At 62.6% G+C, this 56,995-nt stretch carries 49 protein-coding genes and 1 pseudogene (1 of these 50 cut by a window edge); 26 read left to right on the top strand and 24 right to left on the bottom strand.

What is annotated here, in order from left to right; genetic code table 11:
• Positions 1–1,025, bottom strand: the 5' portion of a protein-coding gene (gene ftsH, locus AC5ZG5_RS19855; RefSeq protein WP_456671149.1) for an ATP-dependent zinc metalloprotease FtsH. Its footprint begins 817 nt before the window's first position; only the first 1,025 of its 1,842 coding nucleotides appear in the window; its start codon is at positions 1,023–1,025; its stop codon lies beyond the left edge, outside the window.
• A 268-nt stretch (positions 1,026–1,293) separates the two neighbouring features.
• On the opposite strand from ftsH, the gene AC5ZG5_RS19850 reads away from it, so the two are divergent.
• The 8 genes from AC5ZG5_RS19850 (at position 1,294) to AC5ZG5_RS19815 (ending at position 10,368) form a co-directional block, all read left to right on the top strand.
• Positions 1,294–2,382, top strand: coding sequence for a S1C family serine protease (locus tag AC5ZG5_RS19850; protein WP_456643723.1), 1,089 nt, complete (start codon positions 1,294–1,296; stop codon positions 2,380–2,382).
• A gap of 146 nt (positions 2,383–2,528) precedes the next feature.
• The gene (locus AC5ZG5_RS19845) at positions 2,529–4,853 is read left to right on the top strand and encodes a xanthine dehydrogenase family protein molybdopterin-binding subunit (RefSeq protein ID WP_456643650.1); all 2,325 of its coding nucleotides are present in this window, start codon (positions 2,529–2,531) and stop codon (positions 4,851–4,853) included.
• Positions 4,854–5,070: 217 nt separating this feature from the next.
• Positions 5,071–5,679: a LemA family protein gene (locus AC5ZG5_RS19840; RefSeq protein WP_028161731.1), complete on the top strand. Its 609-nt coding sequence runs from the start codon at positions 5,071–5,073 to the stop codon at positions 5,677–5,679.
• A gap of 20 nt (positions 5,680–5,699) precedes the next feature.
• The gene (locus AC5ZG5_RS19835; RefSeq protein ID WP_456643649.1) at positions 5,700–6,596 is read left to right on the top strand and encodes a TPM domain-containing protein; all 897 of its coding nucleotides are present in this window, start codon (positions 5,700–5,702) and stop codon (positions 6,594–6,596) included.
• A gap of 1 nt (position 6,597) precedes the next feature.
• Positions 6,598–7,095, top strand: coding sequence for a TPM domain-containing protein (locus AC5ZG5_RS19830; protein WP_456643648.1), 498 nt, complete (start codon positions 6,598–6,600; stop codon positions 7,093–7,095).
• A 326-nt stretch (positions 7,096–7,421) separates the two neighbouring features.
• Positions 7,422–8,447 carry a hypothetical protein gene (locus AC5ZG5_RS19825; RefSeq protein WP_456643647.1) on the top strand — a complete coding sequence of 342 codons (1,026 nt, stop codon included), beginning with the start codon at positions 7,422–7,424 and terminating at the stop codon, positions 8,445–8,447.
• A 161-nt stretch (positions 8,448–8,608) separates the two neighbouring features.
• Complete coding sequence (locus AC5ZG5_RS19820) at positions 8,609–10,174, top strand: hypothetical protein (RefSeq protein WP_456643646.1); 1,566 nt, start codon at positions 8,609–8,611, stop codon at positions 10,172–10,174.
• Positions 10,175–10,206: 32 nt separating this feature from the next.
• Positions 10,207–10,368 carry a hypothetical protein gene (locus tag AC5ZG5_RS19815; protein ID WP_165435030.1) on the top strand — a complete coding sequence of 54 codons (162 nt, stop codon included), beginning with the start codon at positions 10,207–10,209 and terminating at the stop codon, positions 10,366–10,368.
• A 181-nt stretch (positions 10,369–10,549) separates the two neighbouring features.
• On the opposite strand, the gene AC5ZG5_RS19810 is transcribed toward AC5ZG5_RS19815, so the two are convergent.
• The gene (locus AC5ZG5_RS19810; RefSeq protein WP_456643645.1) at positions 10,550–11,194 is read right to left on the bottom strand and encodes a glutathione S-transferase family protein; all 645 of its coding nucleotides are present in this window, start codon (positions 11,192–11,194) and stop codon (positions 10,550–10,552) included.
• A gap of 115 nt (positions 11,195–11,309) precedes the next feature.
• On the opposite strand from AC5ZG5_RS19810, the gene AC5ZG5_RS19805 reads away from it, so the two are divergent.
• Positions 11,310–11,906 (top strand): TetR/AcrR family transcriptional regulator, encoded by a 597-nt coding sequence (locus AC5ZG5_RS19805; RefSeq protein WP_245474497.1) that lies wholly within the window; start codon positions 11,310–11,312, stop codon positions 11,904–11,906.
• A 237-nt stretch (positions 11,907–12,143) separates the two neighbouring features.
• Here AC5ZG5_RS19805 and AC5ZG5_RS19800 read toward each other — a convergent pair whose 3' ends face one another.
• Entirely contained in the window at positions 12,144–13,349 is a 1,206-nt protein-coding gene (locus tag AC5ZG5_RS19800; RefSeq protein WP_456643644.1) for a CaiB/BaiF CoA transferase family protein, read from the bottom strand.
• 362 nt (positions 13,350–13,711) lie between these two features.
• Complete coding sequence (gene putA, locus AC5ZG5_RS19795; protein ID WP_456643643.1) at positions 13,712–16,720, bottom strand: bifunctional proline dehydrogenase/L-glutamate gamma-semialdehyde dehydrogenase PutA; 3,009 nt, start codon at positions 16,718–16,720, stop codon at positions 13,712–13,714.
• Positions 16,721–16,832: 112 nt separating this feature from the next.
• On the opposite strand from putA, the gene AC5ZG5_RS19790 reads away from it, so the two are divergent.
• On the top strand, positions 16,833–17,297 hold the full coding sequence (locus AC5ZG5_RS19790; protein ID WP_456643642.1) for an Lrp/AsnC ligand binding domain-containing protein: 465 nt from the start codon (positions 16,833–16,835) through the stop codon (positions 17,295–17,297).
• Positions 17,298–17,396: 99 nt separating this feature from the next.
• Positions 17,397–18,047, top strand: coding sequence for a hypothetical protein (locus AC5ZG5_RS19785; RefSeq protein ID WP_456643641.1), 651 nt, complete (start codon positions 17,397–17,399; stop codon positions 18,045–18,047).
• A gap of 117 nt (positions 18,048–18,164) precedes the next feature.
• Here AC5ZG5_RS19785 and AC5ZG5_RS19780 read toward each other — a convergent pair whose 3' ends face one another.
• On the bottom strand, positions 18,165–18,365 hold the full coding sequence (locus AC5ZG5_RS19780) for a cold-shock protein (RefSeq protein ID WP_028161742.1): 201 nt from the start codon (positions 18,363–18,365) through the stop codon (positions 18,165–18,167).
• 124 nt (positions 18,366–18,489) lie between these two features.
• On the opposite strand from AC5ZG5_RS19780, the gene AC5ZG5_RS19775 reads away from it, so the two are divergent.
• Positions 18,490–18,687, top strand: a complete 198-nt coding sequence (locus AC5ZG5_RS19775; RefSeq protein ID WP_130222832.1) for a hypothetical protein — start codon at positions 18,490–18,492, stop codon at positions 18,685–18,687.
• 3 nt (positions 18,688–18,690) lie between these two features.
• On the opposite strand, the gene AC5ZG5_RS19770 is transcribed toward AC5ZG5_RS19775, so the two are convergent.
• Positions 18,691–20,427 carry an adenylate/guanylate cyclase domain-containing protein gene (locus AC5ZG5_RS19770; protein WP_456643640.1) on the bottom strand — a complete coding sequence of 579 codons (1,737 nt, stop codon included), beginning with the start codon at positions 20,425–20,427 and terminating at the stop codon, positions 18,691–18,693.
• Positions 20,428–20,929: 502 nt separating this feature from the next.
• Here AC5ZG5_RS19770 and AC5ZG5_RS19765 point away from each other — a divergent pair.
• Positions 20,930–22,480: a glycosyltransferase family 39 protein gene (locus AC5ZG5_RS19765; protein WP_456643722.1), complete on the top strand. Its 1,551-nt coding sequence runs from the start codon at positions 20,930–20,932 to the stop codon at positions 22,478–22,480.
• A gap of 105 nt (positions 22,481–22,585) precedes the next feature.
• Here the strand turns inward: AC5ZG5_RS19765 and AC5ZG5_RS19760 are convergent, their stop codons facing one another.
• Together AC5ZG5_RS19760 and AC5ZG5_RS19755 are read right to left on the bottom strand one after the other, a co-directional pair.
• Positions 22,586–23,629 carry a YcjF family protein gene (locus tag AC5ZG5_RS19760; protein ID WP_456643639.1) on the bottom strand — a complete coding sequence of 348 codons (1,044 nt, stop codon included), beginning with the start codon at positions 23,627–23,629 and terminating at the stop codon, positions 22,586–22,588.
• A complete protein-coding gene (locus AC5ZG5_RS19755) occupies positions 23,626–25,089 on the bottom strand; it encodes a YcjX family GTP-binding protein (protein WP_456643638.1) in 1,464 nt (487 codons plus the stop codon). Before AC5ZG5_RS19755 ends, AC5ZG5_RS19760 begins: the two co-directional genes overlap by 4 nt.
• A 214-nt stretch (positions 25,090–25,303) precedes the next feature.
• On the opposite strand from AC5ZG5_RS19755, the gene trhA reads away from it, so the two are divergent.
• From trhA to AC5ZG5_RS19740, 3 genes are all read left to right on the top strand, one after another.
• On the top strand, positions 25,304–25,999 hold the full coding sequence (gene trhA / locus AC5ZG5_RS19750; protein ID WP_028161747.1) for a PAQR family membrane homeostasis protein TrhA: 696 nt from the start codon (positions 25,304–25,306) through the stop codon (positions 25,997–25,999).
• Between the two features lie 31 nt (positions 26,000–26,030).
• Positions 26,031–26,825, top strand: coding sequence for an SDR family oxidoreductase (locus tag AC5ZG5_RS19745; protein WP_456643637.1), 795 nt, complete (start codon positions 26,031–26,033; stop codon positions 26,823–26,825).
• Positions 26,826–27,058: 233 nt separating this feature from the next.
• Positions 27,059–28,012 carry an alpha/beta fold hydrolase gene (locus AC5ZG5_RS19740; protein ID WP_456643636.1) on the top strand — a complete coding sequence of 318 codons (954 nt, stop codon included), beginning with the start codon at positions 27,059–27,061 and terminating at the stop codon, positions 28,010–28,012.
• Between the two features lie 26 nt (positions 28,013–28,038).
• Here AC5ZG5_RS19740 and AC5ZG5_RS19735 read toward each other — a convergent pair whose 3' ends face one another.
• The gene (locus AC5ZG5_RS19735; RefSeq protein ID WP_456643635.1) at positions 28,039–28,686 is read right to left on the bottom strand and encodes a winged helix-turn-helix transcriptional regulator; all 648 of its coding nucleotides are present in this window, start codon (positions 28,684–28,686) and stop codon (positions 28,039–28,041) included.
• A gap of 266 nt (positions 28,687–28,952) precedes the next feature.
• Between AC5ZG5_RS19735 and AC5ZG5_RS19730 the strand changes: the two genes are divergently transcribed.
• From AC5ZG5_RS19730 to AC5ZG5_RS19715, 4 genes are all read left to right on the top strand, one after another.
• On the top strand, positions 28,953–30,047 hold the full coding sequence (locus AC5ZG5_RS19730; RefSeq protein WP_456643634.1) for an NmrA family NAD(P)-binding protein: 1,095 nt from the start codon (positions 28,953–28,955) through the stop codon (positions 30,045–30,047).
• Between the two features lie 108 nt (positions 30,048–30,155).
• Positions 30,156–30,494: a MarR family winged helix-turn-helix transcriptional regulator gene (locus tag AC5ZG5_RS19725; RefSeq protein ID WP_456643633.1), complete on the top strand. Its 339-nt coding sequence runs from the start codon at positions 30,156–30,158 to the stop codon at positions 30,492–30,494.
• 69 nt (positions 30,495–30,563) lie between these two features.
• Positions 30,564–31,184, top strand: a complete 621-nt coding sequence (locus tag AC5ZG5_RS19720; RefSeq protein ID WP_456643632.1) for a DUF8737 domain-containing protein — start codon at positions 30,564–30,566, stop codon at positions 31,182–31,184.
• A 313-nt stretch (positions 31,185–31,497) separates the two neighbouring features.
• Positions 31,498–32,670, top strand: coding sequence for an alpha/beta fold hydrolase (locus AC5ZG5_RS19715; RefSeq protein WP_456643631.1), 1,173 nt, complete (start codon positions 31,498–31,500; stop codon positions 32,668–32,670).
• Here AC5ZG5_RS19715 and AC5ZG5_RS19710 read toward each other — a convergent pair.
• The 6 genes from AC5ZG5_RS19710 to AC5ZG5_RS19685 form a co-directional block, all read right to left on the bottom strand.
• On the bottom strand, positions 32,667–32,957 hold the full coding sequence (locus AC5ZG5_RS19710; RefSeq protein ID WP_456643630.1) for a DUF3325 domain-containing protein: 291 nt from the start codon (positions 32,955–32,957) through the stop codon (positions 32,667–32,669). The genes AC5ZG5_RS19715 and AC5ZG5_RS19710 overlap by 4 nt on opposite strands.
• The gene (locus AC5ZG5_RS19705; RefSeq protein ID WP_456643721.1) at positions 32,954–34,531 is read right to left on the bottom strand and encodes a PepSY-associated TM helix domain-containing protein; all 1,578 of its coding nucleotides are present in this window, start codon (positions 34,529–34,531) and stop codon (positions 32,954–32,956) included. Before AC5ZG5_RS19705 ends, AC5ZG5_RS19710 begins: the two co-directional genes overlap by 4 nt.
• Positions 34,532–34,596: 65 nt before the next feature.
• Positions 34,597–34,878 (bottom strand): DUF3649 domain-containing protein, encoded by a 282-nt coding sequence (locus AC5ZG5_RS19700; RefSeq protein ID WP_028161756.1) that lies wholly within the window; start codon positions 34,876–34,878, stop codon positions 34,597–34,599.
• A complete protein-coding gene (locus tag AC5ZG5_RS19695; protein ID WP_456643629.1) occupies positions 34,875–35,603 on the bottom strand; it encodes a cobalt ABC transporter substrate-binding protein in 729 nt (242 codons plus the stop codon). The genes AC5ZG5_RS19700 and AC5ZG5_RS19695 overlap by 4 nt, the downstream gene beginning before the upstream one ends.
• A gap of 10 nt (positions 35,604–35,613) precedes the next feature.
• Entirely contained in the window at positions 35,614–37,926 is a 2,313-nt protein-coding gene (locus AC5ZG5_RS19690; RefSeq protein ID WP_456643628.1) for a TonB-dependent receptor, read from the bottom strand.
• Positions 37,927–38,343: 417 nt separating this feature from the next.
• Entirely contained in the window at positions 38,344–40,695 is a 2,352-nt protein-coding gene (locus AC5ZG5_RS19685; RefSeq protein WP_456643720.1) for a phosphocholine-specific phospholipase C, read from the bottom strand.
• Between the two features lie 365 nt (positions 40,696–41,060).
• Here AC5ZG5_RS19685 and AC5ZG5_RS19680 point away from each other — a divergent pair, with 365 nt between their 5' ends.
• Complete coding sequence (locus AC5ZG5_RS19680; protein WP_456643627.1) at positions 41,061–41,903, top strand: MurR/RpiR family transcriptional regulator; 843 nt, start codon at positions 41,061–41,063, stop codon at positions 41,901–41,903.
• 141 nt (positions 41,904–42,044) lie between these two features.
• Positions 42,045–42,635 (top strand): hypothetical protein, encoded by a 591-nt coding sequence (locus AC5ZG5_RS19675; protein WP_051396437.1) that lies wholly within the window; start codon positions 42,045–42,047, stop codon positions 42,633–42,635.
• A 167-nt stretch (positions 42,636–42,802) separates the two neighbouring features.
• Here AC5ZG5_RS19675 and AC5ZG5_RS19670 read toward each other — a convergent pair whose 3' ends face one another.
• The 3 genes from AC5ZG5_RS19670 to AC5ZG5_RS19660 all read right to left on the bottom strand — a co-directional run bounded on the left by AC5ZG5_RS19670 (position 42,803) and on the right by AC5ZG5_RS19660 (position 45,634).
• The gene (locus AC5ZG5_RS19670; RefSeq protein ID WP_456643626.1) at positions 42,803–44,233 is read right to left on the bottom strand and encodes a DUF1254 domain-containing protein; all 1,431 of its coding nucleotides are present in this window, start codon (positions 44,231–44,233) and stop codon (positions 42,803–42,805) included.
• Between the two features lie 128 nt (positions 44,234–44,361).
• Positions 44,362–44,985 (bottom strand): hypothetical protein, encoded by a 624-nt coding sequence (locus AC5ZG5_RS19665; protein ID WP_456643719.1) that lies wholly within the window; start codon positions 44,983–44,985, stop codon positions 44,362–44,364.
• 262 nt (positions 44,986–45,247) lie between these two features.
• Complete coding sequence (locus AC5ZG5_RS19660) at positions 45,248–45,634, bottom strand: helix-turn-helix domain-containing protein (protein WP_456643625.1); 387 nt, start codon at positions 45,632–45,634, stop codon at positions 45,248–45,250.
• Positions 45,635–45,853: 219 nt separating this feature from the next.
• Here AC5ZG5_RS19660 and AC5ZG5_RS19655 point away from each other — a divergent pair, with 219 nt between their 5' ends.
• The 3 genes from AC5ZG5_RS19655 to AC5ZG5_RS19645 all read left to right on the top strand — a co-directional run bounded on the left by AC5ZG5_RS19655 (position 45,854) and on the right by AC5ZG5_RS19645 (position 49,219).
• Positions 45,854–46,903 (top strand): AraC family transcriptional regulator, encoded by a 1,050-nt coding sequence (locus AC5ZG5_RS19655; RefSeq protein WP_130227256.1) that lies wholly within the window; start codon positions 45,854–45,856, stop codon positions 46,901–46,903.
• 62 nt (positions 46,904–46,965) lie between these two features.
• Positions 46,966–47,835 (top strand): hypothetical protein, encoded by an 870-nt coding sequence (locus AC5ZG5_RS19650; RefSeq protein WP_456643624.1) that lies wholly within the window; start codon positions 46,966–46,968, stop codon positions 47,833–47,835.
• Positions 47,836–48,268: 433 nt separating this feature from the next.
• Complete coding sequence (locus AC5ZG5_RS19645; RefSeq protein ID WP_456643623.1) at positions 48,269–49,219, top strand: oxygenase MpaB family protein; 951 nt, start codon at positions 48,269–48,271, stop codon at positions 49,217–49,219.
• 125 nt (positions 49,220–49,344) lie between these two features.
• Here AC5ZG5_RS19645 and mdlC read toward each other — a convergent pair whose 3' ends face one another.
• The 4 genes from mdlC to AC5ZG5_RS19625 form a co-directional block, all read right to left on the bottom strand.
• A complete protein-coding gene (gene mdlC / locus AC5ZG5_RS19640; protein WP_456643622.1) occupies positions 49,345–50,973 on the bottom strand; it encodes a benzoylformate decarboxylase in 1,629 nt (542 codons plus the stop codon).
• 173 nt (positions 50,974–51,146) lie between these two features.
• Positions 51,147–52,001: an HTD2 family dehydratase gene (locus AC5ZG5_RS19635; RefSeq protein ID WP_456643621.1), complete on the bottom strand. Its 855-nt coding sequence runs from the start codon at positions 51,999–52,001 to the stop codon at positions 51,147–51,149.
• On the bottom strand, positions 51,998–53,128 hold the full coding sequence (locus tag AC5ZG5_RS19630) for a CaiB/BaiF CoA transferase family protein (RefSeq protein ID WP_165435312.1): 1,131 nt from the start codon (positions 53,126–53,128) through the stop codon (positions 51,998–52,000). Before AC5ZG5_RS19630 ends, AC5ZG5_RS19635 begins: the two co-directional genes overlap by 4 nt.
• 10 nt (positions 53,129–53,138) lie before the next feature.
• The gene (locus tag AC5ZG5_RS19625; RefSeq protein ID WP_028161769.1) at positions 53,139–54,305 is read right to left on the bottom strand and encodes an acyl-CoA dehydrogenase family protein; all 1,167 of its coding nucleotides are present in this window, start codon (positions 54,303–54,305) and stop codon (positions 53,139–53,141) included.
• Between the two features lie 130 nt (positions 54,306–54,435).
• Here AC5ZG5_RS19625 and AC5ZG5_RS19620 point away from each other — a divergent pair, with 130 nt between their 5' ends.
• Complete coding sequence (locus AC5ZG5_RS19620; RefSeq protein ID WP_130227251.1) at positions 54,436–55,356, top strand: LysR substrate-binding domain-containing protein; 921 nt, start codon at positions 54,436–54,438, stop codon at positions 55,354–55,356.
• Positions 55,357–55,535: 179 nt separating this feature from the next.
• Here the strand turns inward: AC5ZG5_RS19620 and AC5ZG5_RS19615 are convergent, their stop codons facing one another.
• Both AC5ZG5_RS19615 and AC5ZG5_RS19610 read right to left on the bottom strand, forming a co-directional pair.
• The gene (locus AC5ZG5_RS19615) at positions 55,536–56,810 is read right to left on the bottom strand and encodes a cytochrome P450 (protein ID WP_130227250.1); all 1,275 of its coding nucleotides are present in this window, start codon (positions 56,808–56,810) and stop codon (positions 55,536–55,538) included.
• Between the two features lie 38 nt (positions 56,811–56,848).
• Positions 56,849–56,995, bottom strand: a pseudogene (locus AC5ZG5_RS19610) (IS5/IS1182 family transposase); the annotation flags it as partial.

The raw sequence follows: 56,995 nt of genomic DNA, 5'->3' as shown, positions 1-56,995 counted from the left end.
TGGACCTTGAGGATGTCGATGCGTCCCTTCTTGTCGGGGCGGTCGACCAGCACCTGGCGGTCGAAGCGGCCGGCGCGGAGCAGCGCCGGGTCGAGGATTTCCGGCCGGTTGGTGGCGGCGAGGATCACGAGGCCGGAGCGCGAGTCAAAACCGTCGAGCTCGACCAGGAGCTGGTTCAGCGTCTGCTCCTTTTCGTCATGGCCGCCGGCGAACGGGCCGATGCCGCGGGCGCGGCCGAGCGCATCGAGCTCGTCGATGAAGATGATCGCGGGCGCCTTCTGGTGCGCCTGCTGGAACAGGTCGCGCACGCGCGCCGCACCGACGCCGACGAACATCTCAACGAATTCGGAGCCGGAGATCGAGAAGAACGGCACCTTGGCCTCGCCGGCGACCGCCTTGGCGAGCAGCGTCTTGCCGGTGCCGGGCGGGCCGACCAGCAGCACGCCCTTGGGCATGCGCCCGCCGAGCCGGCCGTACTCGGTCGGATTCTTCAGGAAGTCGACCACCTCGCGCAGTTCGTCCTTGGCTTCGTCGACGCCGGCGACATCGCCGAAATTCACGCCGGTATCGGCCTCGACATAGATTTTCGCCTTGCTCTTGCCGATCGCCATCAGGCCGCCGCCGAAGCCTCCGCCTTGCGCGGCACGCTTGGCGATGAACCACCACAGGCCGAAGAACAACAGCACCGGCATGATCCACGAGAGCAGATCGCGCAGGAACGTGCTCTCGATCTGTCCGGTGAAGCGGACGTTATGTTTCTCGAGCTCTTGCGCGACCTCCGGATCGACCCGCGTGGTGATGAACTGCTTCTGTCCGCCGGGTAGCGGCTCCTTCAAGGTGCCCTGAAGTGTGCGGTCGGAGATGCCGACGCTCTCGATTTTGCCCTCGCGCAGCAATTGCTGATATTCGCTGTAGGGGATGGCAGCGATCTTGCTGGCGCTGATATAGACGTACTGAACAAGCAGGATACCGAATATCGCCGCAATTGCGTATCCGATATTGAAACGCATCTTGTTGTTGTTCATGACCGCCCTCCGATCAACACCGATATGGGCCGCTCCAAGCGTCGGTCCCGATAGCCTTGGATGTGGGGCCTGGACGTGCCCGAGCGGGCGGCCGACACTCTAACATAATGGAACAACTAGCGCTCGGCGGCCGGGTTTCAACCCTCAGCGCGACAAATGGCGCTAGGTCGGGAAGGGTGAAGACGCGCTAATGCGACGTTGTGGTAACTTCAAGCACTAGAAACCTCCGGACAATTATCGCGTTTGTTGCCGGGGAGATCAGATGCCGATGAATCGTCGCTATGTTGTTGTTCTCGCTGTGGTCGCGGCCATCCTGGCGGCTTTGACCCTCAGCAATATTCGCAATGCGCCGTGGACGAGTTCGGCCGCCGGCTCGGTCGAGCAGCGTGGACCGCTCTCCGATGCCGAGCGCGCCAATATCGAGATCTTCGAGCGGGTCTCGCCTTCGGTCGTGCAGGTGGCGGCGCAGTCCGCCGCCAATCCGCTCAGTGAGGAGGCTGAAGGCGGCGGATCATCCGGAACCGGATTTGTCTGGGACAATGACGGTCATGTCGTCACCAATAACCACGTCGTGCAGGAGGCGAGCGCGCTCGCGATCCGCTTTGCCTCGGGCGAGGTGGCGCGCGCCGAGCTTGTCGGCACCGCGCCGAATTATGATCTAGCGGTGCTGCGGATCAGGGGCGCGCGCACGCTGCCGCCGCCGGTTGCGCTCGGCAGTTCGGCCGAGCTTAAGGTCGGGCAATTTGCGTTTGCGATCGGCAATCCGTTCGGCCTCGATCAATCCCTGACCAGCGGCATCATCAGCGCGCTCAAGCGCCGGCTTCCGACCTCCACCGGGCGCGAGATCGCCAACGTGATCCAGACCGATACCGCGATCAATCCTGGCAATTCGGGCGGGCCGCTGCTCGATTCCGCCGGGCGGCTGATCGGCGTGACGACGGCGATCCTGTCGCCGTCGGGATCGAACGCCGGCATCGGCTTTGCCGTCCCAGTTGATATCGTCAACCGCGTCGTGCCCGAACTGATCGGCAATGGCCGTGTGCCCACGCCGGGCATAGGCATTGTCGCCGCAAGCGAGGCCGTTGCCACCCGGCTGGGCACCGAAGGTGTGATCGTTGTGCGCACCGCGCCCGGTTCTCCGGCAGAGCGTGCCGGAATTCGCGGCGTCGATCTTTCTTCCGGCAATTTGGGCGACGTCATCACGGCGGCCGACGGCAAGCCGGTCCACCGCCTCTCCGACCTGACCGATCAATTCGAGCAGATCGGTGCCGGGAAGCCGGTCCGGCTCAGCCTGAAGCGCGGCTCGGAGACGCGCGATATCAATGTCGACATCGTCGACATCGGCCGCACGCAATAAAATTCCTGTCATTGGTCTGCGAGGGGGCATCCATGCTTCTCATGCGCCGGCGGGATGGCGCGTCTGCTCTCGTCCGCCGTCGGTTGTGTCGCGGCAAAAATCCGGTAAAACGCCCACCATCTTAAGAAGACTTGAAGGACGGACTGATGAACATTCTTCCCGGTAATTTGCGTTTCGGTGCGGGCCAGCCGGTCAAGCGTTTGGAGGACCAGCGGCTGCTCACCGGGAAGGGACAGTTCATCGACGACAGGCCGGAAGAGGGCGCGTTGTGGCTGCATGTGCTGCGCTCGCCGCATGCCCATGCCAGGATCGTTTCGATCGATGCCAAGGCGGCCGCCGAAATGCCGGATGTCGTGGCGGTCTATACCGGCGCCGATCTCGTGGCCGATGACATCGGCACCATTCCGACGCTTGCGATCTTCAAGCGGCCGGACGGCTCGCCGATGACGGTGCCGCCGCGTCGCCTGCTCGCGCATGAAGTGGTGCGCTTTGCCGGTGAGCCGGTTGCGGTCGTGGTCGCCAGTTCGCGCGTGCTGGCGCAGACCGCGTCCGAAGCGATCGTGGTCGATTACGATGTGCTGCCCTCGGTGGTCGATCCGGTCGAGGCGATCAAGCCTGGTGCGCCTCTGGTGTGGCCGGATGCGCCCGATAATATCGTCGCCGCCATGAGCTATGGCGATGCCGCCAAGGTCGAGGAAGCCTTCGCGAAGGCAGATCATGTCGTCTCGCTCGATCTCGTCAGCCAGCGCCTGGTGCCATCGGCGATGGAGCCGCGCTCGACCATTGCCGAGATCGAGAAGAAGACCGGCCGCCTGATCCTGCATGTCCAATCGCAAACTCCGGGCTCGACCCGCGACGTGCTGGCGGAAGCGATCCTGAAGCGGCCGAAGGAAAGCGTTCGCGTGCTCGTCGGCGATATCGGCGGCGGCTTTGGGCAGAAGACCAATCTCTATCCGGAAGACGGCATCGTCGCCTATGCCGCCACCAAGCTGAACAAGAAGATCCGCTGGCGCGGCGACCGCACCGACGATTTCGTCGGCGGCACCCATGGCCGCGACCTCACCTCGACCGGCGAGTTCGCGCTCGATGCCAAGGGCCGCGTGCTTGCCTATCGCGTGCGCTCGATCGGCGGCACCGGCGCCTATTCCACCGGCGCGGGCAACATCATTCCGCTGGTGCTCGGGCCGTTCGTGCAGACCGGCGTCTACGATCTGCCGCTGGTGCATTTCGAGGTGAAGTCGGTGATGACCCACACCGCGCCGGTCGGCGCCTATCGCGGCGCGGGCCGGCCGGAAGCGGTGTTCATCGTTGAGCGTCTGTTCGACGCCGCGGCGCGCCAGATCGGCATGGACCCGCGCACCATCCGCAAAGTCAACTACATCAAGCCGGCGCAACTGCCCTACACCAATGCGGTCGGCCAGGTCTATGACTCCGGCGCCTTCGCTCACATGCTGGAGCGCGCCTCCGATCTCGCCGATTGGAACGGCTTTACCGCGCGCAAGAAGGCCGCCAAGAAGAAGGGCCTGCTCTACGGCCGCGGCTTGACCAGCTACATCGAATGGACCGGCGGCCGCGCGCACACCGAAAAGGTCAGCCTGCATGCGACCGCGGAGGGGCGCATCATCCTGCATTCCGGCACCATGGCGATGGGGCAGGGCCTGCAGACCACCTATACCCAGATGATCTCGGATACGCTCGGCATTCCCCTGGACAAGATCGACGTCGTGCAGGGCGACACGGATCTGGCCACCGGTTTCGGCAGCGTCGGCTCGCGCTCGCTGTTCGTCGGCGGCACGGCCGTGGCTGTCTCGACCAACGACATGATCAACAAGGCGCGTGAGAAGGCGTCCAACGCGCTCGAAGCCTCGGTCGAGGATATCGAATACCGCGACGGTTTCCTCACCGTGGTCGGCACCGACAAGCGCGTCAGCCTGTTCGAAATCGCCAAGAAGGAAGACAGCGCGCGGCTCTCCGTCGACAGCCAGGGCGAGGTTGACGGCCCGAGCTGGCCGAACGGCACGCATATCTGTGAGGTCGAGATCGATCCGGAAACCGGCGTCACGCGTGTGGTGCGCTACACCACGGTCGACGACGTCGGCATCGCCGTCAATCCGATGCTGGTCACAGGCCAGATTCATGGCGGCGTCGCGCAAGGCATCGGGCAGGCGCTCTATGAGGGCGTCGCCTATAGCGAGGAAGGCCAGCTCCTGACCGCGACCTATCAGGATTATTGCGTGCCGCGCGCAGCCGATGTGCCGCCGATCGTGGTCACGCTCGATCCGTCCGCGCCGTGCAAGACCAATCCACTCGGCGCCAAGGGCTGCGGCGAATCCGGCGCGATCGGCGGCCCGCCCTGCATCACCAACGGCGTGATGGACGCGCTGAGCGAGCTTGGCATCACGAAGCTCAACACTCCGCTGACGCCGGCAAAGATCTGGCAAGCGATCCGGGACGCGAAGGCGACGTCTTAAGCTCCGCTCCGTCCGCTTGTCATTCCAGGGCGTGCGCAGCGCGAACCCGGAATCCATCATGCCGCACTAGCGGTGAAACGGATTCTCTGATGTGCAATTGCACATCATAGCTCGCGACTTCGTCGCGCCCCGTAATGACGAAACCCCGACGAAAAAACTGCAGTTTACGGCCCCCGATCTGCTACTCTGGCGCGAACGCAGACCGGGGAGAATTGCGATGCGGAAATTTTGGAGCGTGCTGGCGGCGCTGGCGACATTGAGCCTGACCAATTGCGGCTACAACGCGATCCAGTCCAATGACGAGCAGGTCAAGTCGAGCTGGTCGGAAGTGGTCAACCAGTATCAGCGCCGCGCCGATCTCGTGCCCAATCTCGTCAATACTGTGAAAGGTTTTGCGCAGCAGGAGAAGGACGTGCTGCTCGGCGTCACCAATGCGCGTGCCAAGGTCGGCAGCATCCAGGCCACGCCGGAAGTGCTGAACGATCCCGCCGCGTTCCAGAAGTTCACGCAGGCGCAGGGTGAACTCACGGGCGCGCTGTCACGGCTTCTGGTCGTGACCGAGAACTATCCCCAGCTCAAGTCGGACGCGCTGTTCCGCGATCTGGTGTCGCAGCTCGAAGGCACCGAGAACCGCATCACGGTGGCGCGCAACCGCTACATCAAGGCGGTGCAGGAATATAACGTCGGCATCCGCACCTTCCCGACCAACCTCACCGCGATGCTGTTCGGCTACAAGGAGAGGCCGAACTTTACGGTCGAAAACGAGAGAGAGATTTCGGTGGCGCCGAAGGTCGATTTCAACCCGTCGCCGGCGCCAGCGAAATAATTCAACGCGATCCGCTTCCGATGAACGCTGCACGCGCCATCCTGCTTGCGCTGCTGGTGGGCTGGATTTTTCCAGCCTTCGCCGAAATCGCGGTGCCGCCGCTTACCGGCCGCGTCGTCGACACGACTGGCACGCTGTCATCGGGCGACATCGCCTCGCTGACGCAGACGCTCGAGGATCTCGAGAAACGCAAGGGCAGCCAGATCGCGGTGCTGATCGTGCCGACCACGGGCGAAGAGACCATCGAGCAGTTCTCGATCCGCGTGGCGGAAGCCTGGAAGATCGGCCGCAGGAAAATCGACGACGGCGCATTGCTCGTCATCGCCAAGAACGATCGCCATCTGCGCATCGAGGTCGGCTATGGCCTTGAAGGCGTGCTCACGGATGCCACCACGCGGCGCATCATCGACGAGGTCATCACGCCGAAATTCAAGACCGGCGACTTTGCGGGCGGCATCGCAGCCGGCATCAACCGGATGATCCGCCTTATCGACGGCGAACAGTTGCCCGCGCCGGAGCCCGAACATTGGCAGGAGCACGACGTCTTCGACCAGATCGATCCGTTCAATCCCTTCGTCATCGTCGGAATCTTCGTGCTGGGCTCGTTTCTGCGCACGATGCTCGGGCGGCTGCTCGGCGCCGCCGCCACCGGCGGCATCGTCGGCTTTTTCGCCTGGATGCTTGCAGGCTCAGTTGCCGCCGCGGTGCTGCTTGCCATCATCGCTGTGGTCGTCACCTTGTTGGCCGGTAGCTGGGGTTGGGGCGGTCCGGGCGGTTATCAGCGCGGCGGCTGGCCGGGCGGCGGCTATGGCGGCTCCTGGCCCGGCGGCGGCCGCGGCTCCCGCGACAATGGGGACGGCGGCTTCAGCGGCAGGGGCGGCAGCTTTGGCGGCGGCGGTGCATCGGGGAGCTGGTAGCATGGACATCCGGCGCATCAGCAGGCACCTCGTCGAACACCGCTGGCGGACGCGGCGTCTGTTTCCGCCGCGCGCGCTCGACGCAATCGAACAGGCGATCAAGGCGGGCGAAGCCACCCATTCCGGCCAGATCCGTTTCGTCGTTGAAGGTGCGCTCGACGGCGTGCCGTTGTTGCGCAATCAGTTGGCGCGCGAGCGCGCACTCGATGTGTTCGCGCATTTGCGCATCTGGGACACCGCACACAATAACGGCGTGTTGATCTACCTCCTGCTCGCCGACCGCGACGTCGAGATCGTCGCGGACCGCGGCATCCACGCCAAGGTGGGTGCGGACGGCTGGGAGGCGATTTGTCGCATAATGGAAGAAGATTTCCGTGCCGGCCGTTTCGAGCACGGCGTGATCAAGGGCATCGAGGCTGTCTCGCGCGAACTCGCCAGGCATTTCCCGCCGCAGGGCCGCGGCCCCAACGAACTGCCGGATGCGCCGGTGGTGATGTAAGTGGCGGTCATTCCGGGGCGCGAAGCGAACCCGGAATCCATTTCGCCACAGGTGTATGCGGCCTGATGGATTCCGGGCCTGCGCCCAAAGGGGGCGCATCCCGGAATGACAGTGCAGCGACAATCGGCGTCTCGATACCGCCACAGTTCCAGTCATGTCCGGTTCATCCGGACTTCCTCAAAATTGACGTCATCTGCTTCACAGTCAGTGATGCACGTCGTGATGGCCCGGAAAGTTCCTTAAATTTCGGTAAGACCTCCAGCCAGTAACGATTTCGCAAGCAATAAAAGTTACCAAATTGTCAACCTAGTCTGGAGACTTTGAACGTGAGTGAGCAAGAGCGCGCCCCGATCCAAGCTGAAGCCGGCGCCAGCGGCGCCGCGCCGGCCGCTCCGTCCGCCGCAAGTGAGCCGGTGTCGGCGTCCGCGTCTTCGGAAATCGCAGCCAACCAGGAAGAGACGGCGCCGAAAGCGGACGCTCCCAAGTTCGAGGCGCCCAACTTTGAAGCGCCCAAGTCCGACGCTTCCAAGTTCGAAGCCGTCAAGGCAGAAGCGCCCAAGGTCGAGCCGACCCGGATCGAGCCGGCCGCAGCAGAAGCACCGCGCACCCCCGGCAAGCTCATGATCATGTCGCCGGGCGAACGCATCTGGGACGACGAAGGCGTGGCCGCCAAGCCCGTCAATGACGAGCAGCCGGCATCGTCGGGCAAGCGCCGTTTCGCCGCAATGGCGGCAGTCGTCGCACTCGCGACCGCGGCAGGCGCCATCGGCGGCGCGCTCGCCACCGCAGGCCTCGGCTATTACACCAAGCCCGCGACGGCAGCAGTGGTAGTGCCGCCGAAGGACACCGCGCTCGAAGCCTCGCTCGCGCGCATCGATGCCGATGTCACCGCACTGAAAGCCGGGCTCGAGCACGCCTCCAAGACCGGAACGAGCCAGTTCAGCAAGACCAATGATCGCCTCGACAAGCTCGAGAAGGCGCAAGGAGAGCCGGCCGCGAAGCTCGCCAAGCTCAGCGAGACCGTCGAGAAGCTGAAGGCAGCTTCAGCCGCGCCGGCCGCGGTTGCCGCGGCGCAGCCCGCTGCGGCCAAGGACGTGACCGGGAGTGTGACGCCGCCGGCGACGACGGCGGCTGCCGCGGCTCCGAAGCCCGAAGTCGGCCGGCTGCCGACCGTGGACGGTTGGGTGCTGCGCGATGTCAGCAATGGCGGTGCACTGATCGAAGGCCGCCGCGGCCTCTACGAGGTCTATGCCGGCGATCCCATCCCCGGCCTCGGCCGCGTCGACGCGATCCGCCGACAGGACGGCCGCTGGGTGGTCGTCACCAGCAAGGGCCTGATCGTCGCGCGCTAGTTTGCAGCTCTCGTAGCCCGGGTGGAACGCAGCGCAACCCGGGACGCCTGCATCAACGAGTGGTCCCGGGTTACGCTATCGCTCCACCCGGGCTACGTCCTCACCGCGATGTGAGCCGGGTTTTGACTTGAATACGCCCCTCAGCGCGGTGTTAGTGGGGCATGAGCCGTGCGCTGCGTTTCCTCACGATCCTGCTCGCCCTGTTGTGCGGCGCCTTGGCGGCGCGCGCCGCGCAGGACGAGGCGCTGGAACGCGGCACCGCAATCACCGACCCATCAGTGCTCCGTGATCTCGATCACGGCAGGTTCGGTCTCGCCCACATGCTGTCGCCGCAGCGACCTGTCGATCTTCCACTCGACAACGCCGAACTGTTCGCGCTGCCGTCGATGGCGCCGATCCGCGCCGCGCTCGACCGCGAGTTCGATCGCTACATCGCAAAGCACAAGCAAGATCTTCCGAACGAAACCATTGGGGTCGGCGACGGCTTCGCGTTCCAGCTGTTCGATCGCGCGCAGCTTTACTCAGCCACGACGCGCTTCGTGCTGGCCGGCATCGTCAACCGCATGGACCGCGCCTATGTCTCACCCGAAAGCTGCGGCGAAATCCGCCTGATCTATCGATTGACACGCGTGGATGCGCCTGTGATCGGCGACAACGCGGTCTCGCAGCGCCTGCCGATGACGCTCAATCTGGTCTTGAGAGCGAAGGGCGAAGGCGCGCGCGATCGAAACGGTGCTGCGATCACTTGCCGCGAGATTGCGCGCCGCTGGCTTGCCATTAGCGACGTTTCGTCGGCGGAGCAGGGCGGACTTGAAAAGCTCGCCGGCAAGGATGGTCCTCTCGACTTGATTGGGTATGAGAATATCAAGCAGATCGAGACCAATCTGCAGATCGCCCATGCGCCGAAATCGCCAACCCGCGATTTCCGCACCGACTATCTCTTGAAAGTGTTCAACTATGTCAGCGACACTGGCCGCTTCGAGGAAGCGCCGCTGGAGAACCAGATCGATCGCGACCGCATCCTCGCCGATGAAAACCTGACGCAGGAATTCAAGAGCTGGCTGCTCGATCCCAGGCATTTCGCCGAGCTCGACCGCGGCACGATCCTGATCCCGGAGAAATTCCTCGCCAGGGCTGCGATCGCGCCGACACCTGTTGGCTTCGACCTTTCGGAACTGCTGCCCGAATATGGGATGATGCGGGCTGAAAGCAGCTCGGCTGCATTTGATGACAATGATGTTGTCGGTGCGCTGAAGAAGGCGGCGCAAGACGGCACCAGGTTGCAGAACATCGGCTCGGTCGCGGGCTTCGAACGCCGGCTCAACGATATCACCTGCGCCGGATGCCACCAGACCCGCGGCATCGGCGGCTTCCATTTCCCCGGTGTCGACTGGATGGCGGCCAAGCCGTCGAACACGACGGTGGTGCCGGCCTCGCCGCATTTCTTCGGCGACCAAATCCGCCGCCGCGACATCCTTTCTGCATTTGCCCGCGGCGCGCAGCCGGACTTCTCCCGTGGCTTCTCCAACCGCCCGCAGCTACGCGGCAGCACCGAGCTTGCCGGCACCGAATATGAAGACGGCTGGGGCGCCCATTGCTATCAGCAAAGCGCGAAGCCCGCCGACAACGACCCGAGTTTTCAGAGCTGGACCTGCGCCGAGGGGCTCGCCTGCCAGGCCGCCGGCAAGACCTCGCGCATCGGCATGTGCTTCATCAAGAGCCCGTAAAGCCATGCTATGTTGACACTCGGAGGCCGCCCATGAGCGCATCCGACGACAAAGAGCGCAACCGCGAGATCGCCGAGAACGAGGCCGAGCGGCAGATGATCGGCGCCGTCCGCGTCAGCACCTGGGCTATCGCCGTCACCATCATCATCGCCGCGATTGCCGCCGGCATCGTCTGGGCGTGGCTCAGCCGCTGACGGCTATGCCGTCGCCGGTTGCTGTGCCCTCGCCCCTTGTGGGAGAGGGCAGCTCAGTCGCCAGCAACGAACTCGCTCGGGTGAGGGGTTCTCTCCACAAGTACCGTCGCCCGCGGAGAGAACCCCTCATCCGACGCGCATTGCATGCGCGCCACCTTCTCCCACAAGGGGAGAAGGGACCTCAGGCGTAATGCTTCAGCCGTTTTCCCGGCAACAGATCGTAAGCCGACTTCCAACCCGGAAGCGCCGCGATGCGGCCTAGCCACGCATGAATGGCCGGATGGCTCTTGGCGAACTCATAGCCGGTCTCGTCGCTCGGATAATGCAGATAGGCCATCATCGAGAAATCGGTCACCGTCGGCCGCTCGCCGAGCACGAAGGCTTTGTCCTGCAGATGCCGCTCGAGGATGCCGAGATAATCGTCGATCCGCCCGCGCAGAAACTTCAGCACATCCGGATTCGGCGACGGCATGAAGGTGCGCTGGAAGCGGTAGGTCGCCATGTAGCCGGTGAGCTTGTGATTGTCCCAGAACAGCCAACGCAGCAGCTCGAACTGTTCCTGCGCATTGCCGGCGCCAAACCGGCCATATTGCTCGGCGAGCTTCAACAGGATCGGCGCGGTCTGGGTCAGGCGCATGCCGTCCTCCTCCAGCACCGGGATCTCGCCCATCGGGTTGACGTTGGCGCGCCATTCCGCAGTCCGCGTCACGCCGCCGCCGAAATCGGTCCACACGCCCTCGAACGTCTCGCCGCACAATGTCAGCATCAGCGCGAGCTTGTAGCTGTTCCCGGACTCCGGGAAGTAGTGTAGCCGGTAGGCAGGCATAGGGCGCTCCTGTTCGTTGGTCCGACTTGCCAGCACAGGCTACGATACGTACAATTCGAAAAACAGAACATTTGTTCTGTAGGCGGTGCAGGGCAGCAATGCAACAGGAGTCACATTGGCGAGAGAGGCCGACCAGGAGATAAGCGCGCGCGAGCGTCCGCTGATGGAGGCGACCCTGCGTATCATCGGCCGTTCCGGCATCGATCGCGTGACCCATCGCGCGGTCGCGGCCGAAGCCGGCATGTCGCTCGGCGCCGTAACGCATCATTTTGCCACGCGCGATATTTTGGTCGACGCAGCGCTGCGCTTTGCATTGACGCGCGAGGTCGGCCGGCTGCAGGCCTTGGCGCTCAGCTTGCAAAGCAAGGCGTTCGATGCCGAAGCCTGGATCGAAGAACTCGTCGGCTGGTACGGGCAGGAACTGAAGACGCAAGCGGACATTCACATTGCCTGCTATGAGGTGTTCCTGGCCGCCGCACGCAGCGAGCGCTACCGGCCCATCGTGGCCGAATGGTTCGACACCTGGCGGCAAAGCTCCGAGCTCGCGCTGCGCGCAGCCGGCTCGATGAGCCCACGCGCGCATGCCGAGCTGTTCGTTGCCGCGCTGATCGGAATCCTGCTGCAGCAACTCGCCATCCCGCGCCGCAACTTCCGGCAGGAGACCAGGGCGGCGCTGCTCGAGTTGGTCGAGGGACTGATCGGGAAGGAGTAGGGCCGCGTCAATGTCGCGTCATTGCGAGGAGCGATAGCGAGGGAGCAATCCATGCTTGCCACTGCGGAGCTATGGATTGCTTCGCTTCGCTCGCAATGACGGAATGCTTCGCGTATCACTCTCTCCGTCATGGCCGGGCTTGACCCGGCCATCCACGTTCTTCTCTCCCTGAGGAGCAAGGGCGTGGATGCCCGGGACGAGCCCGGGCATGACGACGTGGTAGGTTCGGAGGCTAATTCACGCCACCGCGCCCGCGGCACGCAGCTTGCTGATATCAGCCTCGTCATAGCCCGCCTGGCGCAGGATCTCATCCGAGTGCTCGCCGACTTCCGGGGGCTTGCGCGGCTGCACCTTTTTCTCGCCGTCGATGAAGATCGGGCTGTTGACGGTCAGCATGGTGTCGTTCTCGAACCGCACCAATACTTCGTTCTCGATCATCTGCTTGTCGGTTGGGATATCGTCGAGGATGCCGACCACGCCGAACACGAGACCACTGCCGTCGAGGATCTTGCGCCACTCGGCGAGGTCCTTGGTTGCGAAGATTTCGTCGAGGATCTTGATCAGTTCCACCGAGCGGGCATGGCGGCCGGCCTTGGTGGCGAAGCGTTCGTCGGCGACGAGGTCCTCGCGGCCCAGGCAGCGCGCCAGCGTCGGCCATTGCCGTTCCTCGTTGAGCAGCGACAGGATGATCCAGCGGCCGTCCTTGCACTTGTAGTGGTTGGTCACCGCGTTCAGCGCCTCTTCGCGCGGCTTGCGCTTGGAGAATTTCGCGCCGCAAAGCTTTGCCTGCGCCAGCACGCTGTTGGCCCAGACGCCGTTCGCCATCAGATTGGTCGAGACGTGCGAGCCCTTGCCGGTGCGTTCGCGCTTGAACAGCGCGGTGACGATCGCGCCGTAGAACGCCATCGCGCAGGGGTGGTCGCCCATGCCGGCGACTGAGCGCGCTGGCGTGGTGTCCTCATCTGCGCGCACCAGGTCCATCAGGCCGGAGCGCGCCCAATAGGCGTTGCTGTCGAAGCCCGGCTTGTTGGCTTCCTCGCCCTTTTCGCCATAGCCGGTGAAGGAGGCGTAGATCAGGCGGTCGTTGAGATGGGCGAGATGATCGTGGGTGATGCCGAGCTTGGCCCGCACCTGCGGCGGCATGTTGGTGATGAAGACGTCGGCTTCAGTGACGAGCTTGTACAGCACCGCCTGCGCCTCCGGCTTGGTGAGGTCGAGCGCCAGGCTCTTCTTGTTGCGCGCTTCCAGCAGCCAGGCGAAATTGTGCTCGGTATGGGGATAGCCGGGCAGGTTCGGCAGGTTGCGGTAGGGATCGCCGGCCCCGGGCGGCTCGATCTTGATCACATCGGCGCCGAAGTCGGACAGCACGGTCGCGGCCGCCGGCGCCGCAATGAAGCTCGCGCAGTCCAGAACCTTCAAGCCTTCAAAGATGCCTTTTTCCATCGTGCCGTCGCTCCCGTGACGTTCGTTGCTGTTGTTCGTGAGGCGGAATTACCGCTGCCAATGATCCCGAGGAAGCGACATTTGACCTATCTGGGGTGGGGGATGCAACGGCTGTTTCGGCCGTCATTGCGAGGAACGGAGCGACGAAGCAATCCATGCCTCCGCGAGCATGGAGAGATGGATTGCTTCGCTTCGCTCGCAACGACGTGGAGAGAGCCGCGCATTCCAATCTATCCCCGAAAGCGCGGAGCGCTCGTCTCGAAGGGCGAGGGCCCCGGCGGGGCCTCATGGTTCGAGACGCGCTGCGCGCTCCTCACCATGAGGGGCGGACAGCGGTGCTAGCCCGTCATTGCGGCGTTGGCTTACTCCCCGCCCGCCAGCAGCGCCGCATTGCCGCCGGCTGCCGCCGTATTGATCGTCACGGTCTGCTCGGTCGCAAACCGCGCCAGATAATGCGGCCCGCCGGCCTTGGGCCCGGTGCCGGAGAGACCGCAGCCGCCGAACGGCTGCACGCCGACGACAGCGCCAATCATGTTGCGATTGACGTAGATGTTACCGACCGAAAGGCGCTCGACGATATCCTCGACGGCGTCGTCGATGCGCGAGTGGACGCCGAGCGTCAGCCCGTAGCCCGTCGCTTCGATCGCACGCAGCACGTCATCAAGATTTTCCGCGCGATAGCGCACCACGTGCAGGATCGGGCCGAACACCTCTTCGGTGAGCTGGCTAGCGCTCGCCAGTTCGAAGATATGCGGCGCGACGAAGTTGCCCTCCGGTGCAGTGCCGGCGAAATGCACGCGCGCCTCCCGCTTCATCCGCGCGATGTGCGCATCGAGCCGCTGTTTTGCCTCCGCATCGATCACCGGTCCGACATGGGTTGAGGGTTCGGTGGGATCGCCAAGTTTCAATTCGCGCGCCGCGCCCGCGATCATCTCGATCGTGCGGTCGGCGACGTCGTCCTGGACGAACAGCAGCCGCAGCGCCGAGCAACGCTGTCCGGCGGAGCGGAACGCCGAGGTCACGACATCGTCGGCGACCTGCTCGGGGAGCGCCGTGGCATCGACGATCATCGCATTGATGCCGCCGGTCTCGGCGATCAGCGGCACGATCGGGCCGTCCTTGGCGGCCAGCGTGCGGTTGATCGATCGCGCGACTTCGGTCGAGCCGGTGAAGACGACGCCTGCGATGTCAGGATGCGCCACCAGGGCCGCGCCGATCCGGCCGTCGCCTTGCACGAGCTGCAGGGCGGAAGCAGGCACGCCCGCCTCGTGCAATAGCGCGACTGCCTCAGTTGCGATCAACGGCGTCTGCTCGGCCGGCTTTGCCACCACCGAATTGCCTGCCATCAGCGCGGATGTCACCTGGCCGAGGAAGATCGCCAATGGAAAATTCCACGGCGAGATCGCGACGAAGACGCCGCGGCCGCGCAAGACGAGCATGTTGCTCTCGCCGGTCGGTCCCGGCATCGCCTCGCCGTCGCCGAACAGCTTGCGGCCCTGTGCGGCGTAGTAGCGGCAGAAATCGGTAGCCTCCCGCACCTCGGAGAGCGCGTCATCCAGCGTCTTGCCGCCTTCGCGCTGCAGCAGCGCGATGAAATGCGCGGCACGTTGCTGCAACAGCTCCGCGGCGCGTTCGAGGATTTGAGCGCGCGTCTCGGCCGGCGTCCGGCTCCAGCGGGCAAAACCGCCGCGCGCCGCGGCGACTGCGGCATTCGCTTGTTCGGGCGTGACCTCGCTGCTGGCAGCCGTCGGCGCTGTTTCGGCGTCGACCGCCGTCAGCAGGCCACGCAGCGCAGCGCGTTCGCCGAACTCGATCCCGCGCGAATTCTGCCGCTCCGGCCGATAGAGATCCTGCGGCAGCGGGATGTTCGGATGGCGCGCATGCTCTGCCGTGCCGATGATGTCGGCCGGCCGGCGCAGCAATGTCTTCACGGGCACCGCTTCATCGGCCGCGAGCGCGACGAACGACGAATTGGCGCCGTTCTCGAGCAGCCGTCGCACCAGATAGGCGAGCAGGTCGCGATGGCTGCCGACCGGCGCGTAGGTGCGATAGGCGATATCGGGGCGATCCTTGGCAAGCTGCGCATAGAGCGCCTCGCCCATGCCATGCAGGCGCTGGAATTCGAAGCTGCTGCCGTCGCCGGCCAGCTCCAGAATGGTCGCGACGGTGAGCGCATTGTGGGTCGCGAATTGCGGAAACAGCCGCGGCCGCAACGCCAACAGCTTCCTTGCGCAGGCGACGTAGTTCAGATCCGTCATCGCCTTGCGGCTGAACACCGGATAATCGGCGAGCCCGCGCTCCTGCGCGCGCTTGATCTCGGTGTCCCAATAGGCTCCCTTGACCAGCCGCACCATCATCCGGCGGTTCAGGCGTTGCGCAAGCTGACTGGCATAGTCGATCACCTCGCTGGCGCGCTTCTGATAGGCCTGGATGGCGAGGCCGAAGCCGTCCCAGCAGGCAAGCGCATCGTCAGCAAAGGCCGCGGCGATCACGTCGAGCGACAATTCCAGCCGGTCGGCTTCTTCGGCGTCGACGGTGAAGTTCAGGTTGAACGCCTTGGCCTGCCGCGCGAGTTCGACCAGCCGCGGCACCAGCTCACCCATCACGCGGCCGTGGCTCACCGCCTCGAAACGCGGATGCAGCGCGGAGAGCTTGACGGAAATGCCGGGCCGGTCAGGCAGGGGACGGCTATCCGCCGCGCGCCCGATCGCCTCGATTGCACGCGCATAGGAATTGAAATAGCGCTCGGCGTCCTCGGCGGTGCGCGCGCCTTCGCCGAGCATGTCGAAGGAATAGCGCGGTTTCTCAGCCGACTGCGAATGCGCCCTCGACAGCGCCGCCTCGATGGTCTCGCCGAGAACGAAGTGGCTGCCCATCAGCCGCATCGCCTGCCGCGTGGCGGCACGCACCGCCGGCGCGCCAAGCCGTTTGGTCAGTCGCCCGATCGTGCCCTGCGGCGTTTCCCCGGGCTGGATCACGCGCGCAGACATGCCGAGCGCCCAGGCCGAGGCGTTGACCAGGAACGCGCTCGATTTAGTCTCGTGATTGACGAAATCGCCTTGGCCCAGCTTGTCCTCGATGAACAGGTCGGCGGTCCGTGCATCCGGCACGCGCAGCAGGGCTTCCGCCAGCACCATCAGCGCCAGGCCCTCCTTCGTCGAGAGCGCAAATTCGCGCAGCATGTCCTCGATGCCGCCCAGCGGATCGTCATTGGTGCGGATCGCCTCGATCAGCCGCGTCGCGGTGGCGTCGATCCGCGCTTCCTGCTCCGCGCCGAGCCGCGCATAGGGCAGCAGCCGCGCCGCGATCGCGACATCGTCCGGCGCATAGGTCGCGCTGAAAGGTGGAAGAGAACCGTATTCGACTGGCATGGCGTTTTCCTCAGACCCACGAAGACCCTACTTCCATCCGAGCCGTATTTCGATAGACATATTCGTCCATATGCCTTAGAAAATCAGCCAATACGACTATTATGGTTGATATATGCCGGATTTAGATAAGACGGACCGCAGAATCCTCGAAATTCTGCAGGACGACGGCCGAATCGCCAATGTCGAGCTGGCGGAGCGCATCGGGCTGTCGCCGACGTCGGTCGGCGAACGGCTGAAGCGGCTGCAGCGCGAGGGATTTGTCGAGGGGTTCGGCGCCCGCCTCAATCCGCACCGGCTGGGCCTCGGGCTGCTCGTGTTCGTCGAGGTGATGCTCGACAAGACGACGCCCGATGTCTTCGAAAAGTTCGCGCGCGCCGTGCGGGCCGCGCCTGAGGTCCTGGAGTGCCACATGGTCGCTGGCGGCTTCGATTATCTGGTGAAGGCGCGCGTCGCCGACATGACCGCCTATCGCCGCTTCCTCGGCGAGAGCCTGCTCGCGCTCCCCGGCGTGAAGGAGACGCGCACCTACGCCGTGATGGAAGAGGTCAAGCGTGACGCGCCGCTGCCGGTTGCGTAACGCGTTCGCTCGCAAGATGTGATCCACAGGTTCCCTGCTGCCATATTGGCAGGACGAAGAGGCCGCGCTAATCCTCAGGGCCTCTTTGGGGCAGCGCGCATGAGCAACAACGATCAGCTAGGAAAAGGCGGCACACGCGCAACGCTCGCAGGCGTCTGCGCCGGCCTGCTGGCACTCTTTGCGTATCCTGCGGCTTCCGCCGAGATGAGCGCGGCGGTTGAGGCGCTCTACACGTCGGTGTCGATCTATCCGCCGTCGGCGAACGCGATGACGGTCTGCTACGGCTTCGTCTGCCGGCGTCGCGAGACCCTGGATTTCAGCGCCTCCGACCGCGCCGCGCTGACGCAGATCATGAATGCGGGCCGCGCCTCCGCGGCGGCCGAGCGTGCTGCGGTGCAAAAAGCAGTGATGTGGTTCGACCGTCGCATGGGCCCGATCATCGGCACCGACAAACGCGTGGCGAAGGCCGATTTCCGCTATTTCGACGACAAGCACAATTACGATTGCTGGGACACCACCCGCAACACCACGAGCCTGCTGCTAGTCCTGCAGCAATGGAATCTATTGAAGCACCACATCGTCGGCGATCCGCATTACCGCGGCAACACGCTGGTGCTGCAGACGCCGCACAACACCGCGGTGCTGGTCGAACGCGCCACCAAGGTGGAATGGGCCGTCGATCTCTGGCCGCGTGGCTATCTGCAGCCGCCGGACGTCATGCCCGTCGCCCAATGGGTCACGGAGGACTGAAAGTGGCCGACGCGCGGATGCGCGCGCTCAGCTCCTTGTGAACGCTTCCCTCTGGTGGAATTTGTTTGGACGTCACCCCCAGACGCATCCCCGAGAGTGCGACCTTTGCTGGGTATCCTAGACTTTCAAATTCTCCGCCGATGTCCGGCCACGATTGGCGATCTCGTCGTACTCGACCGACTGCCCCTCATTGAGCGTCGTAAGCCCGGCCTTCTGAACCGCTGAGATATGAACGAATATGTCCTTGCCACCCGATGAGGGTTGAATGAATCCGTAGCCCTTGGTCGGGTTGAACCATTTAACAGTACCTTTAGCCATTCACGTCGTCTCCGGCGGAAAATCAAATAATTAAACGAACGTGCCGGTCCCCGCACACCCCGGCATGTTCGCAAGGCGCAGGATAACGCAGATTGCGTCGCGCTTGGTAGGGCAAAGCTCACGCGTGATTTTGGCAGAAACACGCCGTTTCGCGGCGCTTTTGCGCCCTTTTGCCTATTTACCGTTCATTCCCGTGGAAAAGATCGGCCAATCGCGGCAAGTCTCGGGCATCTGGCGCGGCCGCAGCTTCGTGAGTCAGCGCTCACTATCTGTGCATGCCGACGTTGACGATGCGGCAGCGGCCGCCGCGATTAGCAGATGATAGTCAGGCCGCGACCACCTGATCGCCGCTCGCCACCGCGGATAGCGTGCGCGTGTCGTCGACCGTGCGCACGGTCATCGGCTCGTTGCGGCCGCGAATCGCGACTTCCTGTTGGGGTAGCGCATCGGCGGCCAGCCCTGCCGTGATGCGCACCTCCTCCGAGAAGATGGCTTCGCAGCCGAGCAGCTTGGTCATGTCCTGCAATCGCGCCGCGACATTGACGGCGTCGCCGAGCGCGGTGAACACCATGTGGTCGCGATAGCCGATGTCGCCGACGATCACCTCGCCGCCTTGGATGCCGATGCCGAAGCGGATCGGCTCGGGCAGGTCATGGCTCAGGAATTCGTTCAGCTCCTCAATGTTCTTGCCGATCTGCGCCGCCGCGCGCAGTGCCTGCCGGCAGGCCTGCTGCCGGCTGCTCGCGAGTCCGAACAGCGCCAGCATGCCGTCGCCGACGAACTGGTTAGGCTGGCCGCCGTTTTCGATCACCGCCTGCGACACCGCGCTGAGGAAGCGGTTGACGATGAAGACGGTGTCGAACGGCAGCCGCGTCTCCGCAAGTTGCGTCGAGCCGCGCATGTCGACGAACAGGCTGACGAGATAGCGCTCCTGCCCGATCCGCGTCGGGTTCGACGCATGCGCGTTGGCCGACATCGTGTGCGGGGTGAAGAGCTGGAAGAAGGAGAGGTCGGTGGTCGGCTTGAGCTGGCAGGCGAGCCGGACCGAGGGATCGGTCGATCCGACGCGGCCGAGCACGAAGGCCTCGCGCGGCGAAGGCTCGGGCAGCATGCTGCAGTCGCCGATGATGCGGATGCGGCAGGTCGAGCAGCGCGCGCGGCCACCACAGACCGAGGCATGCGGCACGTTGTGGCGCAGGCTCGCCTCCAGTACGCTCAATCCCTTGGGGACCCGGACGGTGCGGCCATTGCCGTAGGACAGGCTGATCATGCCGCCGCGCCGCTCAAGGATGGCGCGTCCGCCGCGCGCGAGCAGCACCAGGGCAAGCAGGCCGACATAACCGATCGTAATGCCGCTGGTGATGCGGTCGAGCATGTCAGCCTGCTCCAGCGTACCGACATGTTGCGCTGACAGGTTGTCGTGCCGCCACGCGGGATCGGTGCTGTCGGCGATCACGGTGCGTCCACCCTGGTAGACGCCGAGCAGCGCCAGCGTCGGGATCAGCACGGCGGCCGCCAGTAGAAACGGCGCCGCGCGTCTGAAGAAGCGGCGCATCCTCAGCCAGAAATATAGCCCGATGCAGCCGTGCACCCAGGCGATGACCAGCACCGCGAGCATCGGCCACAGCCTCTGCTTCGCGCCGACGAAGAATATATAGAGTTCCTGCGGATACAGCTTCTCGTGCCCGTACAGCGTATGGCTGAGCCGCACGCCCACGATATGGGCGATGATCAGGAAAGGGATGCTCAAGCCCAACAGCAGCTGCAGCGGCTCGATCGCCTTCCAGCCGAACTGGCGGCGCTGATACAGCGCCCAGATGCCGAGCCCGGAATGCACGAGGCAGGCGCTGTAGAAGATGAAGGCGATAGGTAGGAATTGCCAGAAGGTGGTGTGCCACTCGACGCCCCAGGCCAGTGCGTCCAGTGAGATATTGCCAAGCGCGTGATTAAGGAAATGGCTGACCAGATAAGCGAACAGAATGGTGCCGCAGGCGAGCCGAACCTGCCGCAAGCCGATGCCGCGGAAAAATTCTCGTAACTGCTGGCGCGCAGAGGTGGCCATATGATCTGTAGCTACTATCGTCAAATCTAATGCCTTATTCCCTGCCAAATACCATCGCCGTCCCGACCTCGTGCCGTTCCATTATAGTCGTATAACGTATAATGCCTCCGCGCTCTCAAGTCCGCCTCTCCCCTTGTGGGAGAGGCCGGATTGCATCGACAGATGCAATCCGGGTGAGGGGTCCCGGCCTCTCGAGGAACGTCCGCCCACAGATAGACCTGAACCCCTCACCCGGATTCCACGCGTGCCGCGTGAAATCCGACCTCTCCCAAGGGAGAGGTGGGAGCTCGCTGCTCCAGTCGCGCCCAAATTACACACCTGTCATGAGCCGGTCTTCCGGAACGCCCGCCTATCATTCTTTTCCCGCGACACGTTGACACCCCGCTGGGAGTCTAGGAAAAGCGCGGCCGTGACGAATATCCCGCTCAAAACCGGCCGCGCAACGCCGGACGACTATCCTTCCGCGCCGTCATGGCCCGTCGTGATCGCCCTGATCGCGGCGATGACGGTTCTGCGCCTGATCTATGCGGCCGCGCTCGACCTGCGCACGGACGAGGCCTATTACTGGACCTGGTCGAAGGAGAATGTGCTGTCGTTCCTCGATCATCCCCCCATGATCGCCTGGTTCATCCGCTTCGGCACCGCGATCTTCGGCGACACCAATCTCGGGGCGCGCTTTGCCGGCATTCTGGCGATGCTCGTGACCCAGCTCCTGCTCGCCGATATCGTCCGCCGCGTTACCCATGATTTCAGGGCGGTCGTGCTGGCGCTGCTGTTGCCGGAGGCCGCGCTCTATTACGGCCTCTTGATGGCGAAGGTCGCGCCCGACATCGCGATGATCCCGTTTGCGGTCGCGATGTTGTGGTCGCTGGTGCGGCTCACCCAAAGCGGCGAGCCGCGCTGGTGGCTCGCCGCCGGCCTGTTCGGTGGACTTGCGCTGCTCTCGAAATTCACCGCGATCATGCTGCTGCCGGCAGTCGTGGCGTTCATACTGGTGCCGTCCTGGCGGTGGCGCTGGCTCTCCAGCCCCTATCCTTATCTTGCCGTCGTGATCGCGATCCTCGTGTTCTCGCCGGTGCTGATCTGGAATTTCCAGCATGATTGGGCCTCGTTCCGCTTCCAGTCGGTGCGCGCCACCGCCGATCATCCGTTCTCGCTCCGCACCCTGGGTGAGTTTTTCGCGCTGCAGCTCGGCCTGGTCGGATTCGTGGTGCTGCCGGTGGTGCTGTCGGGCATCACGCTGACCGCATGGCGCGGCTATCGCACCGGCGAGCCGGTGGCGATCCTGCTCTCGACCGCGGTGATCGTGCCGTTCTTCTATTTCCTGTGGAAGTCGCTGACACTGCGGGTCGGCGACACCTGGCCGATGTTCCTGTGGCCCGCCGGCTTTGCCGCCACCGCCATCAACATCGCCATGCTCCCGCGCGAAGGTTGGCCGAAATGGATGATCCGCGCGACCATCTCCTGGGCGCGGATCGCGGTGATCTCAGGCATCGCCTTCGTCATCTGCGTGTTCGTCTACTATGTCGCGACGCCATTCAATTTCATCGGCCGCACCGATCCGATCGGCGGCGAAGCCGGCTACGAGCAGCTCGCCGCGCGCGTCGAGGACCAATTGCAGAAGCAGGGCGCGAGCTGGATCGCGACCACTGACTACCGCACCTATGCGATGCTGCGCTGGTTCTTCAATGGCCGCGTGCCCGTGGTCCAGCTCAACGAGCGCGGCCGCTTCCAGAGCTTCCGCGATCCCGGCATGGACCGCATCAGGGATCACGCCGGCATCTATGTCGTGCGCGAGCTCGACAGCCAGATGCCATTTTTGGATGCGGCAGGCGCCGTGCGCCAGCCGCTCGAACGCGTCGAGCGCGTCTGGCGGGGCATGGTGATGGACAGTTTTTTGCTTGAGAAGCTGACCGGCTACACCCCCGAACTCTCGCCGCCACCGGATTCGCCACTCTTCCGCTGGCGCGTGCTGGCGATATTGCTCGCGCCGGACGCGACCTGCACCTTCTCCCCTTGTGGGAGAAGGTGGCAGCCGAAGGCTGCCGGATGAGGGGTTCTCTCCGCGAGCGCCCATGCATGTGGAGAGAGACCCCTCACCCGACCGAGTTCGTTGCTGGCGCCGGAGCAGCCCTCTCCCACAAGGGGCGAGGGCACATCAACCCGCGCCACGCTCTTCGTCGTCGCGCTTGCGCAGCAAGTCCTTTGCGAGATCAGCCAGCGCGGGGCGCGGCAGAGCGGTGAAGGGGAGCGGGCGGGTCACCTCGATGGCGGCGAGGCCGAGGCGGGCGGTGAGGAGGCCGTTGAGGACGCCTTCGCCGAGGCGCTGCGAGAGCTTGGCGGCGATGCCGTGGCCGAGCATCTGTTGGATCACGCTGTCGCTGGCGGCCACGCCGCCGGTGATCGCCAGATGCGTGATCACGTGGCGCATCAGGCTGAACATGCCGAGCGCGCCGGGCCGGCCGCCATAGAGATAGGCCAATTGCCGGATCATGCGCAGCGCCGCCACGAACACGAACAGCACGTCGATCGCCGCACGCGGGCTCACGGCCGTGACGACCGAGACCCGCTGCGCCGCCGATGACACCAGCCGGCGCGCTTCCTCATCGAGCGGCGTCATCAATTCGCGCTCGGCGAGCTTGATCATGTCGGCGCCGTCGATGATGTCATCGGCATGGCCTTGCAGCGTGGCGCGGGCGCGGGCGAGTTGCGGGTTCTCGTGCGCGAGCTTGAGCAGATCATTCACGATCACGCGGCTTGCCGCGCGGTCGTCGCTGAGCAGCACGTCAGCGGCGCGCAGATGGAGTTTCTCGATCGTCGCCAGCCGCGCTAGTCCAAAGGTCTCGCGGCCGATGACGACGAGCAACGCGACCGTCGCGACCACGGCCAATGCGAGTCCGACGAAACCGAGCCCTTGGTTGCGCGCAAACAGATCCTCGATCAGGTGGATGACGCCGAGGCCGGCGCCGAGCAGCATCAATCCACCGGCCGCGGCCCAGAACAGCGTGCCCCAGCGGAAGCCGCGGCGCGCTGGCGCAAGCGGCGCATCGACCGGCACCGGCAACAGCGCCGGGTCGGGCTCCGGCGTGATCTGGATGGTGCCGCGGGCGGCCCGGCCCTTCTCGTCCGCGTCGATCACGATTACGGAGGGGTCGTCGAGCTTGAAGGTCGCCGGCCGCCGATGGGGCGTTTTCTCGCTCATTGCAGTCGGTCTCCGATCAGGAACTGGAGCGCGCGGTCAAGGCGGATATGGGGCAGGGCGGGTTCCTCGTCACCCTCCCGCACCAGCTTCGGAGGCCGAAATCGCAGGAAGCGGTAATCGGCCTTGTCGGCGGTCGCGCTGGACAGGCCGCGGAAGGTGCCCCTGAACAGTTCCTCGGGGTCAACAGGCAGATCGCCCGGAAAGGTCGCGACCTCAGTCTCGCCGTCGAAGGTCTCACCATTTGCGGTTTCGCCGGGCGCCGGCGTGCCCAGGATCGACGGCAGCTTTTCGCGGCCGCGCGCCACCTGCGCTTCGCGGGTCGCGCGCACCGCGGCGAGCGCCACCACGTCGATTGCGGCGCCGGCAAATTCGGCGCGGTCGGCGGCCTTCGCCACCGTGCGCCGCAGGATCGCTTCCAGCCGGTCATGGCTCTGGTGATGCAGATGATCGGCCTTGGTTGCCGCAAATAAAATGCGGTCGATCCGCGGCCGGAACAGCGCGCTCAGGATCGTGCTGCGCCCGATGCGGAAGCAATCCAGGATGCCGGCCAGCGCGGCTTCGAGATCGTGCAGCGCCTCCGGCCCGGCATTGAAAGCGGCTAGCGCATCGACCAGCACGATCTGGCGATCGAGCCGCGCAAAATGATCGCGGAAGAACGGGCGCACCACGACGTCCTTGTAGGCCTCATAGCGTCGCCGCATCATTGCCCATAGCGAGCCGTCGGGCGCGCTGCCATCGATGGGAACCTCGAGCGGCGCGAAGGTCAGCGCCGGCGAGCCGGCGAGGTTGCCCGGCATCAGGAAGCGGCCGGGCGGCAACAGGCTCATGGCAAAACGTTCGTCGCGGCAGGCACGCAAATAGTCGGTGAACAGTTTTGCGGATTTCAGGGCCGCCTGCTCGTCCTCGCGGCCTTGGCCATCGAGCGTTGTCAGATGCTCATGCCAGGGCGCGGCCAGTTCGGCGCGCAGCGGCTCACGCGACAATGCGAGGCTCTCCGCCGACCACTGCTCAAAGCTCTTGCTCAGCAGCGGCAGGTCGAGCAGCCACTCGCCGGGATAGTCGACGATGTCGAGGGTGAGCGTGCGGTCCGCGCCATTTTGCCGCTGGTAGTCAATGACGAGGCGAAGCTCGCTGATGTCGGTGGTCGAGTTCGGCCAGCGCCGTTCCTCGACGAGGGTGCGGACATGGTTCTCATAGTCGAAGCGCGGCACCGCATCGTCGGGCTGCGGCTCCAGACGCGCCCGGGCGATCCGGCCCGAGGCATAGGCCTCGAACACCGGAAAGCGGCCGCCGCGGGTCAATCCATGGATCAGCGCCGTGATGAACACCGTCTTGCCGGCACGCGATAGCCCGGTGACGCCGAGCCGCACGGTCGGGTTGAAGAAGCTGTCGCCATAGTCCCAGAGCGCCCGCGCCGACAGGCGCGCTTCCTCGACGATATCGGTGAGATTGAGGGCCATGCAGGCGAGGAGCAACTCGGGCGGGAGGAGGGCAATTGGCGAACGATTATCCGCAAAATGGCAATTGATGGGCCAAAATCAAGCACTTCGTCAGTCTGCCGCTGGCGGCCCCGTTCATCGCCGGTTCAAAAAACAGCCACGACGATAGGGTACTAGATCGGCTAACCTCCCAACGCCGATGTCCCCTCGCTTCTACTGTGCGCGCCGACTGGTCATGACGATATTCCGACTGAAGCAACTCGCCTCCAATTCGATCCACGCGGCTGGCGCCGTGATCTGGAACTATGACCGCGCCGAACTGATCGCCGACGGCATCGTCCATGTCGTCGGCATCTGTTTCGGCCTGATCGCCGCCACCGTGCTGATCGTGCTGACGGCTATCTACGCGACACCGGGCGATGTCGCGGTGGTCTCGGTCTACGTTGCGGGCCTCTTGGCGATGCTGGTGCTGTCGGCGACCTATAATCTCTGGCCGGTGTCGCGCGCCAAATGGGTGCTGCGCCGGTTCGACCATTCGGCGATCTATGTCCTGATCGCCGCGACCTATACGCCCTTCATCATGGAATTGAGGGAGAGCTATTTTGCCATCGCGCTCCTGATCGGGGTCTGGTGTGTGGCGATTGTCGGCATCGTGCTGAAATTGACGCTGCCGGGCCGCTTCGACCGGCTGTCGGTCGGGCTCTATCTCGCCATGGGCTGGAGCGGGGCGATGCTCTATGATGCGGTGGTGAAGGTGCTGCCGGCGATGGCACTGTGGTTCGTGGTCGCGGGCGGCGTCTTGTACAGTCTCGGCGTGGTATTCCACGCGTGGCAGCGGCTGCGCTTCCAGAACGCGATCTGGCACTGTTTTGTCTTGCTTGGCGCGGCCTGCCATTATACGGCGATCCTCGACCTCGTGCTCGCGAGTTGAGGCGCTGACAATTAAAAATCGGGAGGGGGCCATGCAGGTGGCAGAAAAAGTCGTGGTCGTCACCGGTGGCGGCAATGGCATCGGCAAGGCGCTGTGTGAAGTGTTCCACCGCGCGGGCGCCGCCAAGGTGGTGGTGGTCGATCTCGACCATGCGGCTGCTGAGAAGGTCGCAGCCTCCGTGGGCGGCGCGGCATTCAAATGCGACGTCGGGCAGGAGAAGAACGTCCTGCATGTGATCGAGGCGACCGAGCGGATGTTCGGCCCGATCGCGCTGTTCTGCTCCAATGCCGGCATTGGCGGCGGTTTTGATCCGCTCTCCGTCAATGCAGGCGGCACCTCCGATGAGCCCTGGGCGCGAAGCTGGGCGATCCATGTGATGGCCCATGTCTATGCCGCGCGGCATCTGGTTCCACGCATGAAGGCGCGCGGCGAAGGCTATTTCCTCAACACCATTTCGGCGGCCGGCCTGTTGTCGCAGGTCGGCAGCCCGGCTTATTCCACCACCAAGCACGCCGCGGTCGGCTTTGCCGAGAACCTCGCGATCTCGCATCGCGCCGACGGCATCAAGGTTTCGATCCTCTGCCCGCAGGGCGTCGACACCAACATGCTGCGCTCGATCCCGAAGGGCCCGCAATCCGGCGACGGCGACCTCACGGCAGAACAGGTTGCGCAGGACGCGTTGCGCGGCATCGAGCAGGAAACCTTCCTGATCCTGCCGCATCCGCAGGTGCTCGGCTACATGCGCAAGAAGACCGAGAACTACGACCGCTGGATCGGCGGCATGGCCAAGATCCAGGCCAAGATGCGTGAAGAGCACGGGAAGTGATCAGCCCTCATGGTGAGGAGCCCCGCAGCGGCGTCTCCGGACGATGCGGCGCATCGCCGGGAGAACCATGAGGCCCCAGTAGCGCCCCTGGGCCTTCGAGACGCGTGCAAGTGCGCTCCTAGGATGCGGCCTATCTACGTTGGTGCCGCGTTACAGATGTAGCCACGCCTGGCTTGACCCAGGCATCCACGCTGCAGTTGAGTAAAGCGAAAACGGAAATCTGCGGGGACGTCATGGATTTCGTCACGGTGCGGAACGGATCGATCAACCTCAATGTGGCCGTCGCCGGCCGCGGTCCCCTGATCGTCTGCGTTCACGGGTTTCCCGAGCTCTGGTACTCATGGCGTCACCAGATCGATCATTTCTCGGAGCGCGGCTATAAGGTGGCGGCGCTCGACGTGCGCGGCTACGGGCAGAGCTCCAAGCCGCAGGAGATTGCCGCCTACACCATTCGCAATCTGGCCTCCGATATCGTCGCCGTGGTCGATCAGTTGGGTGATGGCAAGGCGATCCTGTTCGGCCACGATTGGGGTGCGCCGATGGTCTGGAATACCGCGCTGCTCTACCCGAGCAAGGTGACGGCGGTCGCCGGCCTCAGTGTTCCCTACATTCCCAGACGACCCGTGCCGCTTCTCGACACGTTCAAAGCCACCTACAAGGACCGCTTCTTCTATCAGCTCTATTTCCAGGACGAAGGCGTGGCGGAGAAAGAGCTCGAGGCCGACATCCGCGTCGCTTTGCGAAAACTCTATTTCGCCATCTCAGGTGGCGCCCCGCTCAACAAGTGGCTCGATCATAAACCGGTGGATGCGAAATTGCTTGACGGGATGATCGATCCGAAGCCGTTTCCGGACTGGATGAGCGAAAAGGACCTGCAGGTCTATGTCGACGCATTTCGCGCCGGTGGCTTCCGTGGCCCGCTCAATCGCTACCGGGCACAGGATATCGATTTTAAAGAATTGGCGGAGTTTGCCAACAAGCCCGTGACGCAGCCATCGTATTTTGTGGCCGGCGAGCGCGACGCGGTTCGCGCGTTCATTCCCGGCATGGATCTCTATGCGAACCCCGGGATCGGCTGCACCGACTTTCGCGGATCGGTCATTCTCCCAGGTATCGGCCACTGGGTGCAGCAGGAAGCACCAGCTGAGACCAACGCAGCGCTGGAGCGGTTCCTCGACGGGCTTTGACGGTTAAGGGCCAATATCCGTGCCTTCTATCGTCGCGCCTTCTGCGTGGGCTTCTTCCTGACCCTCCGCGTGAGCTTTTCTTCTTCAATACCTTTACGAGCCGCGCGCGGCCTGAGCTTCGCCCCTTGCATAGTCGGCGTGCCGCTTGGCGAGACGACGCCGTCATCGACCTTCTGCTTGTGGCGACGCTCAGTGTGGGACAGCCGCCAGCGAACCAAATCGTCCGCACCGGGGCCTTCTTTGATTGCGAGATCCAGGGCGCTGAGCTGCTCACCAGTGTTCTTGTCGATGAAACTCCACTCGACGTCGGCCCCGGTCTTTCGATTGACAAACTTCAGCGGCGGCGCTGAAGCGCCAGAGACGTCGCAGCGATCCCCGATCTGCGCGAGCACCGGCATCACAGAGGCGATTTGCCAGCCCTTTTGGGTCAACAGGTATTCAAATCGTTCCGGATTTACCTGATAGCGCCGCCGCTCGATCAGGCCATTGGCCTCAAGGTGGTTCAGCCGGTCGCTGAGCGTCGCATTGGTCACGCCAGACGATTGGCGAAAGTCCTCGTATCGGTTGAGACCGAGGACAAGGTCGCGCAGGATCAGCAGACCCCAACGATCGCCGATCACCGCCATCACGCCGGCGATCGAGCATACCATTCCGTCGAAACCCTTCGAGCGCATCCACCATTTCCACGAGTTACGCGAGGATCATCGTCGCGAAGCTCTCATCATAAGAGCCAACTTAGGTCGGCAACACGGCAAATTCAACGAAGCGTGAGACGAGCCAGACTTTCTTGCTTTTCTGAGTCACTCTTATTATAAGAGTTATGGTCCAGTGACGAGTGCCGTCGTTTCGAATGACTGCGAAACGCCCGATCACCAGGCGAGGCTCCCGTTGGCCGGCCGCGACGCCGCTGCCAATCGGCTCAAAACCTGTGGAGATAACCATGCCCACGCACAGCACCTCCAAGATCTTCGTCATCGGCGGCACGGGCGCTCAGGGCTTGCCCGTCATCGGCGCTCTGGTCGCTGACAAGAAATATTCTGTCCGAGCCCTTAGCCGCGACCCTGCCTCCCGACGGGCAAATGCCCTTCGCGCGCTCGGCAACGTGTCCATCCTCGAGGGAACGTTCGCGGACGAGGCCATATTGCGGGAAGGCTTCCGCGGTTGCGACGGGGCATACGTCAATATCGATGGGTTCAACACCGGCGAGAAGGCGGAGACCTATTGGGCAATCCGCAGCTACGAGATAGCCGTGGAAGAAGGGATCAAGTTCTTTGTCTATGGAAATCTCGACTACGCGCTCAAGAAGTCCGGTTATGATTCCAAATTCCGCACGGGTCACTATGACGGCAAGGGCCGCATGGGCGAATGGATCTTGTTTCAAAACCAAGCGAACAAAGACAGGATGGGCGCGGCGGTGTTCACCACTGGCCCATACATGGAGATGGCAATCTCGGCGATGACGCCCATGACTCCTTCTGTGGAGGATGGTGTCGTGACGTGGCGAGTTCCGCTCGGCAACGGAGCCGTGCCGCACGTTGCTCTTGATGATTGTGGCTATTATGCCCGCTGGCTCTTCGACAACCCGGAGCGGGCGAATGGCATGAATCTCGAAGTCGCCATCGAGCATGTCGAGTATCAGAAACTTGCTGCGGCGTTCGAGAAGGTGACGGGGCATCCGGCGCAATACATAGACACGGACTTGGACGCGTACTGGAATGGTCCGCTCAAGGCGGCCGCTGACATGCCCGCCGGATACAATGCAGATCCCAATGACAAAAGCACCATGAGTTTCCGGGATAACTTCACCGGGTTCTGGAACGTCTGGAAATACGGAGTCGTTCAGAGGGATTACGGGTTGTTGGATGAAATTCACCCCAATCGAATCCGGAGTGTCGAACAGTGGCTTCGCTGGGAAGATCAGTTGGGAAGAGAGCTTGGGAAGGGGAGCCTTTGGGAAAGAGTTCAACCGGAAAATTTGTACAAGTCGCCGCCGCTTCTGAAGCTGACTGAGGATAAGAGGAAGGGGACGCTGTAGGGTGAACGGATGAAACAGGACGATCTTACAGCGACGGATTTCTACAGGGCTTGCGTATGTCTCGGCCTGAACAGGGCCGCCCGCGCCACATCGCGGAGATACGACGCGATGTTCAAGCCCATCGGCATCACGTCCGGACAGTTCACAATCCTGTCCGCGTTGAAGCGCAACGAGCCGGTGCCGATCAGCGACATGGCCGATCTGCTCGGTATGGATCGCACCACCCTCACGCGCAACTTGAAGCCGCTCGAAACCATGAAGCTCGTTGCGATCCAGCCGGACGTGCGAGATCGTCGTATTCGTAGTCTGACGCTGACGGCCAAAGGCCGGCTACTCCTGAAACAAGCGGTGCCCCTCTGGCGGAAGGCCCAGAAAGAAAGCAACCGCCGCATAGGCGCCAATCGTTGGGACGAGCTCAGACCAACTCTGGACTTCTTATCAGCCTGACGAGCGGGAAGAAGCGTCACGCATTTTTGTGCTCAAGTACGTGTAACTACACCTAAAAGGAGATAGGTCATGGATCGAGAACTCGAGCTCCGCAAACGCCGCGGGACGCGCGTCTTGCTGGTTGTGCTGGCCATCTGGGGATTGGCGGTCGCCTTTGCCGCGGAGGCAGGATTCTATCGTGCCATTCCCCCGCTGTTTCTGGCTGCCATCATCGCCTTGGGGATTGTGGTGCCTATTATTATCTACGCAATGTCCGATGGCTTCCGTGCATACATCGAAGCCATCGGTCTACGATCGATAACGGCATTTCATATCTGGCGCATCGCGGCCGCGTTGGTTTTCTTCTGGTATGGGGCGCACGACCTCCTCCCGGAAGCCTTTGTTCGAAACGCGGGGTGGGGCGACCTCATCGCGGGGTTCTTGGCCCTCGGCGTTTTACTTCTGCCCGAGAGTCGCAACCGGTACTTGGCCTTCCACATCTTCGGCTTTGCTGATTTTGTCGTGGCGGTCGGTACGGGGCTGACCTTCTTCCTCCTCAACGACCCCCGCATGTCCGGCATCCAGACGCTGCCCATGGCGCTGATCCCGCTCTACGGCGTCGGCATTTCGGGTGCGAGCCACATCATGGCGTTTGACCTGTTGCGTCGTGGCCCAGGGAGCGAAGTGAAGCGCGCCGCTGTCCAGACATGAAACGTGTGCTCCGGAATCCACGAAGTCGTGAAAGGAAAAGAGATGACCAACTCAAATGTGAAGGCTCCGGCAGCGCAGGATCCGACTGCTGAGACGAGCTTCTTTAGATGGCTATGGCAAGGCATTCTGCGGTTTGATGAAGCGCTGAACTTTGACCCATGCAGCGACGTTGCGCGTCGGATAACGGACCTCGAGAGGCATATCGAAGCTTCGAAGATCCCGAACAGAACGTCTTCGCTGCTGCGATAGCACGCGCGGTGCACACGATACTGCACAAGGCAGTCCAATCATCGCCAACTACAGGGAATTCATCATGAGGTCTCAACGTGTTCGCTCAGCAGCCAGCCTGCTGCTCAGTCTCCTGCTTTCTGGAACGATGCTCTCAGGCGTTGGATTTGCTCAATCCGGTTCGCGATCTGCCGCGGCTGCCGGCGAGCCGGCGTCACCTTGGGACCAGCGTGTGAATCCCGCTGCCGTGCAAGCCGACGCCTGGTTTGACAACTATAAGTTCCGTGACGGGGAGACGCTGGCGCGCCTCAAGATTCATTATTCGACTCTGGGCACACCGCACCGCAACGCCAAGGGCGAGATCGACAATGCGGTCCTTGTTCTGCATTGGACCGGGGCAGACAGCCGCGCGCTGCTGAGCCCGACCTACACGAAGGCACTCTTCGATCCTGGTCGCGCGCTGGACGCGCAGCGTTACTATCTGATCTTTCCGGACAGTGTCGGTCATGGCCAATCCAGCAAGCCGAGCGACGGGTTGAAAACGAAGTTCCCGAACTACGATTACAGCGACATCGTCGACCTCCAGCATAAGGTGGTGACGGAAACACTGGGCATCAAACATCTTCACGCCATTCTCGGCATGTCCATGGGTGGAATGAATGCCTGGCAATGGGCCGAGGCCTATCCCGACATGATGGACGGCGTGATGCCGGTGGTCTCGCTGCCGATCTCAGTTTCGGGCCGCAACCTCCTCTGGAGGCGCATGGTGATGGATGCGATCCGTGCCGATCCAGAATGGAAAAACGGGGACTATACGGAGACCCCGCGCGGTTGGATCATGGGGTACAACATTCTGCGCCTGATGATCGACAGCGCTCCCGCTCTTCAGCACGAAGTGCCTGACGGCCCCGCGGTCGATAAATTCCTGAGCGCCAACCGTCTCACAGCGGAGCATGTCGACGCAAACGATATTCTTTATTCGCTCAAATCATCATTCAGCTACGATCCTGAGCCTGACCTTTCCAAGATCAAGACGAAGCTCTTCGCACTCAATTTTTCCGACGACGAGTTCAATCCTGACAAACTGCAAGTTCTCGAAAAGTCGGTTCCGAAGCTCGAACGTGGCCGTTACGCAGTTCAAGCGGGAACCCCGTCATCGCCCGGTCACTTCACCATGACACGGCCCGACCTATGGGCCCACCATGTCGCCGAGTTCATGCAGTGGCTTGGCGATACGCCTTCTCGGGCGAGCAACTAGAGCAATTTGCGGCCGAACATCCTCGCACGTCCGATCAGCCCACAAAACACGATACCGGCAGCTATAGTGGCGTGACCGCTGAACATCGCGAGGCCGAGGCTCCAGCCATGCCGAGCGACGAGAATGCCGAGCGCAAAAACCAGGGCGCACGCGCCGGCAATGCGATGGATATATGTCATGCTTGGCCGCAGGAGCCTGCCAAAGATATCGCGCTGCTGGCGATTCGTGGCGAACGCCAGCGCGGTGAACCCTGCCAGGCACAGCGCAAAGGAAGGGAGATGACTCATCCTGCCGCCTCGCCGGACGCAACGGCGGTCGGAGCCTCGCGACTCGTCTTGCGCCTGAACTGAGATCCGGTCTGCTGCCGAGCCGTGCGTATCGCCAGGACGGCATGGAGCGCAGCGAGCGCCCAGCACATGAGATCCACACCGGCAAAGACCCAGTCGCCTTCGGTGAGGCTCTGCCACAGCGGACGCTGCGTCGTCACGGCGTTGAGGAGCGGCAAGAGAAACAGCAGCGCCGATGCCGCCCATAATTGCTCGACCCAAGCTGACTTGGCGGGACGCACCAAGGCATGCAGCAGTGTCAGGGCCCAGACGCTGAAGAACAGGTCAATCTCCCAGTTGGCGCGGCCTTCCAAGGGGTGTGGCAGCAGGCGGTTGGCCCACAAGAATGCAGTCATTGCGATCGACAAGCCGGCGATGCACGCGATGTTCAGCCGCTCCACAAGGCGGAAGCCAAAATAGGGGCGATCCGGGTCAGGCAGCTTCTGTCGCCGCTTCACGGTCCACATCACGAGGCCAGTGCCCACCATGGCCGTACCCATGAAGCTCACGAGAAAGTACAGCCATCGCGTGACGGTATCGCTGAAGCGTCCCAAATGGAGCGCATAAAGGACGCCTCGGGTTTCGGCCGCAGCCCCCACATGCTCGTGGACCGCCAGCGGTTTGCCGGTGGTGCCGTCGAACTCCATATATTGCGGACTCATGGAAACGCGGCCCGCTTCTCCCCGCGTCACAGCCACACGCGCCGCCGCATCTCCGGGATGAACCGCATTGACGCGCCCCACATTCTCCCGGCCCCAGCGTTCTTGAGCCTGCCGCACCATGTCCTCGACCGGTGCCAGTGGCACTTTCTGCCCGCTGGGTTTGCCGGGCTGGATGAAGGCACTGAGTTCGGCGTTGAGTTGCTGTTGCTCCGCCGGGCTCTTGAACGCCACGCGCTCGCCCCACGGCATGTACAGCGCCATCAAGGTCACCAATCCGGTGTAAGTGATCATGAAATGGAACGGCAGCCCGAACACCGAAAGGGCGTTGTGAGCGTCCAGCCAGGAGCGCTGTCCTTTGCCCCAGCGGAAGGTGAAGAAATCAACAAAGATCTTCTTATGGGTGATGATGCCACTCACAATGGCCACGAGCATGAACATTGCGGACGCACCCGCAAGCCACCTGCCCCATATCACTGGCATGTAGTGGAATTGGAAGTGGAAACGGTAGAAGAACTCACCGCCCAGCGTGCCGCGTGAGGTGACTGTATGGCCGGTGGCGGGATCGAAGTTGGCTTCGCCGAAGCCGCGCTCGCCCGGATTGCGTGCGGGTGTACGCCAGAAGGCGTAGACACTGTTATTGCGCGCGTCGGGCAGGCGCATGCTCCACTGCGAGGTCCCGGGCGCGATGTTGCCGAGTTCGTCTGCAATTCGCTGCGCCACCACCGCCTGATCGGGAATCTGGGCTAGAGACGGCAGCTCCGGTCGCATCCATTGCGACAGCTCGTCCTTGAAATAGGACACTGTCCCTGTGAGGAACATGGCATAGAGAATCCAGCCGAGCAGAAGGCCAGCCCACGTATGCAGGCTGGACATGCTTTGCCGGATGCCGCGGCCGGCAACTTGCACATCGTTGTCCGTCTTCACGCCTCGGCCCTTCGTCAGGAAACGGACCATGCCGCCAGCGACAGCGGCACGGCCACGACGATCAGGCCGGCCCAAGCCTTCAGCGCGCTGCGCACGGCAAAGACCCAGATCACGGCACCGGCGTATATTGCGAAGCTCGCCAGCATGCCGGTGAGCACGGCCTGGGGCTTGCTCATGGGCAAAGCGAGCACGGCGACGCTGTTGAGCGCGGCCAGCGCATAGCCGCCGAACAGGGCGGCGACGATGCGCGAGATGAGCGGGCCCGTGGAGCGAAAGCGATGTATCAGGGCGTTCATTTGCCCGGAGTTGCCGGCGGGCCCGCAGGAATTGGTGTCAAGCCGTTGGCATTCACATAGGTCACGGTGGTGGCATAGCTCACGGCATCATACTTCTCAGCGCCATTCGTCCCCGCGCGTTCGCCGGGGCTGCGGTCGTTGAAGCTGACTTCAGCGACGTAAGTGCCTTTCCAAGGCATACTAAACGTTACAAGGCCCTGCTCGTCGGTGTGAGCTTCCTTGGACCAGCCAGATTCCGTTACCAGAGTCACCTTGGTCTTGGCTTTAGGTTGATTTTTGAAGAAGAGCTTGAACTGGCCCTCCTGACCTGTAGGCACGAGGTCCAGTACCAGCTTGGGCTGCTGCGCGGCAAAGCTGGTGATCAAGCGTGCGGCAGGATAGAACCAGTTCGTGACCTCTTTGTCTTGCTGCTTCCAAACATAGAGCGGGTAGCTCGCATCTTCCGCGACAATGCCGTCGCCGGGGGCCGTGGAAAATGGCAGCGTGAAGCCGTTTGCGGTCTTCGTGGCATCGGACTTTTGCTCGCCCTTGGTGGAGATGACCGTACCGGTTACCTTAGCGAACTTGTCGAGCAATCCCGGTGAGGTTTCACGAAGGTTCTCGCCGAACTCGCCAAAGCGAACGACGGCATTCTGGCCATCGGACTGCTCGATCCAGATCTGGTGCGCCTGCACGGGCGTTATCACGCCAAGCAGGGCGACTACTGCGATGAAGGGCTTTGTCATGACAAACACCTTAGAAATCGAATGAAGCAGATACGATGTAAGTCCGAGGCGACGCAACCGTTACGAATGTACCGGTCGTGAGCCAGTAGTTCTCGCCGGTCACGTTTTCGATGTTGGCACGGATCGTAACAGGCTTGCCGGTGAGCGCCGTCGTCGTATAGCGCGCGCCGATATCAACACGAGTCCAGTCGGGGAATCGCAGGAGATTGGCGCTGGTGAGATAGGCGCCCGACGTATAGATCACCCGCCCATTGAGAGCGAGGCCCTCGACCCACGGCGTATCCCAGTCGAGGCTGGCCGAGAACGTCTTGTCCGGCACGCCCTGGGCATCGTTGCCGCGCTCCAATGGATTGGTCGGGTTGGTCAGCTCCGGACGCAGGAAGGTTGCGCTGGCCATACCGCGCAGGCCGGGCAGCAACAGGCCATAAGCGGACAGTTCAATGCCGCGGTTACGCTGTTCGCCGTCATAGGCCAGTGCGTTGGATGCGGTCCGGATCTGGCTGGGTCGCGTAATCTGGAACACCGCCGCAGTCGTCGTGATGGTGCCCCAGTCCACCTTGATACCGGCTTCCTGCTGCTTCGATTTGAATGGGGCAAGCACAGTACCGGTGTTGCTGTAGCCGGGACCGACGATGGTGCCCTGGCTCAGTCCTTCAGCGTAGTTCGCGTAGAGCGAAACATTATGCCAGGGCTTGACTACCACGCCGGCAAGTGGCGTCAGCGCTTCTGCTCCGTAGTTGCTTGTCGGGAGACCGGTAGTGGTGCTGAAAGCGTCCTGTTCCACTCTCTGGTGACGAGTGCCGACGGTCACCAGGATCGCGTCATTCAGGAGCGACATCGTGTCGGCGATCGCAACGCTTCTGAGCGTTATCTCGTTGGCTAACCGCGGCGGCGGGCGTGCGCCAGTGACCACAGGAAGGGGGGATGGGTTGTAGATATTCGATGGCACTGACTGAGCCGGCGTATTGGCAACGTAAGCGTTGCCGTTCTCCTGATAATAGCCGGTGAAAGCGAGATTGATCGCATGACCGACCGGCCCTACTTGGAAACGTGACCGTATGCCTGCGTTGCCGCTCGTCGTCTTGCTGTAGGAGTCATAGTACGCGTTGATGAGCCTGAAATTGCCAAGAGCGTCTATGCCGCTAGGGAGTCCCGTGACACGGGAATCGGGGAACGTCTGAGTGTTCTCACCCTCACGATAGCCGATGCCCGCATAGGCCGTCAGCGATTCGGTCAGATCGTATTCGAGGCCCGAGGCGATGGTGTTGTCGCGCTGACGGAGCATCGTGTCCGGGTACCAGTTGCTGCGCGCGTCGGGCGGAGCAGGAATGAAGGGCACATTACCCTGAATGGTCATCTGCGGACGGAAGTTCTTGGTGTCGTCGTTCTGCGAAATGGCATCGAGCGTCCAGCGCAGGCGCTCCCCGCGATAGTCGAGTGACAACGCACCGAGACCCGTCCGCCAGTTTCCGCCGTCGATCGAGGCTTCGCCATTGCGCCCCACCCCGTTGAAACGAACGCCCCACTCCTTGTTTTCACCAAAGCGGTGGCTGGTCTCTAGATGGAGACCGTAATTGCCGGCGCTCATGAAGACCGGCGTCAAACGTGTGAAAGGTACCTCAAGCGCGCGTTTGCTGACGATGTTGACGCCGCCGCCGACGCTGCCGCCAGGGGCTATGCCGTTGATGAGCGCACCGGGCCCCTTGAGCAATTCGATTCGCTCGATGATCTCCGCCGGCACGCGACTGGAGGACACCAGCCCGTAGAGACCGTTGAAGCCAACGTCACCTGAAGGAACGCTGAAGCCGCGGATCTGGAACGTATCGTCGAATCCGTTGCTGCCTGTGGTGAGTCGCACCGAAGAGTCGTTGATCAGCGTATCCGCGGCCGTCCGCGCCTGCTGATTCTCGATCAGTTGCGACGTATAGTTGACGGTGCTGAACGGCACATTCATGACGTTCGTGCTTCCGAGCAGGCCGAGCGTTCCACCCTGTGCCAACTGGCCGCCAGCATAGGCTGGCGCCGGCGCTCCGATCGTCCGAGTCGATCCCATCGTGGTAACAGGCGCAGTCGGCGCAGGAGGCTGTTCGGTCCGCTGCCGGGATGCGACGCGAGTAGAGTGCTGAGCCGAACCGCGAGTCCGAACAGTGCGCGTCGCTCGCGCTCTTTGTTGGGGCGCATCGACGTGCACCGGAGGCAACACGTGCGGCTGCGCGCTCTGCGCCCTGCTCTGAGAAGAGCTCACACCGCTCAGGCATAACGTAACAACGCCCGTCGCCACGCCAACATACAAACGGTTCTTATAATTCTCGAAGTTGCTCAACAATCGCCCCCAGTTCGCTTAGTCGATGTCCGACTAGGAAATCGAAGGTGCGAAGGCAACGAAGGCGATTTAGAATCTATTGATGCATGCGCGTAAGAGTTTGTGAGTCCAATCTCTAACCACTCTAGTAAGCCAACGCTGAAATCTCTCTAATAAGCGAACTCTGACAACTCATCGTCCGGCACTGCGACGCTTTGACGCGTGAGGAGTGGAGGTTGTGCTAGCTAACACGTGACGCCGCTTGATAGTTCGCTTTGCGAAGCTCGCTCGCGCACCATCGCGACGCCACACGTCGAACTCTGCCGTCGGCCAGCTCAGAGCTTCTTTGTGATTCCGAGGCCACGCCTTAGGCCGAGTCGGAAATTGAAGAGGCGCCCGAAGGCGCCTCCAATTCGCTGGAGTGATTGCACCGCCTCTTTAGAACCGGTCGGCAACGCCCATGCCAGGATCGCTCACCGAACCGCGGCCGGTTTCCACATGGCCGGCGACGCGCCGATAGAAGCCGCTGCCCGAGTCGCTGGTGATGACGAAGTCATACCACAGGCCGGTGGTGCGCAGATTCCAGTACAGTTCACAGGGGTGGCCGGAAGCGGACACTTTGACATCCCACGACGTGCGCGGACCGCCGCCGAAGTCGGGTCCCGGGAAGAAGACCGGCGGATTGAATCCGAAGCCGGGGGCGCAGAAGTCGGGAGCTTGCTGGAAACCAGGCACCGGGCCGAAGCCCACGGGACGGACGCTCGGACGCGGACCGAAGCCCGGAGGCTCCGGCTGCATCGCGGCGGCCACCGAGGCGCTCACGGCGAGCAGCGGTCCATAAATCTTGTTGGACTTCACCGTGAAGCGAAGGTGGCCGTTGCCGTCGTTGCGGAGCTGCAGGTGCAGGCCGCCGTCGTGGACGTTGTAGCCGACGAAGATTTCCGGGTTCGGCTCATTCTTGTGCCGCATCGTAGAGATGTCGCCCTTGAAGTGACGGTGGAAGCCATTGGGGGCGAGCACCCACAGATCATAAAGGCCGTCGTCGCCAACCGCCCATTCGTCGTCCAGCATCTGGCCCGCCTCGACCGTGTAGCGCCGTGGAATGCGATCCAGGTGCATCTTGTCGTAGACGTGGAACACGGCGCCTGCAAAGCCGGTATTGGCGAACAGCAGCCTCACCTTGCTCTTGCTGGCATCAACCTGCGCGCTGGCGTGCAGAATGTAGGGTAGCGCGCGCGAGAAGCGCACGCCGGTTTCCTGAAACAGCGGCTGCGGCGTCGTCGGCGCGGTGGGGGCCGGCAGTGTCTTCTGGTGCGCATCCGATGCCTGCCAGTTGCTCTGGTCGGGAAGCTCCGGGAAGCGGGGATCGTTGGGGCTCGCGAAGTCGAAGGCGGTGGTGAGGTCGCCCGAAATGGCGCGGTGCCAGGGGCTGATGGAGTCCACCTTGATGCCGAAGCGCTTCTCGAGGAAGCGGCCCACCGACGTGTGGTCGAAGACCTGCGAATTGACCCAGCCGCCCTTGCTCCACGGCGACACGACGTACATCGGCACGCGCGCACTGAGACCCCAGGGACGGATGTTGCCGCTGATCTTGTCGTCGCTGCTCAGCACGTTGCCGACCGTGTTGGAAAAGTATTCACCCGCGAGCGGCATCGTGGCCTTGCCCATCAGGTTGCCGTCGTTGTCATAGGACGGCACCGCCGGTGCCGGCAGGTGATCGAAGAAGCCGTCGTTCTCGTCGAAGGTCAGGAAGAAGACGGTCTGGCTCCAGACCTCGGGGTTGGCGGTCAGTGCTTCCAGCACCTGGTCGGTGAAATTGCCGGCGCGGGTCGGGCTGCCGCCGCCGGGATGTTCGGAGTTGGCTTGCGTCGGCAGGATCCACGATACCTGCGGAAGGTTGCCGCTCATCACATCGGCCTTCAGCCTGTCGAGATAATCCGGGCCACCGGTCAGGCCGTGCACATAATTGGGATCGCCCGGCTGGGCGTGGCGGAAGCTGGCGAACGCCAGGCAGCCGTGCATCGCGCCGGTCCAGTTGTCGTTCATGTCCTGGTAGACGTGCCAGCTGACGCCGGCGCGCTGCAGCAGGTCGGGGAGGGTGGGCCAGTTAAAGTCGCTGCCGACATAGCGGTAGTTCGGCTGCGGCTGAGGCAGGCCGGCCACCCACTTCGAAGGGTTGGGCCAGCAGCGGTTGTTGTTGGGCTCGGAATCGTTCGTCGTGCAGTTGATGCCCTGCGCACGCAGCGCGGGATTGAAGTTGGAGCCCGACCAGAACACGATCCGGTTGGGATCGGTGCCGGTGGTGATGGAGGCGTGGTAGGCATCGCACAGCGTGAAGGCCTCGGCCAGCGCGAACTGGAAGGGAATGTCGTCGCGGCCGAAATAGCCCATCGCGTACGGGGTCTTGTACTTGGCCCAGAAGCCCATCTTGCCCTGGTTCCACGCGGCCTGACTGTCGCCAAACGAGTGCGGCGTGCCGTACCCGACCAGCGCGTTGCTGGTCGCGGAGTCGCGGTGATAGGGCGGGATCTCACGGGCGCCGTCGGACTGAAACCACACCGGCTTGCCGCTTTCGAGCGGAATAGGGAAGCGATCGCCGAAGCCGCGCACGCCGCGCAGCGTACCGAAATAGTGGTCGAACGAGCGGTTCTCCTGCATCAGGATCACGATGTGCTTGACGTCCATGATCGTGCCGGTCCGGCGCCGCGCCGGAATGGCCAGCGCCCGGTTGATGCTGGTAAAGGCAGCCGCCGCCGTGGCGCCCGCCAGAAAGTCGCGACGTGTTGTCATTATTGTTCTACCTTTGGTTGAATAGTTGAAGGAACGGACGACGGCTTGCGGTGCAGGCTTGGTGCACTGCCCGGGCCAGCCGTTCGGCAATACCAGTGCGACTTGACGTCGCTGTGAATAATTTATTTCCGAGAGAATTTTTTGTGAGCTTTTCTCAGTGTAGGGTGACTGAGCACCGAGAGAGGGGAGAGCGGGCCGGACATGACACATGGGCCATCTTCGTCGCCGGCTCATCCCGGCGGCCGACGAGAATTGAAGCTCTGCGCAAGGGGAATCGCGGTAACCTTCCGCGATCCACCAAATGAATTCCCACGTTGTTCGCGAGGACGCGGGTGACACGCTCGAACTTCAATGCAGGGCCGTCCGTGAGCGGTATTCTGTCCCGCGTTCGTGAATTGCAATCCGATCTTCCTCCAAAAGCCAGGCAAATCGCCGAGCTGATTATCGCGCAGCCGGAGTCCTTCATTCACATGTCGATCACCGAAGTTGCCGAGACATGTGGCGTGAGCGAAGGCACGATCGTTTCCTTTTGCGGCCGGGTGGGCGTTCGCGGGTTCCAGGAGCTCAAGATTCTTCTGGCGCGCGATCTGATCGAGCCGGTTCGTCTGATTCAGGAGGATCTGCATCGAGGCGATGATCCGGCGACCGTCACGGATCACATCTTTGCTGCTCACGCCGCTTCGCTCCACGAGACGCGCCGCCTGCTCTTAATGGAATCGCTGGCGAAGGCGGCGAGCTTGTTGAGGGAAGCGCAGCGGATCGAGATCTATGGCATAGGAAGTTCGGCGCCGATTGCGCAGGACCTCTCCTATCGCCTGCTGCAACTGGGGCTCGCGGCGAGCGCAGTCGTCGATTCTCATGTCCAGGCCGTCAGCGCGGGCATGACCGGCCCGGCGGTCACGACCGTTACGGTGTCTCACTCAGGCAGCACGGTCGAGACTGTGCTCGCGACCCGATTGGCGCGGGAAGCCGGCGCTCGGACAATCGGCATCACCCGGCTCGGCAAGTCGCCTCTGGCGGCCCATTGCGACGTTCTGCTCTATACCGTCGCCAATGAAACCAGATATCGGCCCGAGGCCATGAGCAGCCGCGTGGCTCAGCTCGCCATAATCGACACCCTGGTGAGCTGTTGCGCCCTGACCGACACCGAGCGCTCTGTGGACCGGCTTCAACACGCCGCGCGTATTCTTTCCGAGAAGCGCTTTTGACCGCACAGCTTGCGGCGGAGAGCCGCAACAGGATGGCTCCGACCCGAGCCTAAAATCTCCACCCGAGATGCCTTTCGGAGGATGCCCCCACTTGGCTTTGATGTACAATTGATGCCGGTTGCCCACCACAGGAGGTAAGTCATGAAAAGCCTCTATGCTCTCGCGTCAGTTGGGTTCTGCGTAGCTTCGGCAGCCCTCACCATCACCTCGGCGTCGGCTTTTCCAAACGAGGAGATCCCGAAAACCGAACCGGAGTACATCGCCAAGACAAAGACCGCCGCGCCGGCGTCGGTCGTGAACAACGCGACGATCACCATGCCGCAGCCGGATGGGTCTTCCAAGACCGTCCAAACCGGATCGAACGGTTTCACGTGCTTTATCGGCAACGACGGAACACCCGAATGCGATGACCAGAACGCCATGGAATGGCGCAAAGCTCTCCAGGCCAAACAGACCCCGCCGAACAAGATTGGCTTCATCTTCATGCTGGCCGGTGACACCGGCACGAGCAATCATGATTCCTCCGAACGGCACACGCACCAGCATTGGGTCCAGACCGGGCCGCATGTGATGATCGTCGGCGGCGCAGCGCACGAGATGCTCAGTCCGTATCCGCGCGATCTGGATGTCAAAGACCCGACGCAGCCTTATGTGATGTTCCCCGGCAAACCCAACGAGCACCTGATGATCCCGGTGGTCTCGCAAGAGCTTACGACGGGCAGCACGCGGTGACGCGGGTGAACTCCGCCGTGCCTGAGAGCAGCGGGCACGGCGGCTGATTCCGTATGATCGCAATGGCGGATCTGTGCTGCCCGCGTGATATTTCTTGGCGGTACAGCGCAAAGCGGGAACGTTTCAACTCATGCCAGCCTGCTTGGGGCCGGCCTGAGTTCAAGTTCTCAAGCCCCGACCTTCCTGGCGGCAGGAACCGTCCATGTGCCGTTGATGATGGAGGGGTCCGTTTCCTGCGGCCAGTACATGCGCAGCATGAGTATGAAATCTCCCTCGGGAGCGGGCAGCCAGTTTGACTCCTTGTCTTGGCCCGGGGAGTCCTTTTGAATGTAGAGCTCGACCGAGCCGTCCGCGTTTTCCTTCAGATCTTCACGGGCGCTGATCGAGTAGCGGTTGATCGGATTGTTCACGAAGAAGTAGCTGCTATCGTACATCGTGAGCGACCAGAATCCCTCCGCGGGAGGCAGGTGGCCTTTGGGAAACCGCATGACGTATTTGTTTGCGCCATTGTACTTACGGCCATCCGCATCCTTTTGTGAGGTCGGGTAGACTGCGTCCTGCGGACGATTGGCGCCGAGCCCGATCGCGGTCACCAGGGCCCGCATCAGATAGTCGGTCCCGTAGATGCCGGTTTTCGTTGTGAAGGCAAAGCCATTCTCATCCCTGATGGCTTTGTTGATCTTGAACTGAAGCATGATCCTGTCGAACGATACCTCCGGTAAGCGCTTCAGGAAGTCCGCCTTGAGCTTGCTCTCATCAAAATCCTGTCCGGGGACGATTCCAATTCGGGCAAATTTGGCAAGCTGGGGCGCGTCTGCTTCGTAGGGCGGATTGGTCTTCATAAGCTCGCACAGCAGCTTGAAATACGACACCGCGTCCATGCGATTGACCTGCTCGCGGACCGCGGTCTTCATGTCGACCGACGGATCGACTTTTCCCGCAGGTGGCGTGTACGGCTTGCCGTAAGCACTGAGCGGTACGAGTTTGCACTCATCCTGCAGCTTGTGGACGGCGGCGTAATCCTCCGGCGTGCCGGTGCAATAGATGCGGCCAAGCAGCCACACGATACTGGTGGGCGATTTGCACTCCTTCACGCCGGCCGGCAGCGTGCCCTTCCACCCGGGTCCGGTGATCGCGTAAGTCTGCGCCCCCGTGCCGGTGGTGCGTTTTCCTGGGACTTGAAACACGGTCGTCCAGCCGTCCAGCATTGGCATCAGGAAATAGCGCCCCTTCATGTCCGGGATGCTGAGGACCCACGGTTCTTTCCCGACGTCGACGAAGGAGGTTGTGTAGAGAGTGTCCGCATTCGGCGCGGTGACATCCCTGAACGAAGCGTCTGGATATTGGCGCAGCTTGATAAGATGACCCATCGGTCCCCGTGTTCCGACCGGTTCAGCAACATTGGTCATGACCCGGCGAGTCATCTCGATCGTCACCAACGGATAGCCGAAAATGTAGGCGTCGCTCGCGAGCCAGAAATCCTCCAGGGCTTGACCCACTCCCAGGAAAGAATCCTGGGCAAGGACCGACCGTGTGGCGGCCGCGCCTGCCAGCAGCCCCATTCCACCAAACGCAAGGGATCGGCGGGTGATATTCATCGCTATCTCCTTCCTGAAACGAATACAAATGACGGCTAGTGCTTTCAGATGTGACGCTCATGCCCTGTGGGGCGAGGCGGTCAGGATGAATTGCTGGCGGCAGCTACGATGCCGCCAGTCAGCGCAGCTCAATAGCAAGGCGGATAAGGATAATATCCGCACCGGGGCGCGTAGTATGGATAGGCAGCTCCGGCCACTGCGGCCGCTCCCGCAAAGGCCGCACCTCGGTAGAAAGCACCGCGCCAGGCCGTTCGGCGGGCGACGCCCGCAAAGGACAGCGGAGTGAAGGGGCGGCCGATGATGTCGATAAAAACTGATGCCGGCCCATCAGCTCCCACAAGATCGCCTTCGAGAATATCGACATCGAAAGTCAGCTTGTCGTCCTCGAGCTTGGGCGATTTCAGTACGACGACGGCGTCGATCACCGACGATCCGTCTTTCTTGAAACCGGAAACCGTAGCGTTTGGAGGATCTTTGGCGAAGTTGTCGCTGCCGTTGCCCCAATCCTCAACAATTCGCGTCGTGAGATCGTGACCGGCCGCCCGTACAGGTCGATCGGCAAACACGATGGCATTCGGCGAAATTCCCGTCAGCACAAGCTTGCCGTCCTTCAAGCTCGCACCGCGCGAATTGAGGACGAAGAGGGATGGCACGACTTCCGGCTTTGCCTGGCCGATGGATTTCTCAAGCGGAATATGCGGCTTACGTTCGGGGGCCGTTTGAGCAGAAAGTCCTTGGGGGCAGATCAGCAATCCGCCGACGCAAAATGCGATTAAAGCAGCACGAAGTGTCACGGCAATTTTCTCCTTGGAAAGAGGACTCTTTTCCTTTCGGCCGGCTCCTATGGCTTTCAAAAATCGTCTGGCGCATCTTCTTCTGCGCATTCTAGAAAGTGGCTCCGCAGCAGCCGGGCAATTGGCAAGCAGCTTCCAATGTGGCAAGCAGCTTCGCTGAGCATTTCGCGCCAATTCAGATCGCAAGTCTTGCCATTTCGCGCCAATCGGCCGGATCAGTTCAGCAGTCAATCGGACAAATTCTTCCGCGATTGGCGTGCCGCTCCTGCTTACGCGCAAGTTGCTGCTGTCTGTAGACAACGGGTTGAACTTTCATCAAACGCACGAAACTGCGGCTGAAGCTGCTTGCATTCGTATAGCCGAGAAATCTTGCGATATCGGACAGGCGCATGCTTGAGTCCACGAGCAAGCGGCACGCGATAGTCAGGCGAACTTCCGCAAGCATTGCGCTGTGGCTTGTGCCCATGCGACCGAGATGACGCTGCAAGGTGCGCGTGCTGATTTTGCAGGCGCGAGCTGTGCCATCGAGAGTTGCGTCACCGTGTCGCAGCGACGCGATAATGGCCGCGCGGACCGCCCGAGATGAAGGCAAACGGACAGCTCTCATCGGTTTGTGTGAGGCGTGAAGCCCACGGTCCCTCTGAAGAGAACCGATGCTTTGAGGCTACGCGCATTCTCAGGACCAATCTGGCCACCAGCCGCCAAAATGTTCGTCAAGTGGAATTATTTGTTGCTCGCCATGCCTGCACGACCTGACAATCGATAAGGCAAGACAGTTGCAAGCCTGCTAGTCTGCTACCGCGGCAGACTTCTTGGGCAGGTAGTGATGACCGTTATTCCATTGACCCGTTGCCAATTTCTAATGCCATTTGCTGAAATTCATTCAGAGATCGGCGGACCCACCGCGGCGCTTCTCGCCAAATTCCGGCTTCCTACGTCTTTGGAGGAAAAAGCGGATCATTACGTGCCGCTGCTGCCGGCCGTTCGCTTTGCGGCGGCCGCCCAGGAAAAGCAGGGGCTGTCGGAGATCGCCTTTCGCGCAGCCCAGAGGCTCTCATTCGATCATCTAAGCGATGCCATGCGAGTTCGAATCCGGCATTCGCCAACTCTGTTGGTTGCTCTTCAGCAGATGTGCAAGTGGGCGCCGGTCGAAGATACAAATCTGCGTCTATGGCTGGAGCCGTACGACGAAAGCGTGAAAATTTGCAGCAAGCTCATTGGAACGGAAGGTATTTCCCATCTTGAGGTGTCCCAATGGCTTCAGAACATATTCGTCCTGCACATCGTCCGTCAGTTCGCGGGCGCGTGCTGGACTCCCAGAGTGATCGCGTTTGAAGCTGATTATATGCCGAGCAGAGAAGTTCAATCGCATTGGCCGGATACACGCTTCATGTCCGGTCAGAAAGCCTCATGGATCGAAGTGCCGCTGCAGTTCTTGAGCTATCCCAATCGCGCAGTTGTTGTCCGGTCTCATTTGCCCGAGACAGAGCGGCAGCCTTTCGGCGGCGACGTCGTCGGCATTCTCAAGTTGACTTTACCATCGTATCTTGACGAGGGAGGCCCGGCGATAGTGCAGGCTGCTGAGATGGTTGGACTGAGCGTCAGGAGTCTGCAGAGGAAGCTCGCGCTGGCCGGGCTGACATACTCGGGCCTGCTTGAGCAGGTCCGCTTCAACAATGCGATGCAGCTTCTAAGCGATACTGAGAACAAGATCATCGACGTAGCATTTTCATCGGGATATGCAGACCCTGCCCACTTTGCTCGCGCTTTCCGACGGATTTCCGGATTCACCCCGCGACAGTTTCGGGAAAGGTCGAGGAGCGGACGGGCGGAGATCGACCTTCGCGCCTCCCAACTTGATGATCATCGTCTCTAGAGAAGATTTACGCCTTGGATGCTCCTCGATGTAGCGGCGTAAAATTTTCGGCTTTCCGGCTGATGTTGAAAGCTGGACTGCACGCGACATTGATCCTCTCCGCTGGGACAGCCTTTGGCGCAAATGATGATGACGGCGCTATCAGCGCATCGATACCGGCGGTCTATCTTGATCTGAGGACAAGCTACGCGCAGGTGCCGGCAGGATCGCTCGCATTTGGCTTTGGACATCCAACTCTATTCGATGCGTTGCGAAGGCTCGCAACACCGAACCGCGCGGCGTTTCCGACCGGCCTGCCAGCAGCAAAATCGCTCAACGTGGATTTTCCGTTGACGGTCGATGTCACCGACAGTGTCTCGCTATACGGAGGCGTCTCCGGCAGTTCGACGGAGTTCGGAGGCAGCGGGTGGTCGTCCTTTCAAGCCACAAGCTGGAACGTCGGCTTCCAGGCGGATCTCTACCAGCAGAACGGCGGGACCTTTCCGACCGTGACGCTGCAATCGACGATCACACAATCGATCCCCAATGGTCCGCTGGCCACAACCTCCTTCAACAACATTCTCGAATTCGACTATGCACTTGATTCCGATGAGACCAAAGGCTTCCTCGCCGGTTTCCAGGACACGCGCACTGACGTCGGCACGACGCTCGTGAAGATCAACCCGAACACGATCGCCTATGTCGGCGGCTACTATCAATGGTCCAATAATTGGAAATTCACTGGCCGTGTGGGCGTGCAGTCCTTCGAAGGGGCGCAGCTTCTAACACTTGCGCCCATTCAGCCGTTCACGCAACCGATCATGCGGCTCGATCTCGATCGCATGGACGATAACGACAATCGGCTGTTTGGCATCACCGCCGAAATCATGTGGGTGCCCAAGCCCGCCTATCAACTGACGGTCAGGACGCCCCTGTACGCAGTCCGTAATTAGCCGGCGCTGCTGGCGCGAGCCGACAAGGACCAAAAAATATCCTATGTCTGCTTTCGACGCCAATGTCCGCGCGGTCTTCCTGTGCCAACGCTACCAGCTGCCGGTCGTGTTCGCGCAAAGCTGGCCGGATCGTCCTGCGGCAATTCTCAGCGCTCCCGCAATGACAGGATGATTTTGCCATCACCATCATGAGTTGGACGGAACAATCCATGATCCGGATCAGTTCGGATCGCGATAACGGTGGGAGCCGAGCCTGGCTCGGGCAGCCGACGTGATTACGGCTGGAACTGTTGTTCGGCTTTGGGCCGGGTCGTATGCGCCCATTTTGGCATCTATGCGTCTTATCTGCTTGCAGGGCAAACTCGGAAATGCCGGTTGTCCGATCTGCGGCCGGCTGGGATAAGCTGTCATCGTTCACACGGAAAGGTGCGCATTGGTCTCTGCAAGCGAACTGGAGGCTGCTCTGGATTTTCTCCGGGCTCGGGCTGCCGGATCTGCCGAAGGCATTTTTGGTCCGGACTCGATGACCTGGAGGATCGATAGAGAAGCGGTCATCTTTTTGGGCGCCGGTCGTGCCTTGCTCCTTCAACTGGCGCATCCCTGGATCGCGGCCGCTGTGGCGGAGCACTCGCGGACCTTTGCGGATCCGATCGGTCGTTTTCATCGAACCTTTGACGTTATGTTTACGATGGTGTTCGGCTCGCTCGATACGGCTCTTGCTGCTGCCCGGCATCTCCACCGCCGCCATGCCACGATCGTCGGCCGCTTGCCCGAAGCGATCGGTCCCTTCGAGCGTGGCTCACCCTATCGCGCCAATGAGGTGGCGGCGTTGCTGTGGGTTCACGCGACCCTCGTCGAGACCGCTCTCATGGTGCACGACATGATCTTGCCTCCGCTCTCGGTTGAAGAGCGCGAGCGATATTGGGCCGAAAGCCGGCTCTTTGGGGCGTTGTTCGGGCTGAAGCCGACTGACTTGCCTGCGGATTGGCAATCATTTGTCGCCTACAACCGGGCCATGATGCAATCGGACACATTGTCGGTTACCGACACCGCCCGCCACGTGGCTGGACAGATCTTCGCCGGCGGTCGTCCATGGTTGCGCGTACCGCGATGGTATCAAGCCCTAAGCGCCGAGCTGCTGCCTGACCGCATTCGCATGGGCTTCGGATTTGCGTTTGACGAACGGGACAGGAAAGCCGCGGAACGTGCGCTCGCACGCATCCGACGCGTATACTCGGCAATACCAACCCGGCTTCGCTACGTCGGCCCTTACCACGAAGCTCAAGCGCGACTAAAAGGAAGACCCCGGCTCGACTGGACAACCCGCTGCCTTAACAGGGTTTGGATCGGACGGCCTCAGCTAGGTGATCGCCGGAACATTTGAAGCTCCCGTGCTCTCTGTCCCGTGTATGAACGCTTGTATCTCCAGCGTAAGACGGAGGATTCCTGGCTTCCTGAGAGGGACAGCGTAGCCCGGATTGCGCTTCGCTCCATCCGGGTTACGGGCTGCTATCCCTTCTGCGTGTAGAGCAGCGGCACCGCGGAATCCACGACCACCTCGACAAGACTCGTGCCGTCATGTGTAAGCCCACGCTTCAGCGCGCTTGGAAGCTCGGCGGCCTTCGTCACGCGTACGGCGTGGCAGCCCATGCCTTCTGCGATCTTGACGAAATCGATATCTGGCAATTCCAGCCCCGGCACGTTGCGCACCTGCATCACCTGGCTGAACGAGCGCATCGCGCCGTAGCCTGAATTGTTGATCACCAACACCGTCATCGGCAGCTTGCGCTGCGCGGCGGTCCACAGCGCCTGGATCGAATACATCGCCGAGCCGTCGCCGATCACGCAGACGATGCGACAACCGGTGCGGCCGAGCGCCATGCCGACCGCCGCCGGCAGGCTGTAGCCGAGGCCGCCGCTCGCCATGGTGTAGAAACTGTCCTGCCCGCGCATCGGCATGAACTTCTGCATCGCCAGGCGATGCGAGGGAGCCTCTTCCACCAGCACGTCATGCGGCCCCATCGCGGCGACAAGCGAATGCATCAGGAACTCGGCGGGAATCGGATCGCCGGGTGCGGGCACAGGCGACAGCGCGCGGCCCGCGGGCACGGCTCGCCTGGTTTCGGGCAACAGTTCGAGCAGTGTCGCAAGCGACGGCTTCATCGTGCCGATGATGCTGTTGCCGACTGGCGTGAACGACGCAGCGTTTGGATCGTCGGTGATCTGGAACAGCGCAGTTGCGCCATCGAAGATCGAAGCGTGGCCCTCGACATGGAAGGTGAACACCGGCGCGCCGATCACGACGACCAAGTCGTGCCCGCGCAGCGCCTCCGAGAGCTGCCCCGGGGAAGCGTGGAGGAAGCCGGCGAATTGCGGATGCCGCTCGGGGAATGAGCAGCGGGCCGAGAACGGGCTCGCCCACACCAAGGCTTTCGTCTTTTCCGCGACCTCAATCATGAGATCGACGGCCTGTGCGCGGTCGACGGCGGGGCCGACGACGAGGGCAGGGTGCTTGCTGTCGGCGAGCGCGGCGACCAGCGCCTTCATCGCCGCCGGATCGGGCCCGATCTCGCGACTGATCTGGCGCGCCTCGACCGGCTGCGTCGGCCGGTTCCAGTCGTCGACCGGCACCGAGACGAAGGTCGGCCCGCAGGGCGGCTGCATCGCGATGTAATAGGCGCGTGCTATCGCGCCGGGCACGTCCTCAGGCCGCGCCGGCTCGACCGCCCATTTCACATAAGGCTGCGGGAATTCGGTGGAGCGCTCGGCGTAGAGGAACGGCTGCAATGGCAGGATCGAGCGCGCCTGCTGGCCTGCGGTGATCACCAGCGGCGTCTGGTTGCGGTAGGCGTTGAAGACATTGCCGAGCGCGTGCCCGACGCCGGCCGCCGAATGCAGATTGACGAAGCCGGCGTTGCGCGTCGCCTGCGCATAGCCGTCGGCCATCCCGACGACAGAGGATTCCTGCAGTCCCAGCACATAGTCGATGTCATCGGGCCAGTCGCTCAGGAACGGCAATTCGGTCGAGCCGGGATTGCCGAACACCTTTTTGATGCCGAAGGCACGGAGCAGTCCGAACGTCGCGTCCTTGACCGTGACGGCTTTGCTGTTGGCGGCGGCGGGCTTGCGGGACGACATCAGGCGATTCTCCCCAGTTTATTTTTTCGTCATTGCGAGCCACCGGGTCGGCGCGTAGCGCCGCCCGATGACAGGCTCCGCGAAGCAATCCATCTCGCCGCTTGCGGAGACATGGATTGCTTCGTCGCTACGCTCCTCGCAATGACGGCCTAGGAGCGACCGCTAGTCAAGCCCTACCAGGTCGCCGTGCCCTTCATCGTCGGCTGCCCTTCAGCATTAGCCGTCCACAGGTCCAGGCCTTCGCCATTCTCATTGGCGTTGACCGAGAACTCGCTGCCCTCGAACAGGGGCTGCACGCCGCGATAGACGAACTTCTTCGGCGGCTGGCCGCCATGAAGCTTCGCCGCCAGCTCGATGATGAACGCGGCTTGCAGCGGCCCGTGGAAGATCAGGCCGGGATAGCCCTCCACCTTGGTGACGTAGTCGCGATCGTAATGGATGCGATGGCCGTTGAAGGTCAGCGCCGAATAGCGAAACAGCAGCACCGGATCGGCCATGTGGCTCTCGCGGTGCTTTGCAATCGGCGGCGGGGGCGGAGCCTTCGCCGATGTGGCCGCTGGCGTGCTCGTCATCTCGCGATAGACGATATCCTGCCGCTCGCGGATCGCGAGCCCGCGCGGCGTCGTCACCTCGTGATGGACGGAGACGAAGCACAGCGTGCCGGTCGAGCCGCTCTTCAAGCTCACGTCGGAGATGCGCGAGACGCGCCTCGGCTCGTCGCCGACGCGCAGCGTGTCGAGGAATTCGAGCTCGCCGCCGGCCCACATCCGGCGCGGCAGCGGCACCGGCGGCAGGAAGCCGCCACGGGTCGGGTGGCCGTCGGGACCGAGCTGCGACATCGGAAACACCGGCTGCGCCAGGCACCAATGCACCGTGAACGGCGCGGCATCGCCCACCTTGGGCTCGCCGATCTCCTGGATCAGCGTCGCGCGCAGGCCCTTGACGAGCTGCGCCGTGACGGTGTCGGAGGCTTCACTGGTGCGGCCGATCCATTGCCTGAGATGATCGAGGTCGAGTTGTTCGCTCATGATGATTTGGCCCGGGCAGGAGAGGACTTTGCGGCGCTGGTCTGCTCGCCGATCGCCGGCACCGCGCCGTAGTGGCGCGGTTCGCCGACGACAATCGCAGCCGGTGCCGGATAGGCGACGCGGCCGTTCGGCGTCTCGACCTCGATCCGGCGCAGATGCGGATGATGGGCGAGGTCGTCCATGGTGTTGACCTCGGCGAAAGCGATGTCGGCATCGGCCAATTTCTGCAGCAGCTCATCGCGCGTCAGCTTCGCGAAGGCATCGCCGACGGTCTGGTCGGTCAGCGCGCGGTTGCGCACCCGCTCGACCATGTTGGCGAAGCGCGGATCCTTCGGTAGCTCCGGCTGGCCCAGCACTTCGGCGCACAGCTTCTTCCATTCACGTTCGCTCTGGATCGAGATCAGGATCTCCTTGCCGTCCCTGGAGCGGAACACGCCGTAGGGCGCGATCGAGGGGTGGGCGAGGCCCATGCGCTTCGGCGGCTTGCCGTCCTCGGCATTGAGCAGCGGCACCGTCAGCCAGTCCGCCATCACGTCGAACATGGAGATGCGGATGTCGGCCCCCTTGCCGGTGCGCCCGCGCGCGATCAGCGCTTCCAGGATCGCCGCATGCGCGGTCGCGCCGGTCGCAACGTCCACGATCGACATACCGACGCGCGAGGCGCCCTCCGGTCCGCCGGTGATCGAGGCGAGTCCACTCTCGGCCTGGATCAGGAGATCATAGGCCTTGCGATTGGCATACGGCCCTTCATCGCCATAGCCCGTGATGGTGCAGCAGATCAGCTTCGGATAATCCTTGCGCAGCCGCGCAAGCGAGAAGCCGAGCTTGTCCATCGAGCCCGGCTTCAAATTCTGCAACAGCACGTCGGCGCCCGCGATGAGCTCTTCCAGCGCGCTGCGGCCTTCCTTGGTCGCCAGATCGACCACGACCGAATCCTTCCCGCGGTTCAGCCAGACGAAATAGCTGCTCTGGCCCTTGGCGGCGGCGTCATAGCCGCGGGCGAAATCGCCCTCGGGCCGTTCGATCTTGATCACATGCGCGCCGGCATCGGCCAGGCGCGACGAGCAGAACGGCGCAGCCACCGCCTGCTCCACGGCGATGACGGTCAGTCCCTCGAGCGGCAGCATGCGTCTCACCTCAGTAGGAGCGGGGCATGCCGAGCACATGCTCGGCGACGAAGGACAGGATCAGATTGGTCGAGATCGGCGCCACCTGGTAGAGCCGCGTCTCGCGGAACTTGCGCTCGACGTCGTATTCCTCGGCAAAGCCGAAGCCGCCATGGGTCTGCACGCAGGCATTCGCCGCTTCCCAGGACGCATCCGCCGCCAACATCTTCGCCATGTTGGCTTCCGCACCGCAATCGAGCCCGGCTTCGTACTTGCGGGTGGCTTCCTTCACCATCAACTCGGCCGCACGCATCGAGGCATAGGCTTTTGCGATCGGGAACTGGATGCCTTGATTCTGGCCGATCGGCCGGCCGAACACGGCGCGCTCCTTGGCGTAGTTGGTCGCCTTGGCGATGAACCATTTGGCATCGCCGATGCATTCGGCCGCGATCAGGATGCGCTCGGCATTCATGCCGGAGAGGATGTAGCGGAAACCCTTGCCCTCGTCGCCGATCAGGTTTTCCGCCGGCACCCGCATGTCCGTGAAGAACACCTCTGTCGTCGCGTGGTTCATCATGGTCCGGATCGGGCGGATCTCCAGCCCCTTGCCCTTGACCTCGCGCATGTCGACGATGAACACCGACAGCCCGTCGGTCCGCTTCTTCGCCTGCTCCTTCGGCGTGGTGCGCGCGAGCAGGATCATCAGGTCGGAATGCTCGGCGCGGCTGGTCCAGATCTTCTGGCCGTTGACGACGTAGTGGTCGCCGTCCTTGCGCGCAAACGTCTTCAGCGACGACGTATCGGTGCCGCTGGTCGGCTCGGTCACGCCAAAGGCCTGCAACCGCAATTCGCCGCTCGCGACCTTCGGCAGATACTTCGCCTTCTGCTCGGCATTGCCGTGCCGCAACACCGTGCCCATCGTGTACATCTGCGCGTGGCAGCCGCCGCCATTGCAGCCGGCACGCTGGATCTCCTCCAGGATCGCCGCCGCCGCGGACAGCTTCAGCCCCGCGCCGCCATATTCCTCGGGGATCAGCACCGAGAGATAGCCGGCTTCGGTCAACGCATCGACGAATTCTTTCGGATAGGCCATCTGTCGATCGAGCTTGCGCCAGTATTCACCGGGAAACTGTGCGCAGAGTTTTGCCACCGCATCGCGGATGTCGGAATAGTCGTCATGGTGTTCTTGTGCGGTCATCGGAAATCACCGGCGCGTTCGTTTAAGGGATGGCGGATCTGAAAGGCGCGGCGGACCATTGTGGCGCCGGAGTAAACTCCCTATGCTGTTTTGTTATAGCGTATGAAGTAGCATTCCAAGATTGGCAAGCATGGATTTCCGCCAGCTTAGGACGTTTACCTGCGTCGCGGAACTCGGGAGCCTGAGCAAGGCCTCCGACACGCTGCGCATAGCTCAGCCGGCGCTGAGCCGGCAGATCAAGCTGCTCGAGCACGAGCTGCGCACGGAGCTGTTTACGCGGAACGGCCGCGGCATGGTGCTGACCGATGCCGGTCGCCTCTTGCTCGCGCGCACCTCCGGCATCGTCCGCCAGGTCGACCAGATCCGCGACGACATCCAGTCCGCGCAGGGCCCGCCGTCCGGCCGCGTGGTGCTCGGCCTGGTGCCGACGGTGAGCTGCGTGCTCTCGGCGCGCTTCGCCCGCCGCTGCGTGGAGAATTTCCCCGGCATCTCGCTGCGCATCGTCGAGAGCTATAGCGGCCACCTGATCGAATGGCTGCACCGCGGCGAGATGGATATTTCGATCATCTACGGCCGCACCGCGGACCTGCATCTGGCGGCGCAGCCGCTCGGCCGCGACCAGATCATAGCCGTCGGCCCTCGCGGCTGCGGCTTGTCGCGCAAGAAGCAGGTCGAGATCGGCTGGCTCTTGCGCCAGCGCCTGGTACTGCCCAGTCATTCGCATGGACTCCGTGCCCTGATCGAGCACGCCGCGGCGCTCAAGAAGATCAAGCTCGACGTCCAGCTCGAGGCGGATTCGTTCCGCGTGCTCACCAGCCTGGTCGAGGAGGGGCTCGGCTTTGCGCTGTTGCCGCCATCCTCGGTACGGAGCGAAGTCGCCGACGGCCGGCTGGAAACCGCGGCGATCGCAAAGCCGCTGTCGCGCGAGCTGATCATTGCCTCTCCGATCGATCGTCCCACCTCGATCGCGACCACCGCCGTCACCACGCTGTTGCGCGAGGAGGTCGCCGCCTGCCGCAAGGAAGGCCTCTGGGACATCAAGCTGGCGTAAGCCGTTGCGGCGCGCCAACAGAAGACTTAAGGGAAGCTCGCGCAGCCTTCCCTTCGCATCTGGTGCAGGCTGTCATGCCAGGTTTTTATATCTCCGTCATTGCGAGCGAAGCGAAGCAATCCATTTCACCACTTGCGGAGGCATGGATTGCTTCGTCGCTTCGCTCCTCGCAATGACGATCACCCCGGAATCCGCACCGGCAGCGTCTCATATCCCTTGATGAAGCTGGAATAGATCCGCCGGGGCTCGCCGACCACCTCGATACGGTCGAACCGTTTCAGCATCTCCTGCCAGATGATCTTCAATTGCAACTCGGCGAGCCGCATGCCGACGCAGCGGTGGATGCCGAAGCCGAACGACAGATGCGTGCGCGGCCGCGGTCGGTCGATGATGAACTCGTTGGGGCGGTCGATCACCTCTTCGTCGCGGTTGCCCGAGACATACCACATCACGACGCGGTCGCCCTTTTTGATCGTCTTGCCGCCGAGCTCGGTATCTTCAAGAGCGGTACGCCGCATATGGGCGAGCGGGGTCTGCCAGCGGATCACTTCCGGCACCATCGAGTCGATCAATTCAGGGTTTTGCCTGAGCTTCTCGTACTGCTCTGGGTTTTCGTTCAGCGCCAGCACCGAGCCGGTCATGGTGTTGCGCGTGGTGTCGTTGCCGCCGACGATCAGCAGGATGAGGTTGCCCATGAGGTTGTCGCGGTCCATGTGCCGCGTCGCATCGCTATGCGCCATCATCGACAACAGATCGTTGCGCGGCGGCGCGTTGACGCGCTCGTTCCAGAGCTTGGCGAAATAGGCGTAGCATTCGTCCATTTCCTTCCGCCGCTGCTCCGGCGAGTCGACGATGCCGCTCTTGGGCAGAGCGGTAGCGACGTCGGACCAGCGCGTCAGCTTGCGCCGTTCCTCCCAGGGGAAGTCGAACAGCGTCGCCAGCATCTGCGTGGTCAATTCGATCGAGACCCTTTCGACAAAGTTGAAGGTCTCGTTGCGCGGCAGGCCGTCCAGCACCCGTTGCGACCGCTCGCGGATCAGCTTGGCAAGTTCGTCCAGATGCGTCGGCGTGAACATCGGCGACACCGTCTTGCGCTGCGCCGAGTGTTTCGGCTGGTCCATCGCGATGAAGCTCGGCCAGTCATAGCCGACCGGCATGTCGCGGATGCCGATGCCGCCAAGCGTCGCATCAGAGGAGAAGATGCCGTGGTTGGTGTCGACATGCATGATGTCGTTGTACTTCGTAACCGACCAATAGGGCTCGATCGGCGCGTTGGTGCAGTAATGCACCGGCTCTTCTTTGCGCAGCCGCTCGAACCACGGCTGCCACGTGTCGTTCTGGAACAGCCTTGGCGCGCCCGGGTGGAAATTCTTCAGCGGCGTCGAATAGGCCTCCTCGCGCGCCAGGCGCATCAGCTCGTTCCTGTCGACCCTGACCGAAGTCTGCACGTTCATGGTTATCAACTCCCAAAAGCGCTAGGTCGCGTGGACAGTTATGTTAGCCAGAGCAGAGTTGCGGCGATAGCGACGACAGCGAAGTAATTTCGTGCGGTTTTTTCGTAACGCGTAGCAACGCGCCTGAAACGCTTCAGTTTCGAGAAGCAGCATTCGATTAGATGACGCTCGGCATAGAGGGGTTT

It is taken from the genome of Bradyrhizobium sp. Ses1 (assembly GCF_059512365.1).
Note: the sequence above shows the minus strand (reverse complement) of the source record. Positions and strands in the feature narration are given on the sequence as shown.

Excerpts from the sequence above, each read along its gene's own strand:
- AC5ZG5_RS19780 (WP_028161742.1), bottom strand. The coding sequence starts at position 18,365 with ATGGCTAAAGGTACTGTTAAATGGTTCAACCCGACCAAGGGCTACGGA.
- AC5ZG5_RS19800 (WP_456643644.1), bottom strand. The coding sequence starts at position 13,349 with ATGGAAAAAGGCATCTTTGAAGGCTTGAAGGTTCTGGACTGCGCGAGC.
- AC5ZG5_RS19820 (WP_456643646.1), top strand. The coding sequence starts at position 8,609 with ATGAGCCGTGCGCTGCGTTTCCTCACGATCCTGCTCGCCCTGTTGTGC.
- AC5ZG5_RS19615 (WP_130227250.1), bottom strand. The coding sequence starts at position 56,810 with ATGAACGTGCAGACTTCGGTCAGGGTCGACAGGAACGAGCTGATGCGC.
- AC5ZG5_RS19810 (WP_456643645.1), bottom strand. The coding sequence starts at position 11,194 with ATGCCTGCCTACCGGCTACACTACTTCCCGGAGTCCGGGAACAGCTAC.
- AC5ZG5_RS19715 (WP_456643631.1), top strand. The coding sequence starts at position 31,498 with ATGAGGTCTCAACGTGTTCGCTCAGCAGCCAGCCTGCTGCTCAGTCTC.
- AC5ZG5_RS19635 (WP_456643621.1), bottom strand. The coding sequence starts at position 52,001 with ATGAGCGAACAACTCGACCTCGATCATCTCAGGCAATGGATCGGCCGC.
- mdlC (WP_456643622.1), bottom strand. The coding sequence starts at position 50,973 with ATGTCGTCCCGCAAGCCCGCCGCCGCCAACAGCAAAGCCGTCACGGTC.
- trhA (WP_028161747.1), top strand. The coding sequence starts at position 25,304 with ATGACGATATTCCGACTGAAGCAACTCGCCTCCAATTCGATCCACGCG.
- AC5ZG5_RS19625 (WP_028161769.1), bottom strand. The coding sequence starts at position 54,305 with ATGACCGCACAAGAACACCATGACGACTATTCCGACATCCGCGATGCG.
- AC5ZG5_RS19740 (WP_456643636.1), top strand. The coding sequence starts at position 27,059 with ATGGATTTCGTCACGGTGCGGAACGGATCGATCAACCTCAATGTGGCC.
- AC5ZG5_RS19655 (WP_130227256.1), top strand. The coding sequence starts at position 45,854 with ATGACCGTTATTCCATTGACCCGTTGCCAATTTCTAATGCCATTTGCT.
- AC5ZG5_RS19840 (WP_028161731.1), top strand. The coding sequence starts at position 5,071 with ATGCGGAAATTTTGGAGCGTGCTGGCGGCGCTGGCGACATTGAGCCTG.
- AC5ZG5_RS19705 (WP_456643721.1), bottom strand. The coding sequence starts at position 34,531 with ATGTCCAGCCTGCATACGTGGGCTGGCCTTCTGCTCGGCTGGATTCTC.
- putA (WP_456643643.1), bottom strand. The coding sequence starts at position 16,720 with ATGCCAGTCGAATACGGTTCTCTTCCACCTTTCAGCGCGACCTATGCG.
- AC5ZG5_RS19830 (WP_456643648.1), top strand. The coding sequence starts at position 6,598 with ATGGACATCCGGCGCATCAGCAGGCACCTCGTCGAACACCGCTGGCGG.
- AC5ZG5_RS19785 (WP_456643641.1), top strand. The coding sequence starts at position 17,397 with ATGAGCAACAACGATCAGCTAGGAAAAGGCGGCACACGCGCAACGCTC.
- AC5ZG5_RS19755 (WP_456643638.1), bottom strand. The coding sequence starts at position 25,089 with ATGGCCCTCAATCTCACCGATATCGTCGAGGAAGCGCGCCTGTCGGCG.
- AC5ZG5_RS19620 (WP_130227251.1), top strand. The coding sequence starts at position 54,436 with ATGGATTTCCGCCAGCTTAGGACGTTTACCTGCGTCGCGGAACTCGGG.
- AC5ZG5_RS19845 (WP_456643650.1), top strand. The coding sequence starts at position 2,529 with ATGAACATTCTTCCCGGTAATTTGCGTTTCGGTGCGGGCCAGCCGGTC.
- AC5ZG5_RS19685 (WP_456643720.1), bottom strand. The coding sequence starts at position 40,695 with ATGACAACACGTCGCGACTTTCTGGCGGGCGCCACGGCGGCGGCTGCC.
- AC5ZG5_RS19850 (WP_456643723.1), top strand. The coding sequence starts at position 1,294 with ATGAATCGTCGCTATGTTGTTGTTCTCGCTGTGGTCGCGGCCATCCTG.
- AC5ZG5_RS19735 (WP_456643635.1), bottom strand. The coding sequence starts at position 28,686 with ATGCGCTCGAAGGGTTTCGACGGAATGGTATGCTCGATCGCCGGCGTG.
- AC5ZG5_RS19700 (WP_028161756.1), bottom strand. The coding sequence starts at position 34,878 with ATGAACGCCCTGATACATCGCTTTCGCTCCACGGGCCCGCTCATCTCG.
- AC5ZG5_RS19725 (WP_456643633.1), top strand. The coding sequence starts at position 30,156 with ATGTTCAAGCCCATCGGCATCACGTCCGGACAGTTCACAATCCTGTCC.
- AC5ZG5_RS19695 (WP_456643629.1), bottom strand. The coding sequence starts at position 35,603 with ATGACAAAGCCCTTCATCGCAGTAGTCGCCCTGCTTGGCGTGATAACG.
- AC5ZG5_RS19790 (WP_456643642.1), top strand. The coding sequence starts at position 16,833 with ATGCCGGATTTAGATAAGACGGACCGCAGAATCCTCGAAATTCTGCAG.
- AC5ZG5_RS19730 (WP_456643634.1), top strand. The coding sequence starts at position 28,953 with ATGCCCACGCACAGCACCTCCAAGATCTTCGTCATCGGCGGCACGGGC.
- AC5ZG5_RS19650 (WP_456643624.1), top strand. The coding sequence starts at position 46,966 with ATGTTGAAAGCTGGACTGCACGCGACATTGATCCTCTCCGCTGGGACA.
- AC5ZG5_RS19815 (WP_165435030.1), top strand. The coding sequence starts at position 10,207 with ATGAGCGCATCCGACGACAAAGAGCGCAACCGCGAGATCGCCGAGAAC.
- AC5ZG5_RS19660 (WP_456643625.1), bottom strand. The coding sequence starts at position 45,634 with ATGAGAGCTGTCCGTTTGCCTTCATCTCGGGCGGTCCGCGCGGCCATT.
- AC5ZG5_RS19675 (WP_051396437.1), top strand. The coding sequence starts at position 42,045 with ATGAAAAGCCTCTATGCTCTCGCGTCAGTTGGGTTCTGCGTAGCTTCG.
- AC5ZG5_RS19720 (WP_456643632.1), top strand. The coding sequence starts at position 30,564 with ATGGATCGAGAACTCGAGCTCCGCAAACGCCGCGGGACGCGCGTCTTG.
- AC5ZG5_RS19835 (WP_456643649.1), top strand. The coding sequence starts at position 5,700 with ATGAACGCTGCACGCGCCATCCTGCTTGCGCTGCTGGTGGGCTGGATT.
- AC5ZG5_RS19745 (WP_456643637.1), top strand. The coding sequence starts at position 26,031 with ATGCAGGTGGCAGAAAAAGTCGTGGTCGTCACCGGTGGCGGCAATGGC.
- AC5ZG5_RS19670 (WP_456643626.1), bottom strand. The coding sequence starts at position 44,233 with ATGAATATCACCCGCCGATCCCTTGCGTTTGGTGGAATGGGGCTGCTG.
- AC5ZG5_RS19760 (WP_456643639.1), bottom strand. The coding sequence starts at position 23,629 with ATGAGCGAGAAAACGCCCCATCGGCGGCCGGCGACCTTCAAGCTCGAC.
- AC5ZG5_RS19770 (WP_456643640.1), bottom strand. The coding sequence starts at position 20,427 with ATGGCCACCTCTGCGCGCCAGCAGTTACGAGAATTTTTCCGCGGCATC.
- AC5ZG5_RS19630 (WP_165435312.1), bottom strand. The coding sequence starts at position 53,128 with ATGCTGCCGCTCGAGGGACTGACCGTCATCGCCGTGGAGCAGGCGGTG.
- AC5ZG5_RS19710 (WP_456643630.1), bottom strand. The coding sequence starts at position 32,957 with ATGAGTCATCTCCCTTCCTTTGCGCTGTGCCTGGCAGGGTTCACCGCG.
- AC5ZG5_RS19765 (WP_456643722.1), top strand. The coding sequence starts at position 20,930 with ATGACGGTTCTGCGCCTGATCTATGCGGCCGCGCTCGACCTGCGCACG.